Genomic DNA, 43,877 nt, shown 5'->3' with positions numbered 1-43,877 from the left:
GCGTCTTCCGCGCAGTACGGTTCGGCGCTGCGGGCGGGCAGCAGTGTGGTGGGCAGGCGCAGCATCAGGCGCCGCGAGCCCTCACCGAGCGTGTGTCACAGCCCGCGGCTCTGTCGCGTCGTGGGCCGGTGTTCAGGGAGTCAGCGGCGGCCGGGGGCCCTCGTCGGGGCGGGAGCCCGGCTGTGCGCCGTCCTGACGGATGACCTCACCCTGCACGACCTTTCCGTCCGGCCGGTGAATCCGGGCCTGCTGGAAGGCGTCGGAGAGGCTGCCGGGGGTCGCCGCACGCATCCGGCGTTCCAGCGACCGCTCCGCGTACCGGCCCAGCGACGAACGGACCGGCGGCACCAACAGCGCGAGCCCCGCGACGTCCGAGATCACCCCCGGGATCATCAGCAGCAGCCCGCCGAGCATCAGGAAGCCGTTGCCCCTGCTTCCCGGGGGCTCGGTCTGCCCAGCGGCGGCGGCCCCGGGCTGCCCCGGCATCTGCTGCAGTGTCTCGGTGAGGTTGCGAAAGGCCCGGCGGCCGGCCCGCTTCATCACCGCGGCCCCGAGCACGATCCCAGCGACCAGAAGCAGCAGCACGGTGAAACCGCCTGCCGCGTCGGCCACGACGGTGAGCAGCCAGATCTCCAGCACCGCCCAGGCGGCGATGGCGAGGGGGATGAAGGTACGGGCGCGTGAGCGCCTCGGAGCGGTCGGGGGCGGTGTGCTGCCGGTCGTCATGGTCCCCAGTGTGCCCGTACGCGCGTCCGAGCGGCGTATGGGGGGCGATCATGAGCGGCGGACCGGAGCCCGCCGCCGCCGGATCAGGTCGCCTTGCGGCCGAGGGCCCGGTTCGTACGGGAGGTGACCCCCCAGGAGGTGACCCGCCAGAGCGCCTCGACCAGGATGTCGCGGCTCATCTTCGAGTCGCCGATCTCACGGTCGACGAATGTGATCGGGACCTCGACGACGTGATACCCGGCGTCGATGGCGCGGCGGGCCAGGTCGACCTGGAAGCAGTAGCCCTGCGAGGCGACCCGGTCGAGACCGATGCCCTGCAGGGTCTCGGCGCGAAAGGCCCGGTAGCCACCGGTGACGTCCCTGGTCCGCAGGCCGAGGAGGAGCCGGGAGTACGTGCTGCCGCCACGGGAGATCATCTCGCGGGACTTGGGCCAGTTGACCACGCGTCCGCCCGGCACCCAGCGGGAACCCAGCACCAGGTCGGCACCCTTGAGAGCGGTGAGCAGCCGGGGCAGCTCCTCGGGCTGGTGGGAGCCGTCGGCGTCCATCTCCACGAGCACGCCGTAACCGTGTTCGATGCCCCAGTCGAAGCCCGCGAGGTAGGCCGCGCCCAGCCCTTCCTTGCCCTTGCGATGCAGCACCTGGACCTGACTGTCCGCGGAGGCGAGCTCGTCGGCGATCTTGCCGGTGCCGTCGGGGCTGTTGTCGTCGGCGACCAGGATGTCGGCTTCCGGCACAGCGGCGCGCACCCGGCTGACGATCGGCTTGATGTTCTCGGCCTCGTTGTAGGTCGGAATGATCACCAAGGTTCTGCCCAGCGGGCCGTATCGCCTCTGACCGCCGTCGTTCACTAACTGCCCCTTAAGTCCGTACGCAGGTGCACACCATATCCAGCGGGCGGGGGCCTGTTGCCGACACGGTCGGCCTGGAACGGGCACCGCCGCGGACAGAAGGAGGGAAGTGCGGACAGACCCCCTGGCGGGAGCCGACGGAACTACGGATGGGGGCCCAGCGCCCTTCGGGCCGACCTGGGACCCGCCGGCTGCGGGTCGACCTAGAGCCGTTGTCTACTGAACGTCCGGGCCCCACCCGGGTCGCACCTACCGTCCGGCTGAAACCTTCCCTCGCCCCCGAGGCGCGGGCGCTGAACCTGGCTGTCAGTGGTGGTGCGCCGGTGCGGCACACCACCCCATGACCCAGCGGCGTTCGACGACTGCGTGGAGGTTTAACCGGTCGGACGTCCTGTGGTGGACTCGGCCGAACCTACCGGCCGGTGGGCGCTCTCTGTCAATAGCCGCCTGACCTGCAATGTTTACGGAACTTGCCTGGTCAGTAGCGAAGATCCGCAGGTCGCGGCCGAACAGGGGCATCTTCGATCGGCGGTACGAAATGTCCGGACGTCACTCGTTCGGCCGTACGAAGACCGTTTGTCCGAAGACCACGGTGCGAAGGCAGACCGGGAGCTCCGCACCCGGGGTGAGATCCGGCAGTCCGGGCGTTCCCGACCTGGGGTCGGTCGACCAGCGGGCCACCCGGTCGTCCGGTGCCTGAACCACCAGGTCGGCGGTGCGCCAGATCGCGTAGTCGGCCGGGGCTCCGGGCACCAGGGTCCCCGCGTCGTCGCGGCCGACGGCCCGCCAGCCGCCCCTGGTGTGGGCGGTGAAGCCGGCTCGTACGGAGATCCGGTGCTCGGGCGTGCGGTGGAAGGCGGCGGCCCGCACGGTCCCCCACGGGTCCAGCGGGGTCACCGGGCTGTCCGAGCCGAAGGCCAGCGGCACCCCGGCCCGCAGGAGCGCCGCGTACGGATTGAGGGTCCTGGCCCGCTCGGCCCCGAGCCGCTGGACGTACATGCCCTCCTCGCCGCCCCAGGCCGCGTCGAAGGCGGGCTGCACGGAGGCGGTCAGGCCCAGTTCCGCGAAGGCCGCGACGGTCTCGGGCGTGAGCATCTCGGCGTGCTCGACACGGTGCCGGGCGGCCCGGATCCGGGCCAGGCCCAGCGTTCCGGAGGCGGCCCGGACGCCGTCCACCACGGCGGAGACCGCGGCGTCGCCGATGGCGTGGAAGCCGGCCTGCAGCCCGGCTTCCGTGCAGGCGGTGACATGGGCGGCGATCCCCGCCGCGTCCAGGTGGGCGGTCCCCCTGTGTCCGGCCGGACCGTCGGCGTACGGCTCGTGCAGGCAGGCGGTGTGCGAGCCGAGGGAGCCGTCGACGAAGAGGTCCCCGGCCGCGCCGATCGCGCCGAGCTCCCGGACGCGGCGGGCGTCCTTCTCGTCGGCGACCTGCTCGGCCCAGTAGCCGAAGACCCGCGGTCCGTTCTCCGCGGCGGCAAGCTTCAGCAGTGCGACGAAGTCCTCCTCGTCGGAGATGTCGGGGCCGCCGCACTCGTGGACGGTACCGATGCCGAGCGATGCGGCGTGACGCAGGGCGGCGCGCTGGGCGTCGGCGCGCTGCCGCGAGGAGACGGCACCGTGGGCCGCGGAGCGCACCGCGTGGTGGGCGGCGCCGGTCAGCGGGGCGTCGGGGTGGAACCCGGTCAGCGCGGTCACTCCGGGGACCAGATCGAGCAGGGCGGTGGTCGCCACCGCCGAGTGCACATCGACACGGGGCAGGTAGACCGGCCGTCCCGCGGCCGCGTCGTCGAGTTCGGCGCGCGACGGGGGGCGCTGCTCCGGCCATCGCGTGGCGTCCCAGCCGTGGCCGAGGACGACCCGGTCCGCCGGGTGCGCCGCGACGTACGCGCGCAGCAGACGGAGCGCCTCGCCGAGGGTCCGGGCACCGGAGAGGTCGAGGCCGGTGAGGGCCAGCCCGGTCGATGTGGTGTGGACATGGGCGTCGGTGAACGCGGGGGTGACCAGCGCGCCTTCGAGGTCGATCACTTCGTCGACGCCGCTCGCGAAGGCGTCGGCGGCTCCTTCCGAGCCCACCCAGGCGACATGGCCGCGTTCGACGACCATGGCGGTGGCGAACGGGTCGGCGGGGCTGTGGACGTCTCCACCGCGCAGCAGCACGGTGCGGTGTTCGCTCTGGGGGGCGGTGCTCTCGGTCATGGGACCAGTCTCGCGCCTGCCCGGACCCGCCCGCTCCGCGGCCCCCTCAGATCTGCGGGGGCCTGGCCTCGTACGGCGTGGAGAGGACGACGGTGGTCCGGGTGGACACACCGGCCAGGGAACGGATCCGGGTGAGCAGGTGCTCCAGCTCCAGCGGGGTCGCGACCCGCACCTTGAGGATGTAGTTCTCGTCACCCGCGACGCTGTGGCACGCCTCCAGCTCCGGGATCCCCGCGAGCCGCTCCGCGATGTCGTCCGGCGCGCTCGGGTCGAAGGGTTTCACCGAGATGAAGGCGGTGAGCGGCAGGCCGACGGCCTCGGGGTCGACGACCGCGGCATAGCCCCGGATCACCCCGCGCTGCTCCAGCCTGCGGACACGCTGATGAACGGCCGAGGTGGACAGGCCCGTGGCCTTGCCCAGGTCGGTGTAGCTCATCCGCCCGTCCTTGACGAGCAACTCCACGATCTGTCGGTCCAGCTCCTCCATATGGATCAATCTATTGCCCCGGGCACCTCCAGGCACAGCGGCGAGGGCGCCGGAAGGCCCCCCGCGGGGGGCATGTGACGAATGCCACAGGTTTACGGGTCGGTAGCCACCCCACTGGCGGTTACGGCCGAGGCGCGACGGGAAGTGCTTGCTGTGGTCGAGGCCGTGGCGCCTTGTCGGCCCACCCGAGGGGGGAATTTCCCATGCAGAGCCTGAAGCTCACCAGTCACATCGAGCCGGATCCCGCTGATCCGGTCGAGGACACCGCTCCTGACGCGTACGACACATTGGAGATGTACCGGGTGATCTGCCCGGACTGCGCACAGCCGATCGGACTGCTGGCGGACGAGGACGTCCTGCCGGAGCACGCGCTGTGCCCGACCCCGTGGAACCCGTTCGTCCTGACGGTCTGCGACGGTACGGGCCGCTCGGCGTCGCACGCGCGGCCCGCCGACGAGTCGCTCGACCTCCAGGAGCAGGAGACGGGCCTGCTGTTGACGCTTCCTCAGGGGTTCGACTGGAGGATGCAGCCCTTCTCGCACGCCGGCGGCCCCGGGTCGCGCCCGCTGCAGGCGTCGCGGATACGGCGCGAAGCCGCCTGAGACCGCCCCCGCGTCCACGCGGGACCGCCCGGACGCCTGCGGGCCCGCACAACACAGCTGTGCCGCACCACGACGGCCCGACCGGCGTGGTACCCGCTGCCGAAGGCTCCGCCGCCCGGGGACCCGGGCGAACGGGCTCGCGAATCGGCCGGGCAGTGACCAGGGCCCGCCCGGCACCGTTGGCCAGGCATGACCCTGCTGCATTCAACGGCCGGTCCCGGTCGTCGCCGTCTTGCCGCTACGACCGCCGGAGAATCGGTTCCGCGGCCCGGTTCACAGCCGGTGCCGCAGCCCGTGCCTCCCCGGTCGGTACCTCGAACGGTGCCGCACTCCACCGATCCACCCATCTACCGGGCCCTGCTCCGTCGTTGGGAGGGCGCCGGCCGGACCCTGCCGGGCCGTCACGACCAGGAGTGGAACCGGATCATGACGACGCCCGTGTGGTCGGAGCGGCCGCTGCGGATCAGCGTGTCTCAGGACCCGCGAGGTGGCGCGCGATGACCATCCGCTGGATCTGGTTGGTGCCTTCGACGATCTGCAGCACCTTGGCCTCGCGCATCAGCCGCTCGACGGGGAAGTCGAGGGTGTAGCCGTATCCGCCGAGCACCTGGACGGCGTCGACGGTGACCCGCATGGCCGCGTCCGTGCAGAACAGCTTGGCCATGGCCGCCTGGCGCGAGAAGGGCTTGCCCTCGTCGCGCAACCGGGCCGCCTCCAGATACAGCGCACGGCCCGCCTCGATCTGCGTGGCCATGTCGGCGAGCATGAAGCGCAGGCCCTGGAAGTCCGCGATGGGCCGGCCGAACTGCTGCCGTCCGGTGGCATAGGCCACGGCCTCGCCCAGGGCCGCCTGGGCGACTCCGATCGCGCATGCGGCGATGCCGAGGCGGCCGGAGTCCAGCGCGGACAGGGCGATCGCGAAGCCCTGGCCCTCCTCGCCGATCCGGCGCGCGTCGGCGACCCGTACACCGTCGAAGTTCAGCTGGGCGGTGGGCGAGCCCTTCATGCCCATCTTCTTCTCGGGTGCGGCCGCGTTCAGGCCCTCGGCGTCGCCCGGGACCAGGAAGGCGGTGATACCCCGGGGGCCTTCGGCCCCGGTGCGGGCCAGCACCGTGTAGAAGTCGGCGATGCCGCCGTGGGTGATCCACGCCTTGGTGCCGGTGACGACCCAGTCGCCGCCGTCCCGTACGGCCTTCGTGCGGAGCGAGGCGGCGTCGGAGCCGGAGGCGGGTTCGGAGAGGCAGTAGGCGCCCAGCAAACCCCCTCCCAGCATCGCCGGGAGGTGTTCGGCCTGCTGTTCCTTGGTGCCGTAGCCGGCGAGCGCGTGACAGGCCAGGGAGTGGACGCTGACGCCGAGGCCGACGGTGAGCCGGGCGGTCGCGAGCTCCTCCAGGACCTGGAGGTAGACCTCGTACGGCTGGTCACCACCCCCGTGGGCCGAGTCGTAGGGCAGCCCGAGCAGTCCGGACTCGGAGAGGAGGGTGAAGACTTCGCGCGGGAACCGGCCCGCTTCCTCCTCCTCGGCCGCCCGTGGCGCGATCTCTCGCTGGGCGATGTCGCGTACGAGCGCGACGAGCTGCCGGGACTCCTCGGTGGGCAGACGGCGTTCCACCACTTGCGGGGCACGGTCGGACATGACGGCGCTCTCCTCCCTGTCGGGCGTTGCGACGGTCGCGCGCGCGGGGTGTGGGCGGCGCCGCCGGGGGGCTTCCGGGCGAGGCCCGGAAGAGCACTGCTGCTCAACCGATGCCCGCCCTCGGATTACGAGAGCTGCTGGCCGGCGGCTGTGGCGGCTTGAGTATGCCCGATCGGACGATATCCGTCACGGGGTGACGGAGCGACTCGGCGGCGGGCGGGACGATCGCCGTGGTTGGTCCGAACCATTGACCCAACTGGTCTAGTCCATCTACGGTTCCACCCCAACCGGTCTTTCCGCGTTCATGCCAATTCGATGGGACGGCCGGAAGCACGTCCCCCACTCGCGAGTTCCCTCCCCCACGAGGAGACAAGATGTTTGGACCGCAGCGTCCTCGCGCCCGTTTCCGGGCGCTCGCCGCAGCCGCCTGTACCGCCGCCCTCGGCGCCGCCCTGCTGGGTGTCGCGGGCACCGCACCGGCCGGCGCGGCCTCCACCACCCCGCGGGCCGCGGCCCCCGCAGCCGACCGGGCCGCCCCCACAGCGGCCGGTGACAAGGTGGTCGGATACTTCACCAACTGGGGTGTCTACCAGCGCAATTACCACGTCGGGAACATCGAGACCTCGGGCTCGGCCGACAAGCTCACGCACATCAACTACGCCTTCGGCAATGTCACCGGCGGCAAGTGCGCGGTCGGCGACTCGTACGCCGACTACGAGAAGGCGTACACCGCCGACCAGTCGGTCGACGGTGTGTCGGACACCTGGGACCAGGACCTGCGCGGCAACTTCAACCAGCTGCGCAAGCTGAAGAAGCTGCATCCGAACCTCAAGGTCATCTGGTCGTTCGGCGGCTGGACCTGGTCCGGCGGGTTCGGTGAGGCCGCGAAGAACCCGGCCGCCTTCGCCGAGTCCTGCTACAACCTGGTGGAGGACCCCCGCTGGGCCGATGTCTTCGACGGCATCGACATCGACTGGGAGTACCCCAACGCCTGCGGTCTGACCTGCGACACCAGCGGACGTGACGCCTACGGCAACCTGCTGGCCGCGCTGCGCGCCAAGTTCGGCCCCGACAACCTGGTCACCTCGGCGATCTCCGCCGACGGCTCCGACGGCGGCAAGCTCGACGCCGTCGACTACGGCGGCGCGGCGAAGTACGTCGACTGGTACAACCCGATGACGTACGACTTCTTCGGCGCCTGGGACACCCAGGGGCCGACCGCTCCGCACTCCCCGCTGACCTCCTACAACGGCATCCCGAAGGAGGGCTTCAACAGCGAGGCCGTCATCGCCAAGCTGAAGGCCCAGGGCGTACCCGCCTCGAAGCTGCTGCTCGGCATCGGCTTCTACGGCCGCGGCTGGACCGGGGTCACCCAGGACGCCCCCGGCGGCACCGCGACCGGCGCCGCACCCGGCACGTACGAGGCAGGCATCGAGGACTACAAGGTGCTCAGGAACAGCTGCCCGGCGACCGGCACCGTCGCCGGCACGGCGTACGCGCTCTGCGGGACCAACTGGTGGAGCTACGACACCCCGGCCACCATCGCCACCAAGATGACCTACAAGGACCAGCAGGGACTGGGCGGCACCTTCTTCTGGGAGCTCAGCGGCGACACCGCCGACGGTGAGCTGATCAAGGCGATCAACTAGTCACGTAGCCATGGCACAAGGGGCGGGGCGGCGGGCCGATCGGTCCTCCGCCCTGTTTCGTCCGTGATGGGTTGATCCAGGAGGGACCCGGCCGACGGTGGTTCACGCGGCGTTCCCGCTCCGGCCGAAGCTCCCGCGGCTCACTCCGGCATGATGGTGTCGCACCCGCTCCGACCATGTGTTCCCCGGACCGAGGTGTGGCCCCAAGGAGGAGGATTCCGCTTGTCACGCCAGGTTCTGACGGTCTGTCCAGAGCGGCCCGACGGCTTTCGAACGATCGGGGAGGCGCTGGCCAGGGCGCGCAACGGCGCCGTGATCAGCGTCCGTTCCGGCACCTATGCCGAGAGTCTGGTCATCACCGTCCCCGTCACCGTCGTCGCCGAACAGTCCCGCGGCAGCGTCGAGATATGCCCGCCCCACGGCAGCGCCGTGGTGCTCCAGGCCGAAGCGGTGATGCTCACCGACCTCGTGCTGCGCGGCCGCGACGAGGAGCTGCCGGTGGTGGACGCCCCACGCGGCCAGATCGCGATGGACGGCTGCGACATCACCGGGGCCTCGTGGACCGCCCTGCTGGCCCGCGGTGCCGGCTCGATGGCCCTGCGGGACTGCCGGGTGAGCAATCCACGCGGCGCGGGGCTGGTGGTGACCTCGGCGGTGGAGAGTTCCGCCGAGTCCTGCACGGTGGAGCACCTGGGCACCTCGGGCGTGGTGATCGGCGAGCGCGGCCGGGTCACGCTGCGGGGCTGCACCATCCGCGACGCCCGCGCCAACGGGGTGCTCGCCAATGGCGAGGGCCAGGGCTCGGTCGAGGAGTGCGACATCTCCTCCACCGACAAGCCGTCCATCGCGCTGGAGGAGCAGAGCACCACCCAGGTGCTGCGGACCGTGGTCCACGACACCAGTGTCGGCGTCCATCTCTCCTCGTCGGCCCGGACAGTGCTGGAGGACATCCGGGTGACCGGCACGAGCGGGCCGGGCATCGTCCTGTCGGGCGGTACCGATCCGCTGCTGCGCCGGTGCCGCACCGCCCGTACCAAAGGCCCCGGGCTGCTCGTCTCCGACCGGGCCCGGGGCACCTTCGAAGACTGCTGGCTGGACTCGGCACAGGACGTCGCTCTGCATGTGCGCGGCTCGGCGTCCCCGGTGCTGATCGGGCTGACCGTCCGGGACTGCGCGCAGACGGGTGCGCTGCTGGAGGAGGAGTCGGTCGCCGAGCTGGACCGCCTCGAAGTGCTCGACGCCGGCGGCACGGGCGTCCGGATACGGTCCGGCGCCAACCCGCTGGTGCGCAGGGCCAGGATCGGCGCCGCGAAGGGGCACGGTGTGGAGGTCGTCAAGGACGGTCGCGGCCGGCTGGAGGACTGCGAGATCGACCGCCCCGGCGACGCCGGGATCCGGGTCGCCGACGACGGCAGCGTCTACGTCGGCGGGGGCGCCGTGCGCGGCGCCGCGCACGGCATGTCCGTGGCGGCGGGCGGCAGCGTCACCGTCCGGGACTGCGACGTCCAGGAGTCCACGGACACGGGTGTTCTGGTCGAGGACGGCGGCGAACTGACCGCGACCCGGCTGCGGGTCACCGCCGCGGCGGGACACGGTGTGCTGCTGGCCCAGGGCGGCCGGGGCGCCTTCACCGCCTGCGAGGTCGGCGGCTCGGGCCGGGACGGCTTCCGGGTGGAGACCACGGCCGCGGTGTCGGTGGTCAACTGCACCGCCCGGGACAACGAGGGCGGCGGTCTCGTGCAGGCCCTGGCGGGCGACCGGCTGGCGGTCGAGCAGTTGACGAGTACGGGCAACGGCAAGCGGGACGCCTGGGGGCTCGGCGAGGCCGAGGGCACCGACCCGGCCGGGACGGGCGCCTCCGGGGGTGCTGTCGGGACGGCCCGCGAGAACGGCCCGCTGGCCGAACTCGACGCGCTGATCGGCCTGGAGAACGTCAAGCACCAGGTGCGCACGCTGGTCAATCTGATCCAGCTCGCCCAGCGGCGCGCCCGCCTGGGCCTGCCGGCTCCGCCGATGAGCCGCCATCTGGTCTTCTCCGGGCCGCCCGGCACCGGCAAGACGACAGTGGCACGGCTGTACGGGGCGGTCCTCGCCGAACTGGGCGCGCTGCCCTCCGGCCACCTGGTGGAGGTCTCGCGCGCCGATCTGGTGGCGCAGATAGTCGGCGGCACCGCCATCAAGACCACCGAGACGTTCAAACGGGCGCTGGGCGGGGTGCTGTTCATCGACGAGGCTTACAGCCTGCTGTCGGACGGACGGGGCTCGGGCGCCGACTTCGGCCGTGAGGCCGTCGACACGCTGCTGAAGCTGATGGAGGACCACCGCGACGACGTCGTCGTGGTGACCGCCGGATACGCCGACGAGATGCGCGATTTCCTCGGCTCCAACCCGGGACTCGCCTCGCGCTTCTCCCGTACGGTCGAGTTCGAGAACTACGCGGTCCCCGAACTGGTCGCGATCATCGAGAGCATGTGTGCTCATCACCGCTACGAGCTCGACGAGTCGACGCTCACCGCGCTCGCCGCGCACTTCCAGCGGATGCCCAGGGACGCCAGCTTCGGCAACGGCCGGGCCGCCCGGCAGGTGTTCGAGGAGATGGTGGACCGCCAGGCGTACCGGCTGGCCGCGCTCCCCGACGCCGATGAGCTGGACCTCACCCGGCTGCTGCCCGAGGACGTCGGCGAGGAGGCCGCCGCCGCGGTGTCCGGGCAGTCGGCCGACGGCGGGACGGAGAGCGACCCGCTGGCCCGGCTCGGGGACATGGTCGGGCTGGCCGCCGTCAAACGTGATGTCACCGATCTGGTGAACCTGCTGGCCACCGCGAAGAAGCGGGAGGCGGCCGGGCTGCCCGCGCCGCGGATCAGCCACCATCTGGTCTTCACCGGGCCGCCCGGCACCGGCAAGACCACGGTCGCCCGGCTCTACGGCGAGCTGCTGAAGTCGCTCGGTGTGCTGCCGCGCGGTCAGCTCGTCGAAGTGGCCAGGGCGGACCTGGTCGGCCGCTACGTGGGACACACCGCCCAGCTCACCCGGGAGGTGTTCGACCGGGCCAGGGGCGGGGTGCTGTTCGTCGACGAGGCGTACACGCTGACTCCGGAAGGGTCCTCGGGCAGCAGCGACTTCGGGCGCGAGGCGGTGGACACGCTGCTGAAGCTGATGGAGGACCACCGCGACGACGTGGTCGTGATCGTCGCCGGCTACACCGGTGAGATGGAACGCTTCCTGGCGTCCAACCCCGGCCTCTCCTCGCGGTTCTCCCGGCGGGTGAAGTTCGCCGACTACTCCTCCGACGAGCTGGTCACCATCGTCCGCCGGCACGCGACCGCGTCGGGATACGAGTGCGGTCCGGGGGCGGGTGCCGTCATGCGGGAATACTTCGACGCGCTGCCCAGGGACCGTTCGTTCGGCAACGCGCGGCTGGCCCGGCAGGTTCTGGAGGGCATGATGACGCGCCAGGCGGGCCGGGTGAGCGCCATGGCGGCGCCGGGTCTGGACGATCTGCGGCTGCTGCTCCCGGAGGATCTCGTACGTCCGCAGGCGGTTCCCGAATGATGCCCGGCCACCGCGCACGGTGCGGCCCGCGGCGCCGCACCGGTGGCGTTCCGGTCGCGGCGCTCCTCGCCGCGGCTCTGGTCCTGCCGACAGCCGGTCCCGCCACCGCGGCCGACGGGCAGAAGGTCAGGCTGCCGGTGATGCCCGCGCGGCTCGAAGCCGGTGATCCGTGCACCGGTGGGTCGGGGGCGCGGGCCACGGCGGTGCCGTGGGAGCAGCAGAACCTCCAGCTCGCCCGTACCTGGGCGTTCGGCAAGGGAGTCGGGGTGAAGGTCGCGGTGGTGGACACCGGGGTCTCGGCCGACGCGCCCGCCCTCGCGGGCCGGGTCTCGGCGGTCGGCGGGGCCGGGGCGGACTGTGTCGGCCACGGCACGTTCGTGGCCGGGCTGATCGCGGCGGCCCCCGCCGAGAACGTGCGCGTCGCGGGCGTCGCCCAGGAGTCCCGGATCATCGCGGTACGGGGCACGGACGAGCGGGGTGCGGCGACCGCCGCGTCGGTCGCCGCCGGAATCCGGGCGGCCGCCGACGCGGGGGCGAAGGTCGTCCAGGTCTCCCCCGCGCTGGCCTCCGACTCGTCCGCCCTCTCATCGGCCGTGAAGTACGCGGCCGCCCACGACGCGCTGATCGTGGCCGCCGCGACCCCCGACCCGGTGCGCTCGTCCCCGAACCGGGAGCCCGAGCCGCCGCGCGACTACTGGCCCGCGTCGGCGCCCGGGGTCCTCTCCGTCATCGACATGGACTCCCGGGGCGCCCGTCCCGACAACGCGCCGGCCACGCTCGGCGCGGATCTCGCCGCCCCCGGCGACGGGGTCGTGGGCGTCGGGCCGCGCGGAAGAGGGCACTTCATCGGTTCGGGCGCGTCATTCGCCGCCGCCTACGCCGCGGGCACGGCCGCCCTCGTGCGGTCGGCGCACCCGGAGCTCTCGGCCGCGGCCACCGCACAACGGCTGACCCGCACCGCCTACCCGGCGGACGTGCCGCACCTGGATCCGTACGCCGCCGTCACCTCCGTACAGGATCCGGCGGAGCACACCCGGGCCGAGCGGGACGATTCCGTGGTGCTGCCGCCGGGGAACGGCAGCGAGGGCGCCACCCGCAGGGCGGTGTGGATCACGGTGGCCGGTGGCTCCCTCGCGCTGCTGGTCGCCTGGGCCGCGCTGATCGTGCCCCGCGGCCGCTCGCGCGGCTGGCGTCCCGCGGCCCGCCGTCGGACGGCCGGGGCGGGGACCGGTACGCCGGGCGACTGAGCGACCGTACGGAGAGACGAAGGGCCCCGGGGTGCGGCGGCACCCCGGGGCCCTCGGGCTCTCGTTCGGATCAGGCCGGATCAGTCCGCGGACGACACCCCGGGCTCGTCCGCCAGTGCACTCTGCACGAGGGCGGCCTTGCGCCGGACGATGTACTGGGCCCGGCCCGGCGGCAGGTTGCGCGGCTTCACGTTGCCGAACACATAGCCCTCCGACGGTGGGCAGGACAACAGCATGCCGGGGGTGTTGACCTCGTCCAGGCGGCGCAGCAACTGGTCGTTGAGACCTCGGCCCGCACCGGTCGCCGAGCGCACGGCGACCACGTGCAGACCGACCTCGTAGCCGAGCGCGAGATGGTCCAGGAGCGGGGCGAACGGATGGTCGTAGGAGCCGGTGCCACCGACCATGTCGTAGTCGTCGACCAGGACGAACAGCCGCGGGCCGGTCCACCAGTCGCACTGCCGCATCCGGGAGGGGGCGATGTCCGGACCGGGGAGCCTGGTCTTGATGGCGCGGGCCGCGCCGCCGACCAGTTCGCGCAGCGAGTCGACCGCGACGACGTGTCCGAGGCGGTACTCCTCGGGTACGGCGTCGACCAGTTCGCGTCGGTAGTCGACCACCAGGATGCGGGCCTCGGCCGCGGTGTACCGCGCGGTGACGGCACGGACCAGCAGGCGCAGCAGATTGGTCTTGCCGCTCTCGCTGTCGCCCACGCCGATCAGGTGCGGCGTGCGGCCGAAGTCGTGCCAGACGGGCGAGAGGGTCTCCTCGTCCAGGCCGAGCGGGACGCGCAGCCCCTCGGTGCGCTCCGGTTCCGGGAGTTCCGCGGCCGGGAGGCGGTGCGGCAGCATCCGTACCGGCGGGGCCGGCGGCCCCTGCCAGTGTCCGGCGATCCGGTCGACCAGATCGGCGACGCCCTCGGCGAGGTCGTCGGCGCTGTCGCTGCCGTCGATGCGGGGCAGGGCGGTCAGGAAGTGGAGCTTGCCGTCCGTGGTGAGGCCGCGCCCGGCGCCGCGGGGTACGGTGGCCGCCTTGCGGATGTCGATCATCGAGTCCATCGGGTCGCCGAGCTTGAGTTCGAGACGGGTCAGGGACTGGTCACGGACCTGGGCGGGCAGCTCGATCCACCGGGCGGTGGTGACTACGAGGTGGACGCCGTAGTTGAGGCCGCGGGCGGCGATCTGGTGGAAGGTGGGGATCAGCGAGTCGAAGTCCTGCTTGACCGTGGACCAGCCGTCGACGACCAGGAAGACGTCGCCGTGGGGCTCGTCGGGGAATTCGCCGGCGGCGCGGCGGCGCCGGTAGGAGGCCATCGAGTCGATGCCGTTGTCCTGGAAGAACTGCTCGCGCTCGTTGAGCACACCGGTGACCTCGGCCACCGTACGGCTGATCCGTTCGGTGTCGAGCCGGCCCGCGACACCGCCGACGTGCGGGAGCCGGGACAGCGCGGACAGTGCGCCGCCGCCGAAGTCCAGGCAGTAGAACTGCACTTCGCGCGGGGTGTGGGTGAGGGCGAGCGCGCTGATCAGGGTCCGTACGACGGTCGATTTGCCGCTCTGCGAGCCACCCGCGATCGCGACATGGCCGCCGGACGCGGAGAGGTCCACCATCAGCGGGTCGCGGCGCTGCTCGAACGGCATGTCCACCAGCCCCAGTGGCACCTTGAGCGCGCCCGGTCCCCGTGTTCCCGCCGGGGTGAGGCCGCGGTCCGGGTCGGGCTCGGGGGACGGCAGCAGCAGGTCCAGTGCGGGCGGCAGGTCCAGCGGCGGCAGCCACACCTGGTGGGCGGGCGGTCCGGAGGCACGCAGCCGGTCCAGGGCGACGGAGAGCAGCGTGTCGCCGTTGTCGGACTCCTCGGCCGAGGCGACGGGTTCGGGATCGGGCGTCCGCGCGGGGGCCCGCGGAACCACCCAGTCGGTGGTCCAGGGCATCACCTGGCCGGCGACCCTGGCCTGGACGGCGGCGCCGCGCCGCTTGCGGTACGGGCCGGAGACGTAGGCCGCCCGGAACCGGGTCAGCGCGTCGACGCCGCTCTTGAGGAAGCCGCTGCCGGGCTGGGAGGGCAACTGGTAGGCATCGGGGGCACCGAGGACACCGCGTGACTCCATCGCGGAGAAGGTCCGCAGACCCACCCGGTAGGAGAGGTGGCTCTCCAGCTGGTGCATGCGCCCTTCGTCCAGGCGCTGGGAGGCGAGCAGCAGATGGACGCCGAGTGAACGGCCGAGCCGGCCGATCATCACGAAGAGCTCCATGAACTCGCGGTGCGCGGAGAGCAGTTCGCTGAACTCGTCGACGACGACGAAGAGACTGGGGAGCGGTGCGAGGTCGGCCCCGGCCGCTCGGGCCTTCTCGTACTCCAGCGCGGAGGTGTGGTTCCCGGCGCTGCGCAGCAGCTCCTGGCGACGCACGAGTTCGCCGTGCAGGGCGTCCTGCATGCGTTCCACCAGCGCGACTTCGTCGGCCAGGTTGGTGATCACCGCGGAGGTGTGCGGGAGTTCGTCGAGGCCGAGGAAGGTGGCGCCGCCCTTGAAGTCCACCAGAATGAAGTTGAGTGTTTCGGAGGAGTTCGTGAGGGCGAGGCCGAGCACCAGGGTGCGCAGCAGCTCGCTCTTGCCGGAGCCGGTGGCGCCGATCAGCATGCCGTGCGGGCCCATGCCGCCCTGCGCGGACTCCTTGATGTCCAGCTCCACCGGCACCCCGTCGGCACCGACCGCGACCGGGACACGCAGCCGGGCGGCGCCGGTGGAGCGTTCCCAGAGGGTGGCCGGGTCGTGCCGGTACAGATCGGGGATGCCGAGCAGGGTGGTGAGTTCGACGTCGGTGTCCAGCGGCTGGGCGGCGTCCGAGGACAGGCTCATCCGGTACGGGGCGAGCAGCCTGGCCAGCGCTTCGGCGGAGCCGGGGCCCATGGCGTCGGGGCGGCCGAGGAGGGTGGTCTGCTCCTTGCGGCTGCGGTCGGTACGGACCAGGTGCAGGCTGTCGGGCCCGACGTCGAGACGCAGCGTGGTGCGCCCGGGGCGCCAGCTGAGGGCACCGGACAGATCGAGCACGACCGCGTTGCGCAGACCGGGCCCGTCCAGGCGGTGGCCCGCGGGCACGGTGGTGCCGTCGACGACGATCACGGTGAAGGGTTCGTCGCGGCCGGGTACGGCATCGGGGTCGAACGCGGGCCGCTCGGAGAATTCGGCGCCGAGCAGGTCCTCCAGGTCACGGAAGGCGGAGGCGACCATCCGGGAGGGTCCCGCGCCGTCCTGTTCCTGGGCGTGCTGGCTGTGCGGGAGCCATTTCACCCATTCCCATTCGGCGCGCCGCTCGTCGGCGACGCACAGGGCGATCCAGAGCTCCTCCGGCGGGTGGAAGAAGGCCAGTTGGGACAGGACCGCGCGGACGGTGTCCCGTACGGCCTTGTCGTCACCGCGGAACAGGATCCGGGTCCAGGAACGCAGATAGAGCCCCGTGGGCTGGTCGGGAACGATTCCGTACGCCTTGATGAACCGGCGCAGCGCATGGGCGCAGAGCGGTTCGAGGTCCTCGACCGGCTTGGTCGATGTCGGGGTGAGGCGCAGCGCGAGCTGCTGGTCGCCGACGGCTATCCGTACCTCGGCGAAGTCGTCGTCGGCGGTGCGGCGTTCCCAGAGCCGGGTGGAGCGGACCATGGTGCGCAGCACCCTGGGCTCGGGGTGCCGCCAGGCGAGGGCCTGCTGCTGGTCACCGACCGCCTCGTGGACGCGCCGCCGGATCTGCGAGAGATAGCGCAGGTAGTCGCGGCGTTCGCCGCGCAGCCGCTGTTTGCGCTCGCCGCCCTTGCGCATCACCTGGCCGATGAGCATGGCGGCCGACGCGGTGACCATCATGCCGAGTGCCAGATACGTGAAGACGCTGCTGCCGCCGCCCGGACGCATGAACATCAGCATCATGGACACCGACATCATGGCCATCGGCAGATAGGTCCAGATCGCCGAGGAGTCGGGAACCGTCTCCGGCAGAGTCGGTGGCTCCTGGAGGTTCAGTTCTCCTTCGGGCATGTCCGGGCCGCGACGGCGGGCTGGGCGGCGGAAGAGGACCACACTCAACGAACAGACTCCTTCGACGACGGCGACGGCAGGCCGCAGAACGGCGGCGAACCGCCCGCCGTGACGGGTGGACCGGGCCGGCACGGGCACACGCGGGGGCCGACACGCGCACAAGCCGGACGGTTCCGGACCAACAGGGACTGACGCGAGGTCCGTCGACAACGGTCCGGATGATGATCAGTAGTCTGCATCCGATCGCCAAGCGCGTCCACGTCGCATCCGACAAGTCCCCGAGAACGCGAGCCCTCACTGTGACCGACAGCTCCGTGGCGGGCCTGTGCCGCCTCACCATACGTGCCCCCGAAAAGACCATCGACCTTGCGGTCCCCGCCGATGTGCCGGTGGCCGATCTCCTTCCCACCGTGCTGCGTTACGCGGGTCAGGAACTGGAGGAGAACGGTCTGGACCACAGCGGCTGGGTGCTGCAACGGCTTGGCGGTCCGGCCCTGGACGACGAGGGAACCCTGGAGACCCTCGATCTCAAGGACGGTGAGGTGCTGTACCTGCGCCCGCACACCGACGCCCTTCCCGAAGTGCGCCTGGACGACCTGGTCGACGGCATCGCCAGTGTGGTCCGCGACCGGCTCCACGGCTGGACCGCGGACTCCAGCAGACGGCTGTTGCGCGCCCTGTGCGTGCTGACTCTGCTGACCGGGCTCGCGCTGCTGGCCTGGCCCGGAGGCCCGGTCGGTGTGCGCGCCGCCGGAGCGGGCGCGGTGGGTGCGCTGTTGCTGGCCGGGGCCGCCTCGGCGAGTCGCGCGGTGGGCGACGCGGCCGCCGCGGCGGTGCTCGGGGCGATGGCGAGTCCGTATCTGGCGCTGGCCGGCTGGTTGCTGCCGGGCGGCGAGCTGAGCGGCCCGGACGTGCATCAGGTGCTCGGCGCACGGCTGTTGGCCGCGGGGGCGGCCGGGGCGGGCGGTGCGGTGCTCGGGCTCGCCCTCGCGGCGGTGTCCGTGCCGTTCTTCCTGGCGACGGCGGTGTTCTGGTGCGCCGTCGCACTGGGCGGGGCGCTGGCCGGGCCCGCGGATCTGACGATGGACGGCGCGGCGACGGTGCTCGCCGCGCTGGCCGTGGTGCTGGGCGGCTTCGTACCGGCTCTGGCGTTCAAACTGGCGGGGATGCGGATGCCCGCGCTGCCGACCAACCCCCAGCAGCTGCGGGAGGGCATCGAGCCGTACGCCGGTGGCGAGGTGACCACCCGTACCGAGCTGGCCGGCAGTTGGATGACCGCCCTGTACGGGGCGGCGGGCGCCATCTGCGCGGCGTGTCTCGTGGTGCTGGCCGACGACCCGAACCTGCCGGAGACCCTGACCGCTTCGGTGCTCTCGCTGCTTCTGCTGCTGCACGGGCGCGGCATGGTCAATGTGCCGCAGCGCCTCGCGCTGCTGCTGCCCGGTGTCTGGGGTGCGCTGCTGCTGACCGTGGCGTCGGCGGCGTCGCTGCCCCCCGGTGAGCGGCCGCTGCTGGTCGCGGGGCTCGTGGCGCTCACCGCGCTGCTGGCGATCGTGTCCTGGACGGTGCCCGGCCGTCGTCTGGTGCCGTACTGGGGCCGCGCGGCCGAACTGCTGCACTCGGCACTGGCGATCAGCCTGCTGCCGCTCGCGCTCTGGGTGCTCGGCGTCTTCGCCGCGCTCCGGGCGATCAACGGCTGACCCGGAAGGTATGCGACATGCAGTCCAAGCGTGATCAAGTCCAGGCGCACACCTTCGTGATGGGACGGCTGACCTCGGGAATGCTGCTGGCCGATCCGGACGCCCCGGAGAGCCCGCTGGGGCGGACCACCCGGGGGGTGCTGATCGGCGTGGTGATCACGGCGCTGGTGGCGGCCGGTTCGCTGGTGTACGGCTTCATGTCCCCGGGCGGCAACGACGCGTGGCGGGCCTCGGGGACGCTGGTGGTGAACCGGGAGACGGGGGCCCGTTACGTGTACGTGGGGGGCCTGCTGCGCCCGGTGCGCAATTACGCCTCCGCGCTGCTGGTCGGCGAGGGGAAACTGAAGTCCGAGGACGTGGGCACGGCGTCGTTGAAGGGCACCGCGGTGGGCGCACCGGTCGGGATACCCGGCGCTCCGGACTCCGTCCCTGGCGTGCGGGACCTGGAGAACGACCCGTGGCAGGTCTGCTCGGTGCTCGCGTCGGAGGCGGGCGCGGCGGCTTCCGGCGGCTCGGGGGCTTCCGGCGGTGCGGCGGCTTCCGGCGGTTCCGGCGGTGCGTTCACGGCCTTGGTGGCCGGTGCGCCGGTGGACGGGCGCGGGATGGGTGCGGGGCAGGGCCTGGTGGTGTCGGGGCCGGACCGGGCGCGGTATCTGGTCTGGCAGGGCAGTCGGCTGCGGCTGGACCGCAGCGCGGGCGCCGCGGTGTCGCTGGGGTACGGGTCGGTGACGCCCCGGCCGGTGTCCGCCGCGTTCCTGGACGCGTTGGTGCAGGGACCGGATCTGGTGCCGCCCGCCGTGCCCGGCCGCGGCGGTGCGGGACCTTCGCTCGGCGGGCACCCGTCGAAGCTGGGGCAGGTCTTCCAGTCGCGCACACCGGGGGCGGCGCGCCAGTACTACCTGCTGCGCAAGGAGGGGCTGGTCCCGTTGACGGAGACCGGGGCCGCGCTGGCGCTCGGTGACGCCGCAACCAGGGACTCCGCGTACGGCGGGGCGGCGCCCACCGCAACGGTGATCGGTGCGGCCGAGGTGAAGGCCCGCCTGGCACCCGGTGCGGAGGGCAGCGAGCCCGTCCCGGCCGGGCTGCCCCGGACGCCGCCGCGCGCCGAGACCGTGCCGACGGGGTGGGCGGCCTGTGCCCGGGTGCGGCCCGACCACGGGGACGGCACCCGGGTGACCGGTGCGCTGGTTCCGCTCACCGCGCTCCCCCCTGCCTCCGCCGCGTCGCCGGAGGAGATCACCCCGGCGTGTCTGCCGGTGGACGCGACGGCCGTGCGCCCCGGTCACGGCGCGCTGGTCAAGGCGCTGGGCGCGGGCGGCACCGACATCGGCGGTACCACCTATTTCGTCGCCGACAACGGGGTGAAGTACCGGCTCCTGTCCCAGGCCGCGCAGAAGGCGCTGGGGTACGACGGCGCCACCCCGCAGGCGCTTCCGTCACCGCTCCTGGCCATGCTGCCGTCCGGACCCGATCTGAGCCCGGAGGCGGCCACGGCGGGACGCGGCGTGGGCACGACGGCACCGTCGTGTCCGACAGCGGCCGCGAACAAGAGTGGCCCCACGGACAACGGCACATTGCCGTCAGGTAAAAGAAGTTGATGGTTGCTCAGGAAAAGCTCAGATGCGACCAAGGATCATTGAGCACACCACGGATCTGATCATAAGATCGCGAACATCCAGCATTTGAGGCAGGGGAGACACCGTGGCAGACGAAGGCGCGCAGACGGGGCCGGGCGGCAACCTCCAGCAGTCGAGCGAGAGCTCGACCCGGAACGGCATTCAGGCCCTTGAGGCCGCCTACAGCGGCATTCTGAAGTCCCGTCAGGACGTCGACGACACCCGCAACAACCTGAGCAAGGGCTACCAGGGCAGCGACGGCGGCCAGTACGGCGCCCTGCTCAAGCAGTGGGACGACCAGGTCAACATCATCCTGAAGAACCTGGAAGACATGGTCGACAAGCTCAACACGAGCCTGGTGGAGCACGGCAGGACGCAGGGTTCGTCCAACGACGCGATCAACCAGGCGTACAGCGCCTCGCAGAAGGCCTTCGACGACCTGATGGCGTAGGCCGGCCGTCCCGAACGACGCGTACCGGTCGTTCCGTCCGCCGGTCGTCCGGCACCCCTCGTCGCCACCGGCGGCGAGGCACCTTCCCAGGCAGCGAAGCGAGGTCTCCCCCGATGTCCGAAAACCTGACCGACGGTTACATCCTGGTCGACTACGGCCACATGAACAACGCCGGCGACGACATGGTCCGCCAGACCCAGGCGATCGCCCGGACCCTCGCGTCGCTGGAGGCGGAGCTCGGCGAGCTGCGCAAGACGTGGTACGGCTCCGACGCCGACGTCTACCGGCAGAAGCAGGCCGCCTGGGACCAGGCGGTGAAGAACATGGAAACGCTGCTGAATTCGCACGCGGCCCTGCTGTCCGACATCTCGGGCAACTACAAGTACAGCGAGAACTCGCTGTCGCAGATGTGGTCCGAGATCACCATCGGCCGCTGAGCGGGAGCCACCGATGGCTGATCTGACGCATCTCGACGGCAAGACACTGCAGACGTTCACCGACCACGACATCGCGGAATTCATCAAGGCGCTGGACGACATCCGCAAGGACTCGAACGCCGGGATCAAGGCGCTCAAGAGCATTCTCGACGGCCGTACCGACCCTCAGCACCTCCAGCAGGACCCGGCGCTGGCGATCGGCCTGATGGGCAAGGACGACGTCGTGCACGGGCAGTCCCTCGTCACGGCGGTCAAGAAGGCGGCCGCCTCGGTCGACGGGATCTTCGACAGCCAGCACACGCTCTTCAAGCACATCGAGCTCGATCTGCAGGAGACGATCAAGAAGCTGCTCGACACCCAGGGAAAGAGCCTTGAGTCGATCGACGGCGCCTCGTTGCTCGACATCTTCTCGGACGTGGACAAGGAGCTCGGTCCGAGCACCAGCACCAGCACCTGACCCGGCCGCTCCCGGTCCGGGCCGGCCCGTCCGCGTCCCCTCCTGCCCGCCCCGATCCCCTTCTTCGCCCCGGAGCGTTCCGCATGTCGACCCCGACCTCCCCCGCCTACGACGCCGACGACTACTGGGGACAGGGTGTCACCAAGCTCACCGGCTATCCGATGCCCGGCCGGAAGGGCCTGTTCACGGGCCTGAGCAGCAAGGAGAAGAGCCCGCTGTTCCGGATGAGCCTGGACAAGATCACCGTCCAGTCGGTCGTGGACGCGGCCAAGCAGGGGTCGCTGAAGAGTGATGGACAGGACTACGACCTGTACTTCTACTCCAACGCGAACGGAAGCGTGGAGATGTACCAGGCGCGGCTGGTCTTCATCGGTTCCTTCATGTCGGAGAACGGCCGCAGCCGCGGGCTGGACGCCCGTGAGTCCCTGTCCGGGGGAAAGTACAAGGGCAAGTACGGCGACGACTTCGACATCGGCCCGCTGGGCCAGTACATGGGCGGCCCCGGCGCGGCCCTGGACGCCCTGATCACGTCGAAGACGACGCGCGGTACCTCGTACAACGGGGCAACGGTCCCCGACGCAGACTCGGTGGACCTCAATTCGTTCCAGCAGACCGCGCAGGCCTTCGACCGGGCCGCCCAGTTCTTCGTGGACCAGGCGCTGACCCTGGACGGCTGGGAGAAGTCCCTGGGCAGCGAGCAGTCTGCCTGGAAGGGTCAGGCCGCCGGTGTTTTCTGGCAGTTGGTGCACCAGCTGCACGGGAACTACGACAACTACGTGCAGCAGCTCGGCGCGGACCAGAAGTTCTCCCCCGTCGGCGACCCCGCATACACGCCGAAGTCCAACCACTCGAACCACCTGATGCAGGCCCAGCAGACCCTGCTGGGCAAGGCGCAGACCATGTGGACCGCGTGGGACACCTGGATGGCGCAGAACGAGCACGACCCGCACCACTTCCTGATCCAGACCCTGGACGAGATCCTGGCCTGGCTGAACCAGAACAACATTCCGTACATCTCGGTGACCACTCGCCAGACCGGCAAGGAGAGCTACAGCACCACGTATTCCACCAAGCCGGGCTTCCAGGAGCCGCATCCGACCTACGGCAATCTGAACGACATTCAGAACTGGGCCAAGGTGGGAGAGGAAGCGGTCAGGCGCTGGAACAAGTTCATCGACGATCCCCATCCGGAACTGGCCGGGCTCGAACTGGGACTGAACGGCACCGCGCAGCAGGTGCTGTCCGATCTCAACAACTCCTGGATCGACGCCGCCACACCGTTCGAGTCGGAACTCACCACCAAGAACACCAATTCGCTGACGGAGTTCTACACCAAGGAACAAGCCGCGAAGGCCAAGGAAGAGGCCGACAAGCACAGCGACGATCTCAACAAGACGCTGGAGAACCTCAACAAGGGCATCGGGGACATGGGCAAGGGTGTCACCGACACCCTCAACGATCTGGGCGGCGGGGCCGGACCGGGCGGGCTGAAGGACCTGCTGGGCAATTCCGACAACGAGACGAAGGATCTCAACCCGAACACGGACAAGGGCCCGAACCAGGACACCGGCAAGGACCTGGCCAATGACCTGACCAAGGATCTGAACAACAACCTCACGAACGGCGGCGGGGACTCGACACAGACCGGTCCGCTGAATCCTCTGGTCCCTCCGCCCACCCTGCCCAACGGCTCGGTTCAGGGGCCGGGCGGCGGGGTCACCTCCCTCGACAAGAGCGGCAATCTGGTCACCACGTACCCGAACGGTGATCGGTCCGTGTACGACCCCAGGACCGGGAAGTACACGATCACTCCCGCGCAGGGCAAGACCACGGTGCAGGATCTCAACCCAGGTCAGAGCGTGACCAATCCGGACGGCAGCGTCACCAAGCGGAACAAGGACGGCACGCTCACCACCACGTTCGAGGACGGCAGCCGGCAGACCGTCGATCCGAAAACCGGCAAGGTCACGAACATCGACAAGAACGGCAAGGAGACGGTCACCGATCTCAACAAGTCGGGGTCCGGTCTCCAGTGGCCGCCGGACCGCAACACCCACCTCACGCCGCCGCCGACGCACCGCGATCTGAACCACGACCTGAACCGGGACCTGCACCGGGACCTCGACCGAGATCTCGGCAGGGACCACAACGGGAACCTCCAGCGGGATCTCAACTCCCTCGGCGCGGCCGACCACACCTCGCTGAACACTTCGTCGTCCGGTGATGGCCGGACATCCGGTGGCGCTCACACCGCCGGCGGGAGCGACTACGAGGAGTACGACAGCACCTTCCATCCCGGTGGCACGCTCGGCGCGCCGCCCGGCTCCACCGGCGCCGAAGCTCTCGGCGCCGGGGGCACAGGCTCCGACCCGGCCGGTAGCACGCCCCTCAACCCCATGCCGATGGGCGGCATGGGGGGTATGGGAGGCATGGGCGGGATGGGTGCCGGTGGGCAGGCCGGCGGATCGTCGGGCGAACGCGTCCGCAATGTCCTGACCGAGAGCGGCACCGGTACCCGCGGCGGCTCCGGCCGTGCCGGCGCCGGCCGGCGCGGCACCGACGAGGAGCGAGGCACCCGTCGGGTCCGTACGGCCACCGGTTCCGCGACGGTCGCCGGTGGTGCGGCGGGGGGCACCCAGGGCGGGCAGGCAACCGGCAGCGGTGAGCGCGACCGAGTGCACTGGGTGGCCGAGGACGAGGACGTATGGGGTACCGAGGAGGGCGGCACGCCCACGGTGATCGGACGGTGAGCGGCGCCATGAACGAGATGTCGGAGGGTACTTCGGGGCGTGGCGAGGTCTCGCCCTACGCCCGGTCCGTGGAGGCCCGGCTGGCCACGGCGATGGCCGAACTGGAGGCCACTCAGAAGGGCGTGGCGAAGGCCGAGGCCGAACTGCGGCAGGCAACGCGCACCGTGCGCTCGGCGGACCGGTCGGTCGAGGTGACCGTGGGGCCCCAGGGCGAGCTGACGGATCTGCGGTTCCTGGACGGGAAGTACCGGACGATGTCTCCCTGCGAGCTGTCCGGTTCGGTGCTGGAGGCGTTCGGACGGGCTCGTACGGAGATGGCCCGGCAGGTGATGGAGACCTTCGAACCGTTCACCCGGCCGAGCGCCGAGGTGCCCGAGCTCACCGGGGTGGACATCGACTGGGCGAAGATCTTCGGGCCGGAGGTCCTCCAGGATCCGGACGACCGGGCCCGGCAGGCCTCGGGGCAGCGGCTGCGTGACGAGATCGATGAGGACGAGGAGCGCTGAACACGGCATGAGCGACGCCTATTTCGCCGAGCCGGCCCGGATCCAGGCCGGATTGCGGCAGATGTTCTCGATCAGTACGTCGATCGGGTCGATGGTCGACGACTTCGTCGCCGATGTCCGTGCGACGCGTGACTGGCCGGGCCAGGACGACAGCTTCGCTCTGGAGGTCATCCCGCAGGAGCAGAAGGAGCGGGAGAGCAGTACCGAGACGGCGATCGCCCTGTCCGACGCGGTGCATGGGGTGGCTCACGGGACATCGGTCAACCTGACCTCGATCAAGTCCAACCAGAACAACATCCTGGACGCCATCCGGGATCACAGGATCAGACCCACCAGCAGCGGCAAGCGCTGACGGCAGAGAGCACGGCCCCATGTCGATCAAGGCGTCGCCCGAGCTGAACAACCTCCTGTTCGTGCTCATCGGTGAACGGCTGCTCCAGGCGGACGAGGATCTCGCGTACGCGAGCCGACGCCCGTACCACCGGCTCGCGGACCGTCTCACGGACCTGTCCTCCGACATCGAGCAGTCGGTCGTCGGGATCAGCCGGTCGCTGCCGCCCCAGGTCGGCGCGCACTATCTGCAGTCGATGAAGCTCTTCATCGACAACGGTGGAACCAACCATCTGCGGGACTTCTCCGGCCAGTTGAAGAACATCGGCGACGGGCGCACCGAGACGTCGATGAACATCACCGAGTCCAAGTGGCAGATCATCGCCGAGCTGATCCGGCTGCTGATCGAGCTGCTGATCATCTTCGTGATGTCGTTCTTCTCCGCAGGGACCTCGGCGAGCGACGCCGCTGTGGCGAAGGCCCGCAGCCGGGTGGTGCTGCTCACGGTGCTGGACACGCTGCTGAAGCGTACGCACCTGATGCCGAGCCTGAGCGAGGCGTTCGAGGAGGCGTTCCAGACGTTCGCGGTGCGCCTCGCCATGATGGTGGCGGGGCCCGACGGGCGGCGGCCCAAAGGGTTCGACTGGAAGGCCATCGCACAGGACGGCGTCTTCGGCGGCTTCGCGGGGCTCTTCCACGGCGCGTTCTCGTCCGGGCTCGGCAAACTCCTCAAGAACATCACCGGACCGGGCCCGGTCCCGGTCAAGAACCTTGCCAAGGACGTGACCGACAAGGCGCCCGCGCCGACCCGGACGAAGAACTGGGGCAACACCGCGCTGAACGACGCCAAGGACTTCCTTGTCTCCGGTGGCTCGGAGTCCGTCGCGGAGGTCGTGGCGGGCGGGCTCACCACCGGGAACTGGACCACGACCTGGGACACGTTCCTGGGCTCCGGGATCAGCAGCAAGGCGGAATCGGCGCTCAGCCACAGCGCGTCCAGGCCCGGGACCTGGGTGAAGAACAACTTCACCGGGATGAAGGTGAATACGTCGAGCAGTGGGGACTCGACAGGCGGCACGGGATCCGGATCCGGAACCGACACGAGTACGAGTACGAGTACGAGTACCAGCACGAATACGGGTACGGGCACAGGCACCGGGACCGGCGCGACGTCGAAAACCACCACCGTGTCCGATCCGGCCCATGACCTCAGCGCCGGCCCGGACGGGGACAACAACCAGCACGACGAGGAGACGACCGAGAAGTCCCCTGTCTCGGCCCCCACGCACCCCACCGCCTCGACCCGTCCGCCGACGAGCTCCACGCAGCACTCGCCGGATCCGAACACGCCCGACGGTCCCGAATCGGACACTCCCCCGGAGAAAGACACCGAGCAGGAGACCGAGCACGACCCCGCATCCGTTCAGCAACCCGGTTCCACTGTTGGGCCCAAAACCGCTCACAACGGCGAGCACCGGAGCGAAGTCCGGCCCCACCACGTCGTGGACAACGACAACGACAACGAGAGCGGCACCGACAACAACACCGACGAACCCGCCCATGACACCGATGCCGGCACCGAGGCCAGCAGCGACGTCCTCACCCAGGGGGACACCACCTCGACGGCATCCGACGCCACCTCCACGTCCCACCAGGGCCCGAGCAGCCTCTCCTCGTCCTCCGGGCAGACCTCGCCGCTCCCTGAACACGAGGTGTGGAAGCAGCTCTTCGACAGTTCTCCTGATGATCTGGGTCAGGACATCGTCTCCCTCACCGATGAGCAGCAACGCCTGCTCGACCGGATCGGCAAGGAGCGCGGCACACCGCCTCCCACGCTCGACGAGGTCAATCTGCGCAGGGACCTGCTCCATCGGCTCCGTGATCTGGACGAGGGCGTCGTCATCTACGTCGACGACGCCGCCAACTTCGGCCACCAGGCCGCCGCGACGATGCTGATGGACTCCCTCGACGCGCTCGGGCACACCGGTTCCATCACGGCCATCGCCGCCGACGGCGTCCAGAAGCGGCTGGAACTGCTGCTCAACGAGGACCTCAAGCAGCGTGTCCAATGGCTGACGGGCACCTTCGACCTCAGCCGTGACGCGCAGGTCTCTCCGTTCCCGGCCCGCTCCGCCGGATCCGGCCCCCGGATCGGTGACAGGCGGCTCGTCCTCGTGGCGGCGAGCGACCGGCTCTCGGGCGAACCGGACCTCGCCCGCAAGTTCCTCGACTTCATGGACACGGACCGGGCCGTCATTCTGAAGCCGTACGCCTGGGAGACCTCGCAGCGGCTTCTGTACTCCCGGCAGAACGCCACGTCGGCGGTCTCGGTGACGGATCTGGAACTGAGCGGGAGCGACGCGGACACCGACAGCGCGCCGGACCGGACGATACCGGCGAAGGCGCTGTTCAACTTCCACACGCCGCTGTTGACCGGCGACGAGCTGAACCAACTGATCGACCAGCACGAGGACATCGCTCCCCCGCAGCGCGCGGCGGGTCTGAAGGCCGTGGCCGAGGCCGTCCGGAACGGCACCGTCGACCTGATGCCGGTGTACGGGCTGCACAACCTGGAACCGCAGGCGCGTGCGTCGTCGCTCAGCTCCTTGGCACAGGGCATCCGTGACGCCCGGCTGGGCAAGCCGTCGGTGATCCTGACCTTCGGTGCGGTGGCGGTGGACGGCGCCAAGAAGTACGAGCCGAGCTGGCTGCACACCACGACACTGGGTGATGAGCACCTGCGCGAGCAGCTCAGCGGTCTCGATCCGGACCATGTCCTCGTCGTGGACGGAGACAAGCTGCCGCAGGACGTGTTCCGGCAGATCTTCCAGCTGGGCGGCCTGCCCGCCGTCGTGGAGGGCGCCAACACCAGCAACCTGATGCAGCTTCTCGGGCGTCCGTATCTCTCGGCGGTCACCCGGCACACCCCCTACGACTCCTTCGATCCGGAGCAGGCGGCCCGCCTGCAGCAGGTCACCAAGGCGGTCACTCACTACACCGAGTGGGGACAGGAACCCGAATTCACGGACGGCCGGCCACGGGCGGAACGCACGGAGACCGCTCTGTCGGTCCTCAGGGCCCTGCCGCCGGCCGAGGACGGCTCGGCGAACCTGAAGCTGACCCAGGACGAGATGGCCCGGCTCCTCGCCAGGGACGACGGTTCCAGAAACGCCGACCGGAAGCGCGAGTACGACGTCCTCGAACCGGACCAGGTCGCCGAGGTCCTGCGGGGTACCAGCGGTCTCGACGCCATGCTCGGGTACGAGGCCGCCGACAGGCGCACCGTGGCTCCGCCCCCGCCGATCCGCATCACGCCCGCTCAGGTCGAGCGACTGCGGACCTTGGTGCGGGCGCGGCACGAACAGCATCTCGAATCCGTGCGCGTCGAGACAGCGGACTACTCGGTGACCCCGAGTGCCCGGGAGACGGCGGTCATCGCCGACGCCCTCAGGGACATGCGCGATCCGGGGTCGGCGCTGTACGCGTACTACCAGGATCTGAAGTCCAGGGCCCGCGACCCGTACAACGACCAGACGCTCCAAGCCCTGCGGGTCGTTCTGACCAGCCGTCAGCCAGTGTCCGCACCCGTGCAGCCGAATCCGACCGCGGCGCCGTCCCCGGTGGTGACGGAGTCCCGGGAGACTCCACGGACCCCGGTCGAGTCCCATGCGCCGACGCAGCCCCGGCCCCAGAGCCCGAACCAGCAGCGCCAGACGTCGACGACCACTCCAGCGCCCACGGAATCGCCGACTCCGGTGCAGGTGATCCCGACGGCCACTACGGTGCGGACCGAATCCGAATCCGAATCCGACGAGGACTTCGGAAACTTCGCCTCCCTCCTCGACGACGAAAACGCGTCGTCCGACGACGACTTCGGCGGCGAGACCTTCGGAAGTCTGCTCGACAGCGGCACCGAGTCCGAGATCGAACCCGTTCCTGTCACCAGCACCTCGCAGCCGGTCACGACCGCGCAGCCGCCCGCCCAGCCCCGTATCGTCACCCGGCCCGTCTCGTCCGTCCTTGGGCTGGACGACAGCACGGTGTCCGACAGCGATCTCGTGCGTCAGCTCCTGGTCGACGCCAAGAACGAACAGGTGGGCTCCGCCTCGCACTCGGACACCGACTGGAAGCAGCGGTCGAACCGATTCCCCACTGTCCTCGGCGCGGACGCCTACCGCGACCACCGCCGTGACAAGGCCGCTGTCCTCCGCGACCGCCACACCGTGCCGTGGAGGGGGCAGAAGGTCTCCTTCTTCGCCGCGCACGGCACGCCCACCCGGGTCACCCTGACGCGCACCGACGGCACGAAGGTCCAGATCACCGGCAAGGAACTGGGCCGCTACCTGCTCCGCACGCAGGAACTCGGGCCGCAGGACCGGCCCATCGTGCTGTACTCCTGCTCCACGGGCGGCTCCCCCACGCACGGCGGCCTGTCCGCCGCACAGCATGTGGCCAACCTGACCGGGCGGGTCGTGTACGCGCCCACCACGGACGCCGGAACCGCGCTCGTGAACGGTCGCGTGGAGCCGATCCTCTACCTCGACGAGCACGGCACGCCGGGCTCGTGGGTGGCGCTCCACCCCGAACCGACCGGCGCGACCCTCACCGGGCTCGCCGCAGCGGCGGGGCTGCACGAGGGGACGCAGCCGCTCGATCCCTGGGCCCGGACCCGGACCCTGCAACTGGTCCGTACGCTGCGGGGGACGTTCGGCATCGAAGTCGAACGCTCACCCCGCTACCCCGACCTGCTGAGATCCCTGGCCGAGCTGGACTCCGCACGGTTCGGCGGTGCCGCGTTCTGGGGGCCGTACCAGGGCGGACGGATGACCCCCGAGCTCCTACGCCGGATCAGCGACGACGTGGCCGCGGCGCCCGAGGCGGACTCCACGCCTCCGACGGCTCCCACGGCTCCCACGGCTCCCACGGCTCCCACGGCTCCCACGCAGACGGACGAACGGACGGGTCCGGCGGAAGAGACGCCGAGCGGCTCCGTGATGGAGCTGGACGACCTGGCGGAGCCCGACGGGGACCAGAGTCTCGCCGGCCTCAAGGAGCGCTACGCCGAGCTACTCTCTCTCACCCTCTCCGCGCCCACGCCGGTCCCGAACCCGGAGTCCGACTCGGACTCCGTCCCCATCACCCCGGCCACCGGCCCCGCCTCCGAGCCGCCCTCCGTCGGAACAACCCCGCCCCTCCCCTTCGCCGACGAGCTCGACCTCCACCGTCCCGCGCAGGTGGTCCCGGACATGCCGTCGCCGCCCCGTGCCGGAAGCCCCGTGGTCTTCGAGAACGGCAGCGAACTCCCCACCTACCTGACCGGAGACGGAACGAATCCCAAGTCGGGCAGTACCTACGGCCAGAGTCACGTCACCCTGCGCGGTGTCGACCTGGCGGTCAGCGAGGTCGCGGGCCGCACCGGACTGCGTCTGCCGCCCGGCCCCGCCGGAGCGAAGCATCCCCTCACGGCGCTCGACAAGGCGCTGCACCTGACCCCGCAGGTCTTCCACGGCGACGGCTGGACCTCGCCCGCTTTCGAAGACGCGGACGGGCGAAAGCGCGTCCTGCGCGTCGTCCAGCGGCCGCACAATGCCTGGGAGCGGTTCACCGACCCCGAGGGCAACCCGGTGAAGGTCGACCAGATCCAGCGCAGCCAGATCACGACGGGCGGCACGAAGTCCGTCTCCACCGCACGTCAGTTGGCGGTGAGCCTGCCCGTCGGGCCGCCCGGCGGAGTCGCCGCGTACGGCAGGGCCGGTGCCGCCTTCGGCACCCAGCGCACCTACGACTACAACACGCAGGACCAGACCCTCAGCCAGGTCGAGACCCGGCTGGCCGACGAGTCGCATCTGTATCTGGACGACGTGCAGTACGAGGTGTGGACCGAGGACCTCACCAAGCCCGACGAATCCACCGAGCGGAGTACGTTCGGCGTACGCCACGGTCTGCTGGTCAGGATCTCCGACAGCCTCACCACGAAGAGCACCTCCCTGCACGCGCCGCCGACGATGGAGCTGGACGCGTCGACCGACTACCGGAACGTACACACCGAGGGGTTCGGCCCCGTACAGGACCTCCTGGAGTGGGCCATCGGCGTGACGCGGGCCGAGCCGGGCAGCTCCGCCCACGCCGAACTCACGAGGTTCTTCAGCTCCGAGAACTTCCATCGGACGGCGGACCGGATGGCCAAGGGCAGGGTCACCGGTCAGCCGCTGTTCAAGGAGGGCAAGTCCGCGACGCCGCTGGGCGCGTTCGTCATCGACCGAGTGGTGCCCAGCAACGCCGTGCTGCTTTCCGAGACGACCCTCGCCGAGCTGCGCAACACACTCCAGCAGGTGATCAAGAACGACCGGAGCCTGTCGCGGACGACGAGCCAGGAACTCCAGGCGATCCTCGGTCCCAGCTTCGACATCACCTCGTTCTTCGGACCGCCTGCCGGGCTGCGGGCCATGGCGGGGCTCTTCGGCCGGTACGGGCGCAGCGCCACGCGCACCGTCGTGTTCGGCGGCTCCGGGAGCAGGAAGACCGTCGGGCGGGCCAAGAAGGTGCCGACCGATCTGTATCTGGTGCCGAAGACGGTTCGGGTGCACATGGTCGGAACCTCCGAGTCCAAGTCGATCACCACGTGGAGCCTGGACCGGATGACGCGGGCGGAGGCGCGCAGGCTCGCCAAGTGGGACGACGGATCCACGCTGCGCCGGGACACCGAGGAACCCTTCGCGCCGCCCTATCTGACCGACAAGAATCCCACCACGCTGGGCATGGGCCGCGCCGAGACGTTCCTGCACGAGCACGAGATGTCCAACGGCCAGGAGCACTCGGGCCCGGTCCCGGACCGGAACTTCCTGGACACGTTCACGGACCGCACGATCGAGGCGATCGCCCAGGCCTACCCCGGCATGGTCGCTCCGCTGGAGCACTTCGGCGACCCCGGGCACAGTCGGTGGCGCGGCAGCACGCACTACCGGATCGCACTGCAGAACACGCTCACGCTCATCAATACGCTCCATCACCACAGCATGGCCGGCAGGCTGGAGACGCTGGTCACCACGGGCATACGGATCGGTTTGACCGACCCGCACCGCGCCACCCGGGCGAAGCGATGGATCTGGATCGACGGCGAGCTGACCGGCCGCCAGTACGTGGGAACGCGCGACGAACTGATTCTGCGCACCAGTGCCGCGGGCTCGGAGCGGCTCGACGGCTCGGAGAACGTCGTCAGGACGAAGGAGGGGGGCTTCGACGTCAGTCTGGCCGTACGTGACTCCGTCAAGGACTCCAGCGGCATGCCGATGAACGCCGGCGCCGCGCAGGCCGGATTCCGCTGGACACGGCAGAAGGGCCGGCGCACCGGGTCGGGTGCCACGGCTTCGTACGAGTCGCTGCACGCGAGTGCCTCGCCGTCGCACGTCTTCGGATACCAGTTGAAGCTCACCGTGAAGAGCGGCGGTTACTGGCGGTTCCGTGGCCTGCTGCGGGGCATCGGCTCGCTGGGAGTTCTCGGCACGGGTCCGTTCGTCCGGGTGGAGCAGAGCCGCGATCTCATCGGGGGCGCCGCGGGGCAGGCCATCACCGGGCATGTCCTGCTCAACGTGCCGGACGAGCACAGCCCGCGCACCGAGCCGGTCGAACCGGTCGTCGCACCGCCTGTCATCACGCCCCTGTCCGATCAGCGGACGCTGGCCCTGCTGACCGGGAATCCGGACGGTCTGGCCGAGGGGCACGAGCCGAGCCCCTTCGGTGATCTGCCGTACCAGCTCATCAGCGTCGCGGGCCATGACGAACTCGCGCGGACCGCCGAGGAACTGATGGCTCTGGCGTCGGGCGGATCGTGGCACTTCGCCCGGACGGGATCGGCGGCGCACGACGCCATGGTGCGCCAGTTCCAGTCGCAGTATCTGACGTCGGCGTTCGACCAGACGTCCGCGAAGACCGGCGCGCGCACGGCCGGGCTCTTCGGATCGGGCCCCTATCTGAACCGCGTCGGCGAACTGGTCCACCGGACTCGGGCGCGCAATCCGGTCGTGGTGTCGGAGTCGGTCAGCATCGAGACCGAGCAGACCATCGGCAGCGACATCCAGGTGTCGCACGCGGTCGTCACCACCCGTGTCTTCACCGTCAGCGGCGTCTTCTCGCTCACCCGCAGCCATCCGGTGGGCCCTTCGCTCGCCGGCGCGTACGGGCTGCAGGCACGTTGGGCGCGGGCCAGGGCCCAGGCGGACACCGTCACCCGCACGGTCACGGCCGAGATCGACCGGGACGACGAGAGCCGCAAGTACCTGGTGTCCGCCGACACGGTGCACGAGATCGCCGTCGCCTCGGACCCCGACGGATTTCTCGCCCCGCTGGACAAGCTGGCGCACATGACCCGGCTGTCCCGGCGGGGTCAACAGCTCATGTTCGACTCCGACCTGCTCGCCCACGTACCGGAGAAGGCCGCGCATCGGCAGGGACTGATCAAGGACGGCCTCGGCGAGGTGCCGCTCTACACGAAGAAGCCCTGGTATCTGCCGAATTGGCTGCGGCGCAATCCGTTCGGCTCGTTTCCCGTCAACTCCCTCGACCCCAGTGAGGTGCTGAGCGCCTTCGACCGGAGACTGAAGGCGGCGAAGGCCGACTCGGCGAGCCGGGAGCGGGTCCGTTCCCTCGTCACTCCGCGCGCGCTGCTCGCGCTGCGGCAGCAGATGGCCTCCCCGGCCGGGATGACCGCACGGGGCCGGGTGCACCGGCTGAGTCTCGGACCGGTCAGGATCGGGTCCCGGGACGCCGTATTGCGGATGGAGCTGATCCCGGGCGAGCCGGAGTTCGACGGTCTCGATCACAGCGCCACGTTCCAGGACAATCTGGCCGCCGCCGAGACGATCGACGTGACACGGACCAAGGGCGTGACGAAGGCGCTCGGCGTCTCGGTGTCCGAGGGGATCCGGACCGGGAACGACAAGGCCACGGCCGTCACCCCCTCGTACGGGGAGTCGGGCGCCTCGTCCCAGCAGACCTCGGTCACCACCTCGATCACCCGTCTGAAGGGCTTCACCTTCTATCCGAACGAGCCGTACGCGGACTTCCTCACGCCCTACCGGATCCGGCTCGTCCTCGACTTCGGCGACGGGAGCAGCATCGAGGAGTCGGGCGACGCGGGGACACTGCGCGAGCAGGTGCCGCTGAGCCTGTCCGCCCCCCGGATCCAGCACGAGGACGGATCTGATGACCTCGACGGAATCGATGCCCTCGGCGATCCCGAGGTGGTCGATCGGGACCCGGAGGTCACGTTCTGGCCGTCCGTCGCGGTCACCCCTCAGTCCGTCGCCGCCTGGCAGTCCACGAAGCAGCCGGACGGTACGACCCGCCCGTTCTCGCTGCCGTCCAACGGGTTCCATGTCCGTCGTGTCACCAATCTGCCCACCATGCGCCACGCCGCGGACCTCGCCATCGCCAAGGCGTACGGCACCGAACTGCCCAGCGCCGAGAAGTACACCGGCGCGCCGCTGGTCACGGCCGTGGGCAAGGCCCGCCGATCCGGTCTGGTCCGCCCGACCACGGCCGCCGCCCAAGCGGTGACCGACGGCCTTCAGCCCACCCAGCTCGCGGCCTTCTTCGGCGACAGCACGGACGAGGACGGGTACGTGGTGGCCGGGCTGTCCGAGAACACCTTCGGCGGGGGTGCCAACGGCAGCTACCGCCTGTACTCCAAGCCCCACCTCGACCGGGCGACCCTTCTGACCGTGGCGCCCGAGAGCACCATGGAGAGCCCGGAGCGCTACACGGAGGGGTCCGACACAACGATCGCGCTCGGCGGCACCGAGTCGTCGACGCTCGGGCTCCAGCCCAACCTGGCGACCCCGGCGGCGGGTTCCACCGGCCCCGCACTCGCCGGGAACGGCATCAATGCCGGTGAGGGCACCGGCAACAAGGCCACCGACGCCGCCGGCTCGCAGTTCAACGTGAAGCCCAAGACGGGCCGGTCCTTCCTGTTCTCGATCCCCACCGCCTGGCTGGGCGTGGCCGAGGTGGAGCGCAGCTTCAAGGACAGTTCCGTCGGCGCGTGGATGGGCAAGACCCTCGGTCCATTGGGCTACACCAAGCCGGGCCCCCAGGCGGTCGAGTTCGAGACGCACGTGCTGGCGTGGGTGCGCGAGGACGTGGCCCGGCAGTACGGGCTCATCGGCGAGGACTCGTTCCCCGAGCCGGTCTCCGACGCCTGGACGGCGGTGAAGGACGCGACCGATGCCTGGGTCGACGCCGACAAGAAGTACTGGGCGGCGCGGCGCAAGATCAAGGAGGTTCCCTCCCTGACCGAGATGCGGAACGAGATCAACCGGCTCGCACGGGAGCGGGCCGATGTCCTCAGGGTCCGGTCGCTGGCCGGGTACGCGCGCGCCGGCACCACAGGCGACCGCTCACCGCACGACCTCGCCACCGCCGAAGAACTCAGCGCTCTGAAAACGAAGTTGAAAGCGGCCAGGAAGGCATTGCGCGACCGGCCCGCCGACGTGGCCGAACGCGACCGGCGGGTGAGCGCTCTGGCGGATCTGCTGACCACGGCGGACGAGGCGGCCGCCGAGTTCCATCGGATCCGGGCCGCGGCCGACCGGCTGACGCGCTGGCACCGGCTGCCGGCCGACAAGCGCGGGAGCCCGACCGCACCTGCGGCAGTGACCTACGAGCCGCCTGCCACGACCGAGGAGCCGACAGGACCCCGGGTCCCCAAGTACACCGGCACGGCCTTCGACACGGACACGGACGAGACCGCCGGTACCGATTTCGGTCCGGCCACGCTCGTCTCCCCCACCGGGGAGACCTATGTCCTGAACGACGTTCCCGAGGACGGCGACGGCTTCTACCACGCGTTGGCGGAGTCGCTGCACCACACCGTCCCCACGTCGCTGAGCGACCAGGTGCGGGCGAGCGACCGGGCGTCGCTTGTCACCGGACTGCGCGCGCTCATGGCCAGTGCGATCCAACACCCGCGCAATCGCAATCTGTTGAAATTCGTCCTGCCCGACCGGCCGGACACCTTCACGAAGGAGGAGCTGGAGTCCGGCGGGCCCCGGTTCGCCCAGGACTCCCCCGAGGGGCGGGAGTTCGAGAAGCTCGGCAGGATCCCGTTGTACGCGGCGCTGCCGGACCTGCGGGAGCGCGCGGCCCTCGCCGCCGCCCAGCTGAAGCGTCCCGGTGCCGCCGCCGACAGCAGCGGCTGGGACCACGGCGCCGCGGACCTGCTGCCCGCGCTCGCGGCGCGCACCTTCCGGGCCCGGGTCACCGTCGTGCGCGACGACGGCACCTTCCAGGAGTTCGCCCCACCCGCGGGCCCCGACTCCGCGGCACCGCACATCGTGCTGTACCTCAAGGACAAGCACTACCAGTGGGCGGCGCTCGACGGCGTACCCCCGGCGGGGGAAGGGCTGCCGCTGCCCGCACCGGCCGCTCCGGTCACGACGGCCGACGTCACGCCGAAGGAGCCCACGCCGCAGCCGCGCCCGTCCTGGACGACTCCGCCGTGGAAGCGCCCGAACACCGGCGAGCCGGACCGCTCGGGCCACATCGTCGACGCCCGCGCGATGACGCTCACCGACCCCTCCGGGATCGTTCATGACCTCCTCGCACCGACCGGCCCCGGCAGCAGTACCGGTCACGGCTTCTGGTCTGCCCTGGCCCAGGCGCTGCCCCCGAGCCCGACGGGCACCGCCGCCGCGCTGGTGGCGAACCGGTCGCTGCCCGAGCCGGTCGGGAAGGACCTGCTGGAGGGGCGCCGCTGGGGCGACACGACGACGCAGACCGCGATCCGGCTCGCCGCGGACGGGCGTGGGATCACGATCGTCGTGGTGAACGAGGACGGTACGTCCCGCACGTACACCCCGTCGGATCCGGACTCCACCGCCGACGAGCGGAACAGGCCCGTGGTGACGCTGTTCCGGCGCGGCTCCGACTTCCTGACGGCCCGCCCCAGACCACCGGTCGGCCCCGTCGAGGAAACGAGCACCGGAGTGATCAGCGAGAACGGCGACGACGGCCCGAGCGCCCCGGACCCGTTGAGCCTGTTCCTGGACGAGCACGGACTCCGGGACATCGAGGTCGGCGATGCGCAGGTGCGCCGGCTGGGCAGGGAGGGCACGGCCCTGCTCGCCGGGAACACGGGCTCGAGCGCCACCCTCGCCCTGGGTGCCAAGGTGAGGATCGCGGACCTGAACATCGGGGACGCCGAGGTGCGCACCCTGCTCCAGCGCAACGCGGATCTCCTCCAGGACCGCCCCGGCGTGCTGGAGCAGCTCAAGGAGGTCGGCAGGCGCGGACAGGGCCCCACATCGGAACCGCAGCCGGCGAGCGGCAGTCTCTCCAACAAAAAACTCGACGCCTATGTCATTCCGGTCGGCTCCGGCGCGACATGGATCGGCGAGAATTTCACCGGCGACATCCGTGCCCGGATCCGTGCTGCTTGGAATCTGGACGACGACCACCTCTCCGAAACCGACCGGACTGCCGTCGAGGCCTGGCTCCGGAACCGGGGCATCAAGGTCTCCAAGGACCGCGAGACGATCGTCCTCTGGTCGCGCTTCAGCGGAAAGAAGGGCGACATTCACAGCGAGCACGACACCAGTTGCACGGGCATCAGTCAGCTCCTGGAAGGGATACGGCGGCGGGCGGTGGAGCAGGGCGGGAACCCGCTGGTCATCATCGCGGGTGATGCCTACGCGGACCCCCGGCACCAGGGCAAGTACGCGGAATCGGTCCGGACGATGCGCGAACAGGGGCTCGATGTCCACAACCTCACCCATTTCTGGGAGGACGCGTCGGGCTCACACGCGGCCTGGGGCGGTGGCAGCCGCATCGGACAGATGCGGCTCTACGAATATCTGCACCGCAACAGCTCCCCTCTGAGGCATCTCGGGTTCCGCAGCGGAAACCTGGAGGCAATGGCGCTGTCCGGACACGAGGTCCGCTATCTGGAAGAGCCCGACAGCAGCGGCGGCGCACGGATGGAGAAATGGCACGACGCGAACTCCAAGAGGGCGCATCTGCCGAATTCGGTATCCATCGGATACGAGCGCATCACTGTCCACGAACCCCCCACCCGCACCGGCAAATACCTCGTCGGAAAGCGTGCGTCGCCGACGGACGGGTCGGAACTCGGCTGGAACGTGGAGCGGCCTCCGTTCGTCTTCGGGTACCCGGGGCCGCGCGCCGAGAAGCCGAAGGAACTGAAGGACCTGAAAAAGGGATTCATGACCGAGGACGTGAAGAAGATCGTCGACCATCTGCTCGATGCGTCATGACGGACCGGAACGACGAGCCGAGGAACGAGCCGGAGTCCCGGGTGCGGCCGGACGACTTGCCGCTGCCGCCGGTGCCGGACCACATCCGCGAGGCGGCCAGGCAGGCGCCCGACCACTGGTTCGGCGTCGTCGACCCCGGCTGGACCGATCCCGCCCCGCCGCCGCCCTGGGCAATAGCCGGGGAGTGGCGTTCCGGGCTCGCCGGCGAGGTCGTGGAGTGGCTGCCCAACGACGACTACCGGCCGTCGCCGCTGACCCTCGGCTGGGCAGAGCCCACCGACCCGGTGGACGCCGCCGTGCAGCTGGCCGTCACCGGGTACGGACTCCTCCACGACGTCGTAACGGCCCTGGCCGGAGCGGAAGTGACGGTGCTTCGGGCAGCGGACGGCGGTCCGCTGACCGTCGCCGGGGAGGATGGGGAGCCCATGGTTCCGGTCTTCACCTCGGCCCCCCACCAGGTGTTCTCGGGCGCGCTGGCACACGATACGGTCGCTGTCGGCGAACTGGTCCGGCTCATCGCCCCCGCCGACGGCCGAATCTCCGTCAATCCCGCAGGCCCCGCACGTCTGTTGCTCGACGCGCGGCAGGTGCTCGACGCCGTTGTCCCCACCGGGTCTCCCCCTGCCACGGCTTCTGCCGAGCCTTCCAGCACCGTCCCCACCAGTCCCGTCACCCAGAGGACCCCATGACCACGTCCAAGAACGAAAAAACCGCGGCCGCGTCCGAGGCGGAGGTCCATGCCACCGCCGAGGCCACCGGCTCGGGCGAGACCTCGGCACGGACCGCTCCCGCCCCCGTGAAGGCAGCGGCCGAGCCCGAGAGCGCAAGCACGACGACGGGCGGCACCGAGGCGAAGAAGCAGGCCGGGAAGACGGCGGAGAAGCAGACCGGGCAGGAGAGCGGGAAGGAGACCGGGAGCGAGTCCGCGACCGCCGAAACCCCGGCCACCACCGAAGCGGAGGCCTCGACCGCCACCGCCGAAGCCGATGCCGAAACAGAGGCGGAGATCACCGCCACCGCCACCGCAGCCACCGACGCGCCCGAAAAGGCCGGCCGCCCGAACAAGGCGCTCCTCGCGGGCGCCGCCATCGCCGGGGTCCTGCTGGTGACGGTCCCGTTCCTGGTCCACGCGGGCGGGGGCGACGACGGCAAGCGTGCCTCGGGCAACAGCGAGGCACCGGGTACCGTTCTCGGTTCCGGCAAGGCAGACATACCCGGCGCGTTCGCGTCCGCTGCACCCTCGCCCCGCGAGGACCGGGGCAAGCACTCACCGGCCGGCAAGGGCGCCGAGGAGGGCGGTGGCCCCTCCACCGACGGTGCGCACGGATCCGGACCGATCAACGAGAGCGGGCACGCCGCAGGCGCGGGCGCCACCGACCGACAGCCGGCCGAGGGCGGGAAGACGACCGCGAAGACGACCACGACCGGCAAGACGACCACGACCGGCAAGACGACCACGAGCAAGAGCGGCACCGACAACACATCGACCGGCACCACGCAGAAGGCCGCCCCGCAGTCGACCGTGGTCTACACCGGCGTGGCCGGCCACGGCTGCCCCACCCCCGCCGGCGGCGGCTTCCAGCAGGACGGCTACTACAGTGACGGCAGCAAGGGCTGGTCCACCCGCTCCTCCGGCGGCTGGACGGGCAACGGCTGCAACGGGAGCTACTCCGCAGTCCCCATGTCCGGCGACACCGGCCAGGACCACGACGCCCGCGTCAAGTGGTGGTGGAACCCCGGTACGAAGGCCCGTACCTGTCAGATCTCGGTCTTCATCCCGAACAGCGGCACCATCCTGTACGTGGGCGGGCACCCCACGACGTATCACGTGCTGGTGAACGCCAACGACCGTACGACCAAGTACAGCAGTTTCCGGATCGACCAGGTGGCTCACCGCGGCCAGTGGGTCGACGCGGGCACCTTCGCCATGAAGGGCGCCACGATCGGTGTGAAGCTGCTCGACCGGGGTGACGACTGGTCCAAGGGCTGGGAGAAGGCCCACCACGCCGCCGCCCAGATGAAGGTGACCTGCCGGTCCTGACCCACCGGGGCCGGCTTCTCACATGAGGCCGGCCCGGGTGACGAAAACAGCGATCACCACGACGAGGATCCAACCCAGTACGGTCTCCAGCAGCTTCGGTCCTTCCCCGGGACCGCCGGTCCGCGCACGGTGGCGGGTGACAGGGGCGGTGGCGGTTCGGGCAGCGGTCGCGATCATGGCATCTCGCTCGGTCGGCAGTGGGTGTCCCCCGAGGACCCGCCCACAGTGCCGGAAACACGGCCCCGGCGGTAGAGACGTCCGTCACCGCCCCCGGGGTCCCGCTCCGTGTCAGTGGGCACCGACGGGCGGCCGGAGCCCACCACCTGGCCGGTACCGGGCACCACGGGAAGGACGGACCACGGACGTCTCCTGTGCCGGAACCCACACCGCCGCAGACGTCGCGGCGCCCGCGCCGCCCAGGCTCACCGCGCTGGGCGGACAAGCAGTCTGCGCAGCTTCCTCAGCGGTGGACGGCGCGCGCTGCCGGGCTCCCGTCGTCCGGGAAGACCGGGGCGCCGCGTTGTCTTCCTGGGCCGTCACACGGGATCCGCCCGCCGGCACGGCCGATTTCAGCTCACGCGGCGAGAGGCGGGATCCTGACGGGGCATCAGGCAGCGCGGCAAGGGGGGTGGGGCTCGGGGGCAGCGGGGCGCCGGTGCGCTGGGCCCACCAGATGCGCAGCCGGACCGGGCGGCGGGTGGAGGTCTCGCAGTACCTGAGGATTTTGCCGCCACCCCGAGCAGCGGCGCGCAGCAGGCCATGGCGCCGGCGGGCGTCTTGATCAGGACGTCAGGGTGACCCACCGGCCGGTGCCACCTGTCTCGACGCATTCCTGATACGGATTCAGCGGGCCCGGCTGTTCCCGGCAGTTCCAGACGGATCCTGCGGCGTGGACGGTCGTGGCCCCTTCGCCACCGCTGTTCCAGCTCCGCGTGTAGGCGCTCGCGACCCGGAGTGCTGTGGCGCAGTCCCTGGCGCGGGCCGTCCCCACCGTGAGCCCTGATGCGCGATCGGTGCCGCAGATGACGCCTGCTGCCTCGCTCGTGTTCTCGCCGACAGCCCTTGCTGCGGGTGTCGTCAGGGCCAGTACGGCGATGCCGACCGCTCCTGCGGCTGCAGTTCTCATCGACGCGTTCATCCTCTTGTCTCCTTGCGAACGTCATGCAGGCATGGCCTGCGAACCGCGACCACGAGGTGCGGCCCTGGGGGGTGGGGCGCCGCAGGGGAAGAGCGGACGGGGCGGGGTGTCCTGCTCTTCTTCCCCGCGGCAGGTCAGGCGCGGACGGATGCGTCCGGTCCGGTGCTCCGGCAGCAATTCACCGGGCTGAATGCCTGGTTGGTGCCGCTTGGTGGTGTCAGCTGTCGCAGGTGTCGAGTATCCGGGACAGGTCAGCGGCCTCGCTCGGGTTGGCGGTGGGCTGGTAGTTGGCCTTCCGGACCCAGCTCGAACCCCAGGCCCGGATGACACGTCACCAGGTCCGAGCACCGTCCATGTAATCACTCACTGTGCATGCGATTTAACAGTAAGTGATCGAACTGTGGCCCGCCGCGCCGCCACACGGCGGGCGGAAAGAGACCTCACCTCAAGCCAGGACGTCAGGAGACATCGGTGACCAGACATCACGCCCCCGAACAACCCCCCTCAGGAGTGAGGATGAGACGAGGCCAAGCCCACACAGGCGTCGACACTCGTCAGCAGTAGCGGCGCCCAGGGGTGGTGGCGGGACTGTGCGTGGTGCTGTCCGGCACCGCACTGACCCCCGCGACCGCCGCACCAGCGGGGGCCAAGCCGGCCACCGCCCCGGTGCGGGCACGAGGGACTGACCCATCGTCCACCTTCGGCTTCACCGGGACCCCGCAGAGCCTCACCGTCCCAGCAAACGCGGTGGTGACGATCACCGCGGACGGCGCCCGGGGGCGCCGACAACACCGGCACCGTTTGCGGCTTCACCGGCTCCGGGGGGACCGGGGGACGCGTCATCACCACACTGCCGGCAACCACCGCCCCGACGACCTTCACCGTCAATGTCGGCGGCACCGGCGGCAAAGGCTGCAACGGAACCGGCGCCGGCGGATACAGCGGCGGCGCCCCGGGCGGCACCTCGAGCAACCCCACGGGCTCTTTCCGGCACGGTTCCGGAGGAGGCGCGGCGTCCAGCGTCAGCACCGGCACCGGCCTCCTCCTCCTCGTCGCCGGCGGCGGCGGCGCCGACGGCGGCGGCGGCGCCCCCTTCTCCGGCACGGTCGCGGGGGGAAACGGGGGCAACGGTGGCACACCGGATGCCACCGCCGGCACCACCGGAGCATTCGATGGTGGTGGTTCGCCGGGATCCGGCGGGCAAGGCGGCAGCACCACCACGACCGCCGGCACCTGTGGTGTGCCGGGCACCGCCACTGGAGGCTGCACGCCCGCCGCAGGTGGCCCAGGAAGCGGCTTCACGGGCACCACGGTCGGCACCGGCGGCACCGGCGGCAACAACACCGGCGGCAACTGCGTGGCCGCCGGGGCCGGGGGAGGCGGAGGCGGAGGGTACTTCGCCGGTGGCGCAGGCGGCGCCTCCACCCCCGGCTCCAGCAGTCTCGGCCGGGCGGGTGGTGGCGGTGGCGGAGGAGGCAGCAGCTTCGCCACCCCGACGGGCACCGGCACAAGCTATGCGCTGTCCACGATCGGCACGGCAAACAACAACGGCCAAGTGATCATCTCCTACACGCTGCTCCCACCCACCCTGGCCATCACCAAAACCCACACCGGGAAATTCATCCAGGGTAAACAGGGGACCTACACCATCACGGTCCGCAACACCGGGCCCGGCACCACCGACGGCACCACCGTCACCGTGCACGACACCCTCCCGCGAGGACTCACCGCCCGCAGCATCAAGGGCACCGGATGGGACTGCACCCGGACCACCCTCACCTGCACCCGCAGCAACGTCCTGCCAGCAGGCAGCAAGTACCCGCCCATCACCCTCAAGGTCAAGGCCTCCTGCCACGCAAAACGCCACGTCACCAACACCGCCACCGTCACCGGCGGCGGCGACACCGCCATCCACCCCACCACCAACCCCACCACCATCAAACGCAACAAACACTGCCACCACCACAAGCACGACCGCAGGAAGGTGATCGGTCGCGACTGAATACCGCAGCGAAGCGCAGCAACCACCGCGACCGCGCCGGCTCCGCCTGCGCGGCAGGGACGACACCCGAAGGGAGCGAGCGAGCTGGCCGGAGTCGTACACACTGCACATCTACTAGGGCTTTGTTAGGTACCCCGGATGATCAAGCAGGAGTAGGGTTGTGATCTTCTTTCAGGTGTGACACCTGAGGAGATGGAAGAGGTTCGTCCG

At 70.6% G+C, this 43,877-nt stretch carries 24 protein-coding genes; 16 read left to right on the top strand and 8 right to left on the bottom strand.

Translation table 11 applies throughout. The annotated features are described in order from the left end of the window. Window positions 1-132: 132 nt before the first annotated feature. The 4 genes from fxsA to ABZ826_RS27900 form a co-directional block, all read right to left on the bottom strand. Window positions 133-726, bottom strand: a complete 594-nt coding sequence (gene fxsA / locus ABZ826_RS27915) for an FxsA family membrane protein (RefSeq protein ID WP_361453948.1) — start codon at window positions 724-726, stop codon at window positions 133-135. A gap of 83 nt (window positions 727-809) precedes the next feature. Beyond that, window positions 810-1,577, bottom strand: a complete 768-nt coding sequence (locus tag ABZ826_RS27910) for a polyprenol monophosphomannose synthase (protein WP_361453945.1) — start codon at window positions 1,575-1,577, stop codon at window positions 810-812. Between the two features lie 549 nt (window positions 1,578-2,126). Next, the gene (locus ABZ826_RS27905) at window positions 2,127-3,773 is read right to left on the bottom strand and encodes an amidohydrolase (protein WP_361453942.1); all 1,647 of its coding nucleotides are present in this window, start codon (window positions 3,771-3,773) and stop codon (window positions 2,127-2,129) included. A 46-nt stretch (window positions 3,774-3,819) separates the two neighbouring features. Further along, complete coding sequence (locus tag ABZ826_RS27900) at window positions 3,820-4,260, bottom strand: Lrp/AsnC family transcriptional regulator (protein WP_361453939.1); 441 nt, start codon at window positions 4,258-4,260, stop codon at window positions 3,820-3,822. 203 nt (window positions 4,261-4,463) lie between these two features. On the opposite strand from ABZ826_RS27900, the gene ABZ826_RS27895 reads away from it, so the two are divergent. Further along, a complete protein-coding gene (locus ABZ826_RS27895; protein WP_361453936.1) occupies window positions 4,464-4,862 on the top strand; it encodes a hypothetical protein in 399 nt (132 codons plus the stop codon). Between the two features lie 463 nt (window positions 4,863-5,325). Here the strand turns inward: ABZ826_RS27895 and ABZ826_RS27890 are convergent, their stop codons facing one another. Continuing rightward, the gene (locus ABZ826_RS27890; RefSeq protein ID WP_361453933.1) at window positions 5,326-6,498 is read right to left on the bottom strand and encodes an acyl-CoA dehydrogenase family protein; all 1,173 of its coding nucleotides are present in this window, start codon (window positions 6,496-6,498) and stop codon (window positions 5,326-5,328) included. 374 nt (window positions 6,499-6,872) lie between these two features. Between ABZ826_RS27890 and ABZ826_RS27885 the strand changes: the two genes are divergently transcribed. The 3 genes from ABZ826_RS27885 (at window position 6,873) to ABZ826_RS27875 (ending at window position 12,946) form a co-directional block, all read left to right on the top strand. After that, window positions 6,873-8,147 carry a glycoside hydrolase family 18 protein gene (locus ABZ826_RS27885; RefSeq protein WP_361453930.1) on the top strand — a complete coding sequence of 425 codons (1,275 nt, stop codon included), beginning with the start codon at window positions 6,873-6,875 and terminating at the stop codon, window positions 8,145-8,147. 222 nt (window positions 8,148-8,369) lie between these two features. Then, entirely contained in the window at window positions 8,370-11,699 is a 3,330-nt protein-coding gene (locus ABZ826_RS27880; RefSeq protein WP_361453927.1) for a right-handed parallel beta-helix repeat-containing protein, read from the top strand. After that, window positions 11,699-12,946: a S8 family serine peptidase gene (locus ABZ826_RS27875; protein WP_361453924.1), complete on the top strand. Its 1,248-nt coding sequence runs from the start codon at window positions 11,699-11,701 to the stop codon at window positions 12,944-12,946. The genes ABZ826_RS27880 and ABZ826_RS27875 overlap by 1 nt, the downstream gene beginning before the upstream one ends. A gap of 80 nt (window positions 12,947-13,026) precedes the next feature. On the opposite strand, the gene eccCa is transcribed toward ABZ826_RS27875, so the two are convergent. Then, complete coding sequence (gene eccCa, locus ABZ826_RS27870) at window positions 13,027-16,971, bottom strand: type VII secretion protein EccCa (RefSeq protein WP_361454011.1); 3,945 nt, start codon at window positions 16,969-16,971, stop codon at window positions 13,027-13,029. 299 nt (window positions 16,972-17,270) lie between these two features. Here eccCa and eccD point away from each other — a divergent pair, with 299 nt between their 5' ends. The 11 genes from eccD to ABZ826_RS27815 all read left to right on the top strand — a co-directional run bounded on the left by eccD (window position 17,271) and on the right by ABZ826_RS27815 (window position 40,527). Next, complete coding sequence (gene eccD, locus ABZ826_RS27865) at window positions 17,271-18,671, top strand: type VII secretion integral membrane protein EccD (RefSeq protein ID WP_361454008.1); 1,401 nt, start codon at window positions 17,271-17,273, stop codon at window positions 18,669-18,671. Between the two features lie 17 nt (window positions 18,672-18,688). Beyond that, complete coding sequence (gene eccB / locus ABZ826_RS27860; RefSeq protein ID WP_361453921.1) at window positions 18,689-20,269, top strand: type VII secretion protein EccB; 1,581 nt, start codon at window positions 18,689-18,691, stop codon at window positions 20,267-20,269. Window positions 20,270-20,372: 103 nt separating this feature from the next. Further along, complete coding sequence (locus tag ABZ826_RS27855; protein WP_361453918.1) at window positions 20,373-20,738, top strand: hypothetical protein; 366 nt, start codon at window positions 20,373-20,375, stop codon at window positions 20,736-20,738. 113 nt (window positions 20,739-20,851) lie between these two features. Next, on the top strand, window positions 20,852-21,175 hold the full coding sequence (locus ABZ826_RS27850; protein ID WP_361453915.1) for a WXG100 family type VII secretion target: 324 nt from the start codon (window positions 20,852-20,854) through the stop codon (window positions 21,173-21,175). A gap of 13 nt (window positions 21,176-21,188) precedes the next feature. Continuing rightward, window positions 21,189-21,632, top strand: coding sequence for a type VII secretion system-associated protein (locus ABZ826_RS27845; RefSeq protein ID WP_361453912.1), 444 nt, complete (start codon window positions 21,189-21,191; stop codon window positions 21,630-21,632). Between the two features lie 83 nt (window positions 21,633-21,715). Further along, window positions 21,716-24,382 (top strand): AAWKG family protein, encoded by a 2,667-nt coding sequence (locus ABZ826_RS27840; RefSeq protein WP_361453909.1) that lies wholly within the window; start codon window positions 21,716-21,718, stop codon window positions 24,380-24,382. 17 nt (window positions 24,383-24,399) lie between these two features. Beyond that, window positions 24,400-24,888 (top strand): YbaB/EbfC family nucleoid-associated protein, encoded by a 489-nt coding sequence (locus ABZ826_RS27835; protein ID WP_361454005.1) that lies wholly within the window; start codon window positions 24,400-24,402, stop codon window positions 24,886-24,888. A gap of 7 nt (window positions 24,889-24,895) precedes the next feature. Beyond that, window positions 24,896-25,240 (top strand): hypothetical protein, encoded by a 345-nt coding sequence (locus ABZ826_RS27830; RefSeq protein WP_361453906.1) that lies wholly within the window; start codon window positions 24,896-24,898, stop codon window positions 25,238-25,240. A gap of 19 nt (window positions 25,241-25,259) precedes the next feature. After that, window positions 25,260-38,486, top strand: coding sequence for a hypothetical protein (locus tag ABZ826_RS27825; RefSeq protein ID WP_361453903.1), 13,227 nt, complete (start codon window positions 25,260-25,262; stop codon window positions 38,484-38,486). After that, the gene (locus ABZ826_RS27820; RefSeq protein WP_361453900.1) at window positions 38,483-39,175 is read left to right on the top strand and encodes a type VII secretion system-associated protein; all 693 of its coding nucleotides are present in this window, start codon (window positions 38,483-38,485) and stop codon (window positions 39,173-39,175) included. Before ABZ826_RS27825 ends, ABZ826_RS27820 begins: the two co-directional genes overlap by 4 nt. Next, on the top strand, window positions 39,172-40,527 hold the full coding sequence (locus ABZ826_RS27815; RefSeq protein ID WP_361453897.1) for a hypothetical protein: 1,356 nt from the start codon (window positions 39,172-39,174) through the stop codon (window positions 40,525-40,527). The genes ABZ826_RS27820 and ABZ826_RS27815 overlap by 4 nt, the downstream gene beginning before the upstream one ends. A gap of 18 nt (window positions 40,528-40,545) precedes the next feature. Here ABZ826_RS27815 and ABZ826_RS27810 read toward each other — a convergent pair whose 3' ends face one another. Both ABZ826_RS27810 and ABZ826_RS27805 read right to left on the bottom strand, forming a co-directional pair. Then, complete coding sequence (locus tag ABZ826_RS27810; protein WP_361453894.1) at window positions 40,546-40,704, bottom strand: SCO1431 family membrane protein; 159 nt, start codon at window positions 40,702-40,704, stop codon at window positions 40,546-40,548. A gap of 604 nt (window positions 40,705-41,308) precedes the next feature. Next, complete coding sequence (locus tag ABZ826_RS27805; protein ID WP_361453891.1) at window positions 41,309-41,653, bottom strand: hypothetical protein; 345 nt, start codon at window positions 41,651-41,653, stop codon at window positions 41,309-41,311. 1,252 nt (window positions 41,654-42,905) lie between these two features. Between ABZ826_RS27805 and ABZ826_RS27800 the strand changes: the two genes are divergently transcribed. Further along, on the top strand, window positions 42,906-43,667 hold the full coding sequence (locus ABZ826_RS27800; RefSeq protein ID WP_361453888.1) for a hypothetical protein: 762 nt from the start codon (window positions 42,906-42,908) through the stop codon (window positions 43,665-43,667). The last annotated feature ends 210 nt before the right edge of the window (window positions 43,668-43,877 follow it).

The sequence above is a fragment of the Streptomyces sp. NPDC047515 genome, assembly GCF_040643055.1.
Lineage (GTDB): Bacteria > Actinomycetota > Actinomycetes > Streptomycetales > Streptomycetaceae > Streptomyces.
Note: the sequence above shows the minus strand (reverse complement) of the source record. Positions and strands in the feature narration are given on the sequence as shown.

What these genes read in the sequence shown, in the direction of transcription:
- fxsA (WP_361453948.1), bottom strand. Translation starts at nt 726, where the DNA reads ATGACGACCGGCAGCACACCGCCCCCGACCGCTCCGAGGCGCTCACGC.
- ABZ826_RS27905 (WP_361453942.1), bottom strand. Translation starts at nt 3,773, where the DNA reads ATGACCGAGAGCACCGCCCCCCAGAGCGAACACCGCACCGTGCTGCTG.
- ABZ826_RS27900 (WP_361453939.1), bottom strand. Translation starts at nt 4,260, where the DNA reads ATGGAGGAGCTGGACCGACAGATCGTGGAGTTGCTCGTCAAGGACGGG.
- ABZ826_RS27895 (WP_361453936.1), top strand. Translation starts at nt 4,464, where the DNA reads ATGCAGAGCCTGAAGCTCACCAGTCACATCGAGCCGGATCCCGCTGAT.
- ABZ826_RS27890 (WP_361453933.1), bottom strand. Translation starts at nt 6,498, where the DNA reads ATGTCCGACCGTGCCCCGCAAGTGGTGGAACGCCGTCTGCCCACCGAG.
- ABZ826_RS27885 (WP_361453930.1), top strand. Translation starts at nt 6,873, where the DNA reads ATGTTTGGACCGCAGCGTCCTCGCGCCCGTTTCCGGGCGCTCGCCGCA.
- ABZ826_RS27875 (WP_361453924.1), top strand. Translation starts at nt 11,699, where the DNA reads ATGCCCGGCCACCGCGCACGGTGCGGCCCGCGGCGCCGCACCGGTGGC.
- eccCa (WP_361454011.1), bottom strand. Translation starts at nt 16,971, where the DNA reads ATGCCCGAAGGAGAACTGAACCTCCAGGAGCCACCGACTCTGCCGGAG.
- eccB (WP_361453921.1), top strand. Translation starts at nt 18,689, where the DNA reads ATGCAGTCCAAGCGTGATCAAGTCCAGGCGCACACCTTCGTGATGGGA.
- ABZ826_RS27850 (WP_361453915.1), top strand. Translation starts at nt 20,852, where the DNA reads ATGTCCGAAAACCTGACCGACGGTTACATCCTGGTCGACTACGGCCAC.
- ABZ826_RS27845 (WP_361453912.1), top strand. Translation starts at nt 21,189, where the DNA reads ATGGCTGATCTGACGCATCTCGACGGCAAGACACTGCAGACGTTCACC.
- ABZ826_RS27840 (WP_361453909.1), top strand. Translation starts at nt 21,716, where the DNA reads ATGTCGACCCCGACCTCCCCCGCCTACGACGCCGACGACTACTGGGGA.
- ABZ826_RS27835 (WP_361454005.1), top strand. Translation starts at nt 24,400, where the DNA reads ATGTCGGAGGGTACTTCGGGGCGTGGCGAGGTCTCGCCCTACGCCCGG.
- ABZ826_RS27830 (WP_361453906.1), top strand. Translation starts at nt 24,896, where the DNA reads ATGAGCGACGCCTATTTCGCCGAGCCGGCCCGGATCCAGGCCGGATTG.
- ABZ826_RS27825 (WP_361453903.1), top strand. Translation starts at nt 25,260, where the DNA reads ATGTCGATCAAGGCGTCGCCCGAGCTGAACAACCTCCTGTTCGTGCTC.
- ABZ826_RS27820 (WP_361453900.1), top strand. Translation starts at nt 38,483, where the DNA reads ATGACGGACCGGAACGACGAGCCGAGGAACGAGCCGGAGTCCCGGGTG.
- ABZ826_RS27815 (WP_361453897.1), top strand. Translation starts at nt 39,172, where the DNA reads ATGACCACGTCCAAGAACGAAAAAACCGCGGCCGCGTCCGAGGCGGAG.
- ABZ826_RS27810 (WP_361453894.1), bottom strand. Translation starts at nt 40,704, where the DNA reads ATGATCGCGACCGCTGCCCGAACCGCCACCGCCCCTGTCACCCGCCAC.
- ABZ826_RS27805 (WP_361453891.1), bottom strand. Translation starts at nt 41,653, where the DNA reads ATGAGAACTGCAGCCGCAGGAGCGGTCGGCATCGCCGTACTGGCCCTG.